Origin of the sequence: Mycolicibacterium parafortuitum (assembly GCF_010725485.1) — a bacterium.
In the GTDB taxonomy this organism is placed as follows: domain Bacteria; phylum Actinomycetota; class Actinomycetes; order Mycobacteriales; family Mycobacteriaceae; genus Mycobacterium.
The window spans coordinates 2,291,422-2,347,958 of record NZ_AP022598.1; the positions used below are offsets into that span (position 1 = coordinate 2,291,422).

Annotated in this window: 58 protein-coding genes (1 of these 58 running past the window's edge); 37 read left to right on the top strand and 21 right to left on the bottom strand. The window is 68.6% G+C overall.

Annotated features, from left to right (window positions below; translation table 11 throughout):
• Positions 1–32: 32 nt before the first annotated feature.
• From NTM_RS10875 to NTM_RS10910, 8 genes are all read right to left on the bottom strand, one after another.
• Positions 33–464 carry a nuclear transport factor 2 family protein gene (locus NTM_RS10875; protein WP_104862439.1) on the bottom strand — a complete coding sequence of 144 codons (432 nt, stop codon included), beginning with the start codon at positions 462–464 and terminating at the stop codon, positions 33–35.
• A 98-nt stretch (positions 465–562) separates the two neighbouring features.
• Complete coding sequence (locus tag NTM_RS10880; protein WP_104862438.1) at positions 563–1,696, bottom strand: NDMA-dependent alcohol dehydrogenase; 1,134 nt, start codon at positions 1,694–1,696, stop codon at positions 563–565.
• Positions 1,697–1,864: 168 nt separating this feature from the next.
• On the bottom strand, positions 1,865–2,413 hold the full coding sequence (locus tag NTM_RS10885) for a nuclear transport factor 2-like protein (protein WP_104862437.1): 549 nt from the start codon (positions 2,411–2,413) through the stop codon (positions 1,865–1,867).
• 2 nt (positions 2,414–2,415) lie between these two features.
• On the bottom strand, positions 2,416–2,622 hold the full coding sequence (locus NTM_RS10890) for a ferredoxin (RefSeq protein WP_104862436.1): 207 nt from the start codon (positions 2,620–2,622) through the stop codon (positions 2,416–2,418).
• 3 nt (positions 2,623–2,625) lie between these two features.
• Positions 2,626–3,984, bottom strand: a complete 1,359-nt coding sequence (locus NTM_RS10895) for a lanosterol 14-alpha demethylase (RefSeq protein ID WP_104862435.1) — start codon at positions 3,982–3,984, stop codon at positions 2,626–2,628.
• Positions 3,981–4,805: an SDR family oxidoreductase gene (locus tag NTM_RS10900; protein ID WP_104862434.1), complete on the bottom strand. Its 825-nt coding sequence runs from the start codon at positions 4,803–4,805 to the stop codon at positions 3,981–3,983. The genes NTM_RS10895 and NTM_RS10900 overlap by 4 nt, the downstream gene beginning before the upstream one ends.
• A 13-nt stretch (positions 4,806–4,818) precedes the next feature.
• Positions 4,819–6,027 carry a cytochrome P450 gene (locus NTM_RS10905; RefSeq protein WP_104862433.1) on the bottom strand — a complete coding sequence of 403 codons (1,209 nt, stop codon included), beginning with the start codon at positions 6,025–6,027 and terminating at the stop codon, positions 4,819–4,821.
• The gene (locus tag NTM_RS10910) at positions 6,024–6,620 is read right to left on the bottom strand and encodes a TetR/AcrR family transcriptional regulator (protein WP_104862432.1); all 597 of its coding nucleotides are present in this window, start codon (positions 6,618–6,620) and stop codon (positions 6,024–6,026) included. Before NTM_RS10910 ends, NTM_RS10905 begins: the two co-directional genes overlap by 4 nt.
• A 171-nt stretch (positions 6,621–6,791) precedes the next feature.
• On the opposite strand from NTM_RS10910, the gene NTM_RS10915 reads away from it, so the two are divergent.
• From NTM_RS10915 to NTM_RS10940, 6 genes are read left to right on the top strand one after another with little or no spacing between them, the layout of a single operon-like run.
• Complete coding sequence (locus NTM_RS10915; RefSeq protein ID WP_163766298.1) at positions 6,792–8,258, top strand: aldehyde dehydrogenase; 1,467 nt, start codon at positions 6,792–6,794, stop codon at positions 8,256–8,258.
• 12 nt (positions 8,259–8,270) lie between these two features.
• A complete protein-coding gene (locus NTM_RS10920) occupies positions 8,271–9,032 on the top strand; it encodes an SDR family oxidoreductase (protein ID WP_104862430.1) in 762 nt (253 codons plus the stop codon).
• The gene (locus NTM_RS10925; RefSeq protein ID WP_104862429.1) at positions 9,029–9,889 is read left to right on the top strand and encodes an NAD(P)-dependent oxidoreductase; all 861 of its coding nucleotides are present in this window, start codon (positions 9,029–9,031) and stop codon (positions 9,887–9,889) included. Before NTM_RS10920 ends, NTM_RS10925 begins: the two co-directional genes overlap by 4 nt.
• 3 nt (positions 9,890–9,892) lie before the next feature.
• Positions 9,893–10,336, top strand: a complete 444-nt coding sequence (locus tag NTM_RS10930) for a carboxymuconolactone decarboxylase family protein (protein WP_163766300.1) — start codon at positions 9,893–9,895, stop codon at positions 10,334–10,336.
• On the top strand, positions 10,326–11,552 hold the full coding sequence (locus NTM_RS10935; protein ID WP_163766301.1) for a hypothetical protein: 1,227 nt from the start codon (positions 10,326–10,328) through the stop codon (positions 11,550–11,552). The genes NTM_RS10930 and NTM_RS10935 overlap by 11 nt, the downstream gene beginning before the upstream one ends.
• Before the next feature lie 56 nt (positions 11,553–11,608).
• Positions 11,609–12,283 (top strand): DUF5642 family protein, encoded by a 675-nt coding sequence (locus NTM_RS10940; RefSeq protein ID WP_163766302.1) that lies wholly within the window; start codon positions 11,609–11,611, stop codon positions 12,281–12,283.
• Here the strand turns inward: NTM_RS10940 and NTM_RS10945 are convergent.
• Genes NTM_RS10945 through NTM_RS10955 form a run of 3 tightly spaced genes read right to left on the bottom strand, consistent with a single transcriptional unit; the run spans position 12,280 to position 15,231 of the window.
• On the bottom strand, positions 12,280–13,305 hold the full coding sequence (locus tag NTM_RS10945) for an EspA/EspE family type VII secretion system effector (RefSeq protein ID WP_163766303.1): 1,026 nt from the start codon (positions 13,303–13,305) through the stop codon (positions 12,280–12,282). The two genes, NTM_RS10940 and NTM_RS10945, sit on opposite strands and share 4 nt — an antisense overlap.
• A gap of 44 nt (positions 13,306–13,349) precedes the next feature.
• Positions 13,350–13,943 (bottom strand): TetR/AcrR family transcriptional regulator, encoded by a 594-nt coding sequence (locus NTM_RS10950; protein WP_104862424.1) that lies wholly within the window; start codon positions 13,941–13,943, stop codon positions 13,350–13,352.
• A 43-nt stretch (positions 13,944–13,986) separates the two neighbouring features.
• Positions 13,987–15,231: a cytochrome P450 gene (locus NTM_RS10955; RefSeq protein ID WP_163766304.1), complete on the bottom strand. Its 1,245-nt coding sequence runs from the start codon at positions 15,229–15,231 to the stop codon at positions 13,987–13,989.
• 116 nt (positions 15,232–15,347) lie between these two features.
• On the opposite strand from NTM_RS10955, the gene purD reads away from it, so the two are divergent.
• Positions 15,348–16,622, top strand: coding sequence for a phosphoribosylamine--glycine ligase (purD, locus tag NTM_RS10960; RefSeq protein ID WP_163766305.1), 1,275 nt, complete (start codon positions 15,348–15,350; stop codon positions 16,620–16,622).
• An 11-nt stretch (positions 16,623–16,633) separates the two neighbouring features.
• On the opposite strand, the gene NTM_RS10965 is transcribed toward purD, so the two are convergent.
• Positions 16,634–17,485, bottom strand: coding sequence for an alpha/beta hydrolase (locus NTM_RS10965; protein ID WP_170311973.1), 852 nt, complete (start codon positions 17,483–17,485; stop codon positions 16,634–16,636).
• A 98-nt stretch (positions 17,486–17,583) separates the two neighbouring features.
• Between NTM_RS10965 and NTM_RS10970 the strand changes: the two genes are divergently transcribed.
• Complete coding sequence (locus tag NTM_RS10970) at positions 17,584–18,192, top strand: TetR/AcrR family transcriptional regulator (protein WP_104862421.1); 609 nt, start codon at positions 17,584–17,586, stop codon at positions 18,190–18,192.
• Positions 18,193–18,393: 201 nt separating this feature from the next.
• A complete protein-coding gene (locus NTM_RS10975) occupies positions 18,394–19,833 on the top strand; it encodes an APC family permease (RefSeq protein ID WP_163766307.1) in 1,440 nt (479 codons plus the stop codon).
• Here NTM_RS10975 and relZ read toward each other — a convergent pair.
• A complete protein-coding gene (relZ, locus tag NTM_RS10980; protein ID WP_163766308.1) occupies positions 19,830–21,566 on the bottom strand; it encodes a bifunctional ribonuclease/(p)ppGpp synthase in 1,737 nt (578 codons plus the stop codon). The genes NTM_RS10975 and relZ overlap by 4 nt on opposite strands.
• 51 nt (positions 21,567–21,617) lie before the next feature.
• Between relZ and purB the strand changes: the two genes are divergently transcribed.
• Both purB and NTM_RS10990 read left to right on the top strand, forming a co-directional pair.
• Positions 21,618–23,036 carry an adenylosuccinate lyase gene (purB, locus tag NTM_RS10985; protein ID WP_104862823.1) on the top strand — a complete coding sequence of 473 codons (1,419 nt, stop codon included), beginning with the start codon at positions 21,618–21,620 and terminating at the stop codon, positions 23,034–23,036.
• A gap of 63 nt (positions 23,037–23,099) precedes the next feature.
• Positions 23,100–23,672 (top strand): DUF1707 SHOCT-like domain-containing protein, encoded by a 573-nt coding sequence (locus NTM_RS10990; protein WP_104862419.1) that lies wholly within the window; start codon positions 23,100–23,102, stop codon positions 23,670–23,672.
• Positions 23,673–23,734: 62 nt separating this feature from the next.
• Here NTM_RS10990 and NTM_RS10995 read toward each other — a convergent pair whose 3' ends face one another.
• Positions 23,735–24,367 (bottom strand): hypothetical protein, encoded by a 633-nt coding sequence (locus NTM_RS10995; protein ID WP_163766309.1) that lies wholly within the window; start codon positions 24,365–24,367, stop codon positions 23,735–23,737.
• A 52-nt stretch (positions 24,368–24,419) separates the two neighbouring features.
• Between NTM_RS10995 and NTM_RS11000 the strand changes: the two genes are divergently transcribed.
• From NTM_RS11000 to NTM_RS11025, 6 genes are all read left to right on the top strand, one after another.
• Entirely contained in the window at positions 24,420–25,313 is an 894-nt protein-coding gene (locus NTM_RS11000; protein ID WP_163766310.1) for a phosphoribosylaminoimidazolesuccinocarboxamide synthase, read from the top strand.
• Positions 25,310–27,430, top strand: coding sequence for a S9 family peptidase (locus tag NTM_RS11005; protein WP_163766311.1), 2,121 nt, complete (start codon positions 25,310–25,312; stop codon positions 27,428–27,430). The genes NTM_RS11000 and NTM_RS11005 overlap by 4 nt, the downstream gene beginning before the upstream one ends.
• A gap of 7 nt (positions 27,431–27,437) precedes the next feature.
• Positions 27,438–28,019 carry a TetR/AcrR family transcriptional regulator gene (locus tag NTM_RS11010; protein ID WP_163766312.1) on the top strand — a complete coding sequence of 194 codons (582 nt, stop codon included), beginning with the start codon at positions 27,438–27,440 and terminating at the stop codon, positions 28,017–28,019.
• Between the two features lie 10 nt (positions 28,020–28,029).
• The gene (locus NTM_RS11015; protein ID WP_104862821.1) at positions 28,030–28,524 is read left to right on the top strand and encodes a glutathione peroxidase; all 495 of its coding nucleotides are present in this window, start codon (positions 28,030–28,032) and stop codon (positions 28,522–28,524) included.
• Positions 28,525–28,594: 70 nt separating this feature from the next.
• Complete coding sequence (locus NTM_RS11020) at positions 28,595–29,299, top strand: DUF2334 domain-containing protein (RefSeq protein ID WP_163766313.1); 705 nt, start codon at positions 28,595–28,597, stop codon at positions 29,297–29,299.
• Between the two features lie 26 nt (positions 29,300–29,325).
• Complete coding sequence (locus tag NTM_RS11025) at positions 29,326–30,969, top strand: FAD-binding dehydrogenase (protein ID WP_163766314.1); 1,644 nt, start codon at positions 29,326–29,328, stop codon at positions 30,967–30,969.
• Between the two features lie 95 nt (positions 30,970–31,064).
• On the opposite strand, the gene NTM_RS11030 is transcribed toward NTM_RS11025, so the two are convergent.
• Positions 31,065–31,718: an MBL fold metallo-hydrolase gene (locus NTM_RS11030; RefSeq protein ID WP_104862413.1), complete on the bottom strand. Its 654-nt coding sequence runs from the start codon at positions 31,716–31,718 to the stop codon at positions 31,065–31,067.
• 46 nt (positions 31,719–31,764) lie between these two features.
• Here NTM_RS11030 and NTM_RS11035 point away from each other — a divergent pair, with 46 nt between their 5' ends.
• From NTM_RS11035 to purQ, 3 genes are read left to right on the top strand one after another with little or no spacing between them, the layout of a single operon-like run.
• Positions 31,765–32,430, top strand: a complete 666-nt coding sequence (locus tag NTM_RS11035; RefSeq protein ID WP_104862820.1) for an ATPase — start codon at positions 31,765–31,767, stop codon at positions 32,428–32,430.
• Positions 32,431–32,465: 35 nt separating this feature from the next.
• Complete coding sequence (purS, locus tag NTM_RS11040) at positions 32,466–32,705, top strand: phosphoribosylformylglycinamidine synthase subunit PurS (protein WP_104862412.1); 240 nt, start codon at positions 32,466–32,468, stop codon at positions 32,703–32,705.
• On the top strand, positions 32,702–33,376 hold the full coding sequence (gene purQ / locus NTM_RS11045; protein WP_083141831.1) for a phosphoribosylformylglycinamidine synthase subunit PurQ: 675 nt from the start codon (positions 32,702–32,704) through the stop codon (positions 33,374–33,376). Before purS ends, purQ begins: the two co-directional genes overlap by 4 nt.
• Before the next feature lie 79 nt (positions 33,377–33,455).
• Here the strand turns inward: purQ and NTM_RS11050 are convergent, their stop codons facing one another.
• Both NTM_RS11050 and NTM_RS11055 read right to left on the bottom strand, forming a co-directional pair.
• Positions 33,456–34,253 carry a family 1 encapsulin nanocompartment shell protein gene (locus tag NTM_RS11050; protein ID WP_104862410.1) on the bottom strand — a complete coding sequence of 266 codons (798 nt, stop codon included), beginning with the start codon at positions 34,251–34,253 and terminating at the stop codon, positions 33,456–33,458.
• 12 nt (positions 34,254–34,265) lie between these two features.
• A complete protein-coding gene (locus NTM_RS11055; RefSeq protein ID WP_163766315.1) occupies positions 34,266–35,288 on the bottom strand; it encodes a Dyp-type peroxidase in 1,023 nt (340 codons plus the stop codon).
• 51 nt (positions 35,289–35,339) lie between these two features.
• Here NTM_RS11055 and NTM_RS11060 point away from each other — a divergent pair, with 51 nt between their 5' ends.
• Genes NTM_RS11060 through NTM_RS11080 form a run of 5 tightly spaced genes read left to right on the top strand, consistent with a single transcriptional unit; the run spans position 35,340 to position 41,712 of the window.
• Positions 35,340–36,614, top strand: a complete 1,275-nt coding sequence (locus NTM_RS11060) for a M18 family aminopeptidase (RefSeq protein WP_163766316.1) — start codon at positions 35,340–35,342, stop codon at positions 36,612–36,614.
• Between the two features lie 14 nt (positions 36,615–36,628).
• Positions 36,629–36,970: a VOC family protein gene (locus tag NTM_RS11065; protein ID WP_163766317.1), complete on the top strand. Its 342-nt coding sequence runs from the start codon at positions 36,629–36,631 to the stop codon at positions 36,968–36,970.
• A 31-nt stretch (positions 36,971–37,001) separates the two neighbouring features.
• Positions 37,002–39,323 (top strand): phosphoribosylformylglycinamidine synthase subunit PurL, encoded by a 2,322-nt coding sequence (purL, locus tag NTM_RS11070; RefSeq protein WP_104862407.1) that lies wholly within the window; start codon positions 37,002–37,004, stop codon positions 39,321–39,323.
• The gene (locus NTM_RS11075; protein WP_163766318.1) at positions 39,320–41,041 is read left to right on the top strand and encodes an alpha/beta hydrolase; all 1,722 of its coding nucleotides are present in this window, start codon (positions 39,320–39,322) and stop codon (positions 41,039–41,041) included. The genes purL and NTM_RS11075 overlap by 4 nt, the downstream gene beginning before the upstream one ends.
• Positions 41,041–41,712, top strand: coding sequence for an Rv0804 family intramembrane glutamic endopeptidase (locus NTM_RS11080; RefSeq protein ID WP_104862405.1), 672 nt, complete (start codon positions 41,041–41,043; stop codon positions 41,710–41,712). The genes NTM_RS11075 and NTM_RS11080 overlap by 1 nt, the downstream gene beginning before the upstream one ends.
• On the opposite strand, the gene NTM_RS11085 is transcribed toward NTM_RS11080, so the two are convergent.
• On the bottom strand, positions 41,636–42,037 hold the full coding sequence (locus NTM_RS11085; protein WP_163766319.1) for a PPOX class F420-dependent oxidoreductase: 402 nt from the start codon (positions 42,035–42,037) through the stop codon (positions 41,636–41,638). The genes NTM_RS11080 and NTM_RS11085 overlap by 77 nt on opposite strands.
• Before the next feature lie 118 nt (positions 42,038–42,155).
• Here NTM_RS11085 and NTM_RS11090 point away from each other — a divergent pair, with 118 nt between their 5' ends.
• Both NTM_RS11090 and purF read left to right on the top strand, forming a co-directional pair.
• Complete coding sequence (locus tag NTM_RS11090; protein WP_104862403.1) at positions 42,156–42,545, top strand: sterol carrier family protein; 390 nt, start codon at positions 42,156–42,158, stop codon at positions 42,543–42,545.
• Between the two features lie 163 nt (positions 42,546–42,708).
• A complete protein-coding gene (purF, locus tag NTM_RS11095) occupies positions 42,709–44,241 on the top strand; it encodes an amidophosphoribosyltransferase (protein WP_104862402.1) in 1,533 nt (510 codons plus the stop codon).
• Between the two features lie 7 nt (positions 44,242–44,248).
• On the opposite strand, the gene NTM_RS11100 is transcribed toward purF, so the two are convergent.
• Complete coding sequence (locus tag NTM_RS11100) at positions 44,249–45,223, bottom strand: NAD(P)H-binding protein (protein ID WP_104862401.1); 975 nt, start codon at positions 45,221–45,223, stop codon at positions 44,249–44,251.
• A gap of 137 nt (positions 45,224–45,360) precedes the next feature.
• Between NTM_RS11100 and purM the strand changes: the two genes are divergently transcribed.
• A complete protein-coding gene (purM, locus tag NTM_RS11105; protein WP_104862818.1) occupies positions 45,361–46,452 on the top strand; it encodes a phosphoribosylformylglycinamidine cyclo-ligase in 1,092 nt (363 codons plus the stop codon).
• 63 nt (positions 46,453–46,515) lie between these two features.
• On the opposite strand, the gene NTM_RS11110 is transcribed toward purM, so the two are convergent.
• Together NTM_RS11110 and ygfZ are read right to left on the bottom strand one after the other, a co-directional pair.
• Positions 46,516–46,701 (bottom strand): DUF3073 domain-containing protein, encoded by a 186-nt coding sequence (locus NTM_RS11110; protein WP_083141816.1) that lies wholly within the window; start codon positions 46,699–46,701, stop codon positions 46,516–46,518.
• A 150-nt stretch (positions 46,702–46,851) separates the two neighbouring features.
• The gene (gene ygfZ / locus NTM_RS11115) at positions 46,852–47,970 is read right to left on the bottom strand and encodes a CAF17-like 4Fe-4S cluster assembly/insertion protein YgfZ (protein WP_232079685.1); all 1,119 of its coding nucleotides are present in this window, start codon (positions 47,968–47,970) and stop codon (positions 46,852–46,854) included.
• A gap of 51 nt (positions 47,971–48,021) precedes the next feature.
• Here ygfZ and NTM_RS11120 point away from each other — a divergent pair, with 51 nt between their 5' ends.
• The 9 genes from NTM_RS11120 to NTM_RS11160 all read left to right on the top strand — a co-directional run.
• Entirely contained in the window at positions 48,022–48,903 is an 882-nt protein-coding gene (locus NTM_RS11120) for an aminodeoxychorismate lyase (protein ID WP_163766320.1), read from the top strand.
• Positions 48,904–49,178: 275 nt separating this feature from the next.
• On the top strand, positions 49,179–50,039 hold the full coding sequence (locus NTM_RS11125; protein ID WP_104862398.1) for an ABC transporter substrate-binding protein: 861 nt from the start codon (positions 49,179–49,181) through the stop codon (positions 50,037–50,039).
• Between the two features lie 147 nt (positions 50,040–50,186).
• On the top strand, positions 50,187–51,014 hold the full coding sequence (locus NTM_RS11130) for an SDR family NAD(P)-dependent oxidoreductase (RefSeq protein ID WP_104862397.1): 828 nt from the start codon (positions 50,187–50,189) through the stop codon (positions 51,012–51,014).
• Positions 51,015–51,025: 11 nt separating this feature from the next.
• Positions 51,026–51,880: an enoyl-CoA hydratase-related protein gene (locus NTM_RS11135; protein WP_104862396.1), complete on the top strand. Its 855-nt coding sequence runs from the start codon at positions 51,026–51,028 to the stop codon at positions 51,878–51,880.
• A gap of 19 nt (positions 51,881–51,899) precedes the next feature.
• On the top strand, positions 51,900–52,895 hold the full coding sequence (locus NTM_RS11140) for a DUF7064 domain-containing protein (RefSeq protein ID WP_104862395.1): 996 nt from the start codon (positions 51,900–51,902) through the stop codon (positions 52,893–52,895).
• 8 nt (positions 52,896–52,903) lie between these two features.
• On the top strand, positions 52,904–54,451 hold the full coding sequence (locus NTM_RS11145) for an AMP-binding protein (RefSeq protein WP_104862394.1): 1,548 nt from the start codon (positions 52,904–52,906) through the stop codon (positions 54,449–54,451).
• Positions 54,444–55,583, top strand: a complete 1,140-nt coding sequence (locus NTM_RS11150) for an acyl-CoA dehydrogenase family protein (RefSeq protein WP_104862393.1) — start codon at positions 54,444–54,446, stop codon at positions 55,581–55,583. Before NTM_RS11145 ends, NTM_RS11150 begins: the two co-directional genes overlap by 8 nt.
• Complete coding sequence (locus NTM_RS11155) at positions 55,583–56,359, top strand: SDR family NAD(P)-dependent oxidoreductase (protein WP_104862392.1); 777 nt, start codon at positions 55,583–55,585, stop codon at positions 56,357–56,359. The genes NTM_RS11150 and NTM_RS11155 overlap by 1 nt, the downstream gene beginning before the upstream one ends.
• Before the next feature lie 19 nt (positions 56,360–56,378).
• Positions 56,379–56,537 carry the 5' portion of a phosphotransferase family protein gene (locus tag NTM_RS11160; RefSeq protein ID WP_179963919.1) on the top strand. It continues 909 nt past the right edge of the window, so 159 of the gene's 1,068 nt are visible here — the first part of the coding sequence; the start codon lies at positions 56,379–56,381; the stop codon falls past the right edge of the window.

Consider the following 56,537-nt stretch of genomic DNA (forward strand, 5'->3'; position numbering starts at 1 on the left):
CTCGGGTGTCCAGCGGCCGCACGGCCACGGCGCTAATCCGTCTTCTCCGCCTCGGAGAAGGTCATCGCATCCATGTTCCAGTAGCCGCGCAGGTTGGTGATCAGGCCGGCGTCATCGACCCGGTAGGTGAACACCCCGCGCACGGTCGCCACGAATCCGTTCGGGAACGTGGTCTCCAACACCAGGATGTAGGCGATCTCGTTCGGGCTGCTGGACGGGAATCGTTCCTCGCAGGTCACCCGCAGCGTGTTCGGCCCGATGTTGGTGTCGTAGAAGGCGGCCAGGGCTTCCTTGCCGCGCACACCCGTCCCGTCCGGGTTCGTGACGGCCTGTCCGATCGGGTCCTCGACGACGACGTCGTCGGACATCAGCGCCAGCCAGCCCTCGCGGTCGCCGGTCTGCACGCAGCGCCACGAGTTCTGCGACGCCGCGACCACCGGCGTCAGTTCGGCCGTCTCTGTCATGGGACTCCTTCGGTCCGACCCCCGCCGAAATTGCATTCCAGCAGAGCGCTACTCGAACTTTCCCTGCTGGAACGCAATTTCGCGGGAGTATTCCGGATTTACCGGTCGGCGTCGGTGTAGCGGATGACGCCGCGGATGTTTCGGCCTTCCAGCATGTCCTGGTAGCCGTCGTTGATCTGTTCCAGCTTGTACTGCCGGGTGACCATGTCGTCGAGGTTGAGCCGGCCGGCCTTGTACATCGACAGCAGCTGCGGGATGTCGTGGTGCGGATTGCCGCCGCCGAAGATGGTGCCCTGCAGGTTCTTCTGCAGCAGGGTCAGCATCGACAGGTTCAACGTCACGTCGGACTTGGCCATGTTGGCGACCGCGGTCACCACGCACGTGCCGCCCTTGGCGGTGATGTTGAGGTAGTTGTCGATCTCTTCGCCGTGCAGTTCACCGGTGGTGATGATGGTCTTGGCAGCCATCCGGCCCTGGGTGATCTCGGCGACGCCTGCCATCGCGCTGAAGATGTCGGGGTAGGCGTGGGTCGCGCCGAACTTCAGTGCCTGGTCACGCTTCCACTCGACCGGATCGATCGCGAAGATGTTGCGGGCGCCCGCGTTCAGGGCGCCCTGCAGCGCGCCCATCCCCACGCCGCCGATACCGGAGATGACGACGTCGTCGCCCGGTCGGACGTCGGCGCTGCGCACTGCGGAGCCGTAGCCGGTGGTGACACCGCATCCGACGAGGCAGGCGACCTCGAACGGGATGGACGGGTCGATCTTCACGACCGAACTCTTGTGCACGACCATGTACGGGCTGAACGTGCCCAGCAGCGTCATCGGGATGACGGGCTGGCCGTTCTTGGTGGCGTGGATGCGGTGGGTGTTGTCGGAGACCGCGGTGCCCTGCAGCAGCATCGCTCCGAGGTCGCAGAGGTTACGCATGCCGGCCTGACACGACGGGCACGCGCCGCACGACGGGATGAACGACAGCACGACGTGATCGCCGGGCTCCAGGCCCTCGACGCCGGGGCCGACCTCGGTCACGATGCCCGCGCCCTCGTGGCCGCCCAGCACCGGGAAGCCTGCCATCGGGATGTCGCCGGTGACCAGATGGTGGTCCGAGTGGCACATGCCCGAAGCTTCCATCTGGATCTTGACCTCGTCCTTGACGGGGTCGCCGATCTCGATCTCCTCGATCGACCACGGCTGGTTGAACTCCCAGATGAGAGCACCTTTTGTCTTCACTGCGAACCTCCACTCGCAAAACCCGACCCCGGCGTTCTCCAGGGCGGCCGGCCACGCCGGATGGTCAATCTAGGCACAAATTGGAACGTGTTCCTGTTCTGCGGTCCATTATGACCTCCATCACCTGCGAGGTGTCATCGGGGCCACATCTTGACACCTGTCGAGTTTCTACCAGATCGGGACCGGAGCCTGCCCCAGGGGGTAGTAACCGGGCAGCCGCTCGCCCGAAAGGGACCGCTCGATGCGCTTCTGCATCGCCGGGGTGAGATCCCCGGACTCGATCAGCTTCGCGTAGCCCTTGGCGACATGCCCGAAGTCGAAGAAGTCGCGCTGCCACTCGATCAGCAACTGGTCGTTGAGCCGGAACCAGCTGCCGCCGATGCCGTAGATCTCGGCGGTGCCGCCGTCGCTCTTGTTGGCGATCTGCTTCCAGAAGCCGACGATCTCGTTCTGCTTCTCGTCGATCAGGGTGCGCTGGTACTCGTAGTACCAGTTCTCCAGGCCCTCCATCTCCAGGCCGAGCGCGATGTCGCGGATCTCCTGCTTACCGACGCACATCACGTCCTCTTTGGGGCCGATGTTCCAGCCGTAGGTCGCATCGTCGGTGTAGAAGTCGGCCAGGTTCGTCCAGTCGCCTGCCGCCTCGGAGTCCTTATTGGCCTGCAGCCAGCGCTCGACCCAGTCTTCCAGTGCCTCGCGTTTGGAGGATGACGCCATGATTACTCCTTCTCGATAAGGGTCAGTGCTCGGGTTGGACACATCTCGACGGCCATCTCGACGGCGTCGCGTAATTCATCGGGCGGTTCGTGGTCGAGGATCTCGACGACGCCGCGTTTGGGCACCCGGAAGACATCCGGGGCCTCCAGCTCGCACATCGCGTGGCCCTGGCACAGGTCCTCGTCCAGTTCGATTCGGTAGCAGCCCACGGCTCAAGCCTTTGTGCGCTTGCGGTAGCGCACCTTCGCCGGCCGCGCCAGCTGCACCACCATCTTCGAGTGGTCGTTGCGGTAGCTGTCGGCGGGCTGGGCCATCTCGAACTCGTACTCGCGCAACAGCACCGAGAAGATCGCCTTGATCTGCATCTGCGCGAACGCGGCCCCGACGCATCGGTGCTTGCCCGCACCGAACGGGATCCACGTCCACCGGTTGATCAGATCTTCCTGCCGCGGCTTGTTGTAACGGTCGGGGTCGAAGACATCCGGGTTCGGGAAGTCCTCGGGGATCCGGTTCGAGATGGCCGGCGACGCGGCGACCATCTGGCCCTTGTGGATCGGATGGCCCGCGACCTCGAACTCGTCCTGGGCCACGCGCATCAGGATGATCAGCGGCGGATGCAGCCGCAGCGTCTCCTTCAGTGCGTTGTCGAGATTCGGGATCTGACGCAGTGCGTGGAAACTGACTTCCTGGCCGTCGGAGTACAGGTCGTCGAGTTCCTGCTGGACCTTCGCGTAGAACTCGGGGTTGCGCAGCAACTCGATCAGCGTCCACGACGACGTGCCCGAGCTGGTGTGGTGCCCGGCGAACATCAGCGAGATGAACATGCCGGTGACCTCGTTGGCCGAGAACCGCGGATTGCCGTCCTCATCCTTGATCGACACCAGCACGTCGAGCAGGTCGCGATCGCTCTTGTCCTTGGGCGGGTTGGCGATCCGGCCGTGCATGACCTCCTGGACCAGCTCGACCAGGCTGGCGCGGGCCTCGTCGCGGATCCGGAAGCTCTCGATCGGAAGATACGGGTCGACGTAGCAGAGCGGATCCGTGCCGCGCTCGAGCAGGTGGTAGTAGTTCGCGAACCGCGAGTCGAGCTGGTTGCGGAACTTGAGCCCGATCAGGCACGCGGTCGAGGTGTAGATGGTCAGCTCGGCGAAGAAGTCGAGCAGTTCGATCTCGCCCTCGTCACCCCAGTCGGCGATCATCCGCTTGACCTCGTTCTCGATCGTCGCGGCGTGACCCTTCATCTGTTCCCCGCGCAGCGCGGTGTTGTGCAGCATCTCCGCACGCCGTTCGGGGTCGGCGTCGAACACCACACCCTCACCGAAGATCGGCGTCATGAACGGGTAGGCCTCGGCCTGGTTGAGCTCGCTGTCGGTGGAGCGGAAGAAGAACTCGTTGGCGTCGGCGCCCGAGAGCATCACCACCTGCTTGCCGGCCAGCTGGAACCAGCCGACGTCACCGCACTCGTCACGGACCCGCTGCATCAGGCCGATCGGATCCGTGCGGAACTCCTCCAGATGGCCGTGTTCCTCGTCTTCGCCGCCGGACACCCGGGGCACGATCGCTGTCGTCATGACGGCATTCCCTCCTCACCGAGAGCAAGTTTCTGGCGGTCCTTGACGTCGGCCAGCGGGGCCTCGGGCTGCAACTCCATGGTCGCGATGTAGTGGCCCCGCGGCGTCTCGGCCACGAACGTGATGGCCCGGGCCAGGTCGTCGGCACGCATGAAGTAGTCGTGCCGGGCCTGACCCCACTTGGCCCAATCCTCCAGGGCGGGACCGATCTTCTCGGCGGGCAGGCTCCAGCCCATCGAGGTGCGGGTCGGGCCGGGGTGCACGATCGAGGCCCGCACACCGGTGCCTTCGAGTTCCATCTGCAGGTTGGTGACCATCGCGACCAGCCCGGCCTTGGCGGCGCCGTAGGCGCCCATGTGCGGCCGTTGCCGCAGTGCCACATCGGATCCGACGAAGATCAGATCGCCGCGGCGGCGTTCTATCATGCCGGGCAGCACCGCGGTGGCCAGCCGGTTGGCGCCGACCAGATGGATTTGCAGCTGATCGGTGAACTCGTCGGTGCTCATCTCGTGCAGCTTGCCGAAGTTGGTGTCACCCGCGCCGGCGACCAACACCTCGATCTCACCGAGCTCGGCGGTGGTCTGCTCGACGGCGCCCTTCACCGAGTCCGGGTCGGTGACATCGAGCGCCACGGCGATCGCCTCACCGCCGTCGGCGCGGATCCTGCCGACGATCTCCTCGAGCTTCTCGACCCGGCGGGCACCGAGTGCGACCGGGAAGCCGTTGCGGGCCAGCCGGATCGCGGTCGCCTCGCCGATTCCGGAGGACGCTCCCGCGACCAGTGCGGGGCGACGGTCGGGTAGCGGGTCAAAACGGGGCATGCACAGAGGCCTTTCAGCGGACCTTGACGGACATCGGGAGGTGAGCGAACCCGCGGACATTGCTGGAGTGGACGCGGACAGCGTTGGCCTCGTCCACTTCGTATCCGCGGATTCGCTTGAACAACTCGGCCAGCGCCACCCGGGCCTCCATGCGCGCCAGATGCGCGCCGAGGCAGAAGTGGGCGCCGCTGCCGAAACTCAACAGTTTCGAACCGATCTCACGGCCGATGACGAAATCGTCGGGATTGTCGAAGACCCGCTCGTCGCGATGCGCCGAGCCGGGCAGCAGCAGCAGCACATCGCCGTCAGGGATCAGAGTGTCGTAGAGCTCGAGCTCACCGACGACCGTGCGGGCCAGGATCTGGCTGGACGTGTCGAAGCGCAGCGTCTCCTCCACCCACAACGGAATCCGCTCCAGATCGTCGTAGACCGGTCCGAGCTGATCGGGATTGCGGTGCCCCCAGAACGCGGCATTGGCAAGCAGTTTGGTGGTGGTCTCGTTGCCCGCGATGACCATCAGGAACATGAAGCCGATGATCTCGTCGTCGGTGAGCCGGTCCCCGTCGATCTCGGCCTCCAGCAGCGCCGTGGTCAGGTCGTCGGTCGCCTGCTTGCGGCGCTGCCCGACCATCTCCTGGTAGTAGACGATCAGGTTCAGCGACGCCTCGATCGCCGAGTCGGGCACGTCGGTGACACCCTCCTCGCGGTGCATCACCGCATCGGCCCACGCGCGCACCTGCGTGCGGTCGGCCTTCGGCACCCCCATCAGTTCCGAGATCACGTCCATCGGAAGCTTGCCGGCGAATTCGTCGACGTAGTCCACGGATCCGGTCTCGCGCGCGATCTCCAGCATGGAGTCGAGGTGCTCGACGGCGATCTCGGTGACGCGTGGTTCCAGCTCGCGAATGCGGCGCGGGGTGAAGCCCTTCGAGACCAGGGTGCGCAGCCGCAGATGGTCCGGGTCGTCCATGGCAAGGAACGACATCGTCTTCGACGCGTGCGGACCCCGCGACGCCGGATCGAGGGAGACGCCGAACTTGTTGGACAGCGTGGTGCTGTTGCGGAAACCCTTGTGCACGTCGATATGCCGTGACAGCGCCCAGAACCCGAGTTCGGCGTTGTGGTACAGGGGCGCCTCGTCGCGCAGTCGCTGGTAGTACGGGTACGGATCCTCGTGGAAGTCGTAGTTGTACGGGTCCAGCGTCACGTCGCTGATCGTCATTTGTCGTCTCCCACGATGAGCCCGACCACATAACTCAACCGGTCGGCGATCTGGTGATAGGTGAAGGCGCCGCTGCCTGCGTTGACCAGCGCGCCGAAGAACGTCATCTCGAGTGCGGCGAGGGTACGCGGGTCGGGATCGGGCCCGACGGCGGCGCGGATGCGGCGGTGGATCTCGGCGCCGATGCGCTCACGGACCGAGCGCACCGCCGCGTCGTTACCCGACAGCAGTGCCGTGGTGCACGCGGCGGCGACCTCGGGTTCGTCGGCGACCATCAGCGCCATGCTGCGCAGGGTCTTCTCGACCCGGGACACCGTGCTGTCGTTGACGTCGGTGAAGTAGTCGACCTGCTTGATCAGGTTCAGGTAGATCTCGGCGATCAGGTGGTTCTTCGACGAGAAGTACGTGTAGGCGGTTGCGGGGGCCACCTTGGCGCGGGCGGCGACCGCACGCACGGTCAGGTCGGCGTACGAGGATTCGCGCAGCATCTCCAGCCCGGCGGCGAGCACCTTGCGGAAGGTCTCCTCCTGCCGACGGTTTCGTGGCGGGTGCCCCGACTCGGGTGTGAGCGCGGCAACAGCATCGCTGGACACATGTCCAAGTTATCCGACGGTATACGCCGAGGGCAAGCTAGGAGTGAAAAGCCCAGCTAGACAGAGCTGATCGGCGGGTGTGGCGGCATGTTCTTGCCTGCCGTGACCGTCTGAGGTTATGGTTCCGGAGAACTCTGTCGGACAGTTGTCCAGAATGAAACAGGAGGTCGGATGGCAATCCTGACCGATCGCGAGAGCAAGCTGCTCATCGACGGCAAGCTCGTCGACGGGAGCGCAGGCACGTTCACCACCAGCAATCCGGCGACCGAGGAGGCCCTCGGCGTCGCCGCCGACGCGAGCGCCGAGGACATGAGCGCGGCGATCGGGGCGGCGCGGCGGGCCTTCGACGACACCGGCTGGTCGACCGACACCGAGCTGCGGGTGCGGTGCATCCGCCAGCTGCAGACCGCGATGCGCGACCATGTCGAAGAGCTGCGGGACCTGACCATCGCCGAGGTCGGCGCGCCCCGGATGCTGACCGCGGCCGCCCAGCTCGAAGGTCCCATCGAAGACCTGACGTTCTGCGCGGACACCGCCGAGTCCTACCAGTGGAGCACCGATCTCGGCGTCGCGTCCCCGATGGGTATCAAGACCGCGCGCCGGATCGCCCGCGAGGCGGTCGGTGTCGTCGGCGCCATCACGCCGTGGAACTTCCCGCACCAGATCAACCTGGCCAAGATCGGTCCTGCACTGGCGGCGGGCAACACGCTGGTACTCAAGCCGGCACCCGACACACCGTGGGCGGCCGCGGTGCTGGGCGAACTGATTTCCGAGCACACCGATTTCCCCGCCGGGGTGGTCAACATCGTCACGTCCAGCGACCATGGCGTCGGCGCGCTGCTGTCGAAAGACCCACGGGTGGACATGGTTTCGTTCACCGGGTCCACCAACACCGGCAGGGCCGTGATGTCCGACGGCTCGGCGACACTGAAGAAGGTCTTCCTCGAGCTGGGCGGCAAGTCGGCGTTCCTGGTCCTCGACGACGCCGACCTGGCCGGTGCCTGCGCGATGGCGGGGTTCACCGCATCGATGCACGCGGGGCAGGGCTGCGCGATCACCACCCGGCTGGTGGTCCCCAGGAATCGTTACGACGAGGCGGTCGAGGCCGCCGCGGCGACGATGGGCGGCCTCAAACCAGGAGATCCCACCGATCCGGGCACGATCTGCGGCCCGGTGATCTCGGCCCGTCAGCGCGACCGGATCCAGGGTTATCTGGACTCGGCGATCGCCGAGGGCGGCCGATTCGCCTGCGGCGGCGGCCGTCCCGCGGGCCGCGACACGGGGTTCTTCATCGAGCCGACGGTGATCGCCGGTCTGGACAACAACGCGAAGGTCGCCCGCGAGGAGATCTTCGGCCCGGTGCTGACCGTGATCGCGCACGACGGCGACGACGACGCGGTCCGGATCGCCAACGATTCGCCCTACGGCCTGTCCGGCACGGTCTTCTCGCCGGATCTCGACCGCGCCAACGCGGTCGCGGCGAGACTGCGGGTCGGCACCGTCAACGTCAACGGCGGTGTCTGGTACTCGGCGGACATGCCGTTCGGCGGCTACAAGCAATCCGGCATCGGCCGGGAGATGGGCCTCGCCGGTTTCGAGGAGTACCTCGAGATCAAAGCGATCGCCACGGCTGTCTGAGAAGGAGACACAGTGGGTCTGTACGGAGATCAGTTCAAGGAGAAGGTGGCCATCGTCACCGGTGCCGGCGGCGGCATCGGGCAGGCGTACGCCGAGGCGCTGGCGCGGGAGGGCGCCGCCGTCGTGGTCGCCGACATCAACACCGAGGGTGCCCAGAAGGTCGCCGACGGGATCAAGGGGGAGGGCGGCAACGCCCTCGCGGTGCGGGTCGACGTGTCCGATCCGGACTCCGCCAAAGAGATGGCCGCTCAGGCGCTCTCGGAGTTCGGTGGGATCGACTACCTGGTCAACAACGCCGCGATCTTCGGCGGGATGAAGCTCGACTTCCTGATCACCGTCGACTGGGACTACTACAAGAAATTCATGAGTGTGAACCTCGACGGTGCGCTGGTGTGCACGCGCGCGGTCTACCGCAAGATGGCCAAGCGCGGTGGTGGCGCGATCGTCAACCAGTCGTCCACCGCGGCATGGCTGTACTCCAACTTCTACGGGCTGGCCAAGGTCGGGATCAACGGCCTGACCCAGCAGCTGGCGACCGAGCTGGGCGGACAGAACATCCGGGTCAACGCGATCGCACCAGGGCCCATCGACACCGAGGCCAACCGGACCACCACCCCGCAGGAGATGGTGGCCGACATCGTCAAGGGAATCCCGTTGTCGCGCATGGGTCAGCCCGATGATCTGGTCGGCATGCTGCTGTTCCTGCTGTCGGATCAGGCCAAATGGGTGACCGGCCAGATCTTCAACGTCGACGGCGGGCAGATCATAAGGTGACCCATCCGAAACTCGGCTATATCGGCCTGGGTAACCAGGGGGCGCCGATGGCCAAGCGCCTCGTCGACTGGCCCGGCGGGCTGGTCGTGTTCGACGTGCGCACCGATGCGATGACACCGCTCGCCGAACTCGGGGCCTCGCTGGCCGACACCGTCGCCGATGTCGCGGCCGCCGACGTGATCAGCGTGACCGTGCTCACCGACGCGCAGGTGCGCGATGTCGTCACCGAGCTCGGTGCCCACGCCAGGGAGGGCACCGTCATCGCGATCCACTCCACCATCGAGCCCGGGACTGCCGCAGAGCTCGCGCAGCAGCTGCGGCCCAAGGGAATACACGTCGTGGATGCGCCGGTCAGCGGCGGTGCGGGCGCCGCCGACAAGGGCGAGCTCGCCGTGATGGTCGGTGCCGACGACGCGGCCTACGACATCGTCAAACCGGTGTTCAAGAAGTGGGCGTCGATGGTGGTACGGGCGGGCGAACCCGGCGCGGGAACGCGGATGAAGATCGCCAGGAACATGCTGACGTTCATCGGGTTCGCCGCCGCATGCGAGGCACAGCGACTGGCCGAAGCGGCGGGGATCGACCTTCAGAAGCTGGGTCGGGTGGTGCGCCACTCCGATGCCCAGAGCGGTGGGCCCGGTGCCATCATGTTTCGAGACGACACCGCCCAGCTGGCACCCGACCACTTCCTGCACGACATGTTCGTCCACACCCGCGGGCTGGCCGAAAAGGACCTGAAGCTGGCGCTCGGCCTCGGCGAGGCCACCGGCGTGGAACTGCCGCTGGCCGAGATCGCGCTGCGGGATCTGGCCGCCGGTCTCGGCGTGCCCCATACCAGTCCGAGCACGAAGGAGTAAGAGATGGACGAGCTGCGGCGCAAGGGCCTCGAGAAGATGAACGAGGTCTATGGCTGGGAGATGCCCAATATCGAGGGCGACCCATATTTCGACCTGACCGTCGACCATCTCTTCGGCACCATCTGGTCGCGGCCCGGCCTGTCGATGCGCGACAAGCGCATCATGACGCTCACGGCCGTCGCCGCGGTGGGCAACTCCGACCTGGCCGAGATCCAGGCGAACGCGGCGCTGGCCAACGGCGAGCTCACCGGCGCGGAGCTCAAGGAGATGGCGGTCTTTTTGACCCATTACCTGGGCTTCCCGCTGGGCTCCAAGCTCGACGGCGCGGTGAGCAAGGTGATCAAGAAGCGCCAGAAGGCCGCCGAACGCGGTGAGGACGAGGACCGCAAGGCCAACGTGAACGCCGCCGTGCAGATGCATTCGGGCAGCAAAGTCCATGACGAGTAGGTACGCCGCGCTGACGCGCGACGAGCTCGCTGCCCTGGTCCCCGAGCTGCTGCTGATCGGCCAGTTGATCGACCGCTCCGGAATGGCTTGGTGCATCAGCAGTTTCGGCCGTGAAGAGATGCTGCAGATCGCGATCGAGGAATGGGCGGGCGCCAGCCCGCTCTACACCAAGCGGATGCAGAAGGCGCTCAACTACGAGGGCGTCGACATCATCACGATCTTCAAGGGGCTGCAGCTCGACATCGGCGCGCCACCGCAGTTCATGGACTTCCGTTACACCGTGCACGACCGCTGGCATGGCGAGTTCCACCTCGACCACTGCGGCGCGCTGCTCGACGTCGAGCCGATGGGCGAGGATTACGTCCGCGGTATGTGCCACGACATCGAGGACCCGACGTTCGACGCGACCGCGCTGGCGACCAACCGTAGGTGCCAGGTGCGACCCGTGCACCGTCCGCCGCGCACACCCGCCGACCGCCACCCGCACTGCCGGTGGACGGTGATCATCGACGAGTCATACCCCGAGGTGGATTTCATCCCGCAGCTCGACATCGTCGGGGCCAGCCGGGCCCATCACACCGAGCTCGATCCGATCGACCCGGCCGACGAAGGCCAGGCCGACTATTCGGGGCCGTTGGTGTCCGACGTGGACTTCGGTGCGTTCTCGCACTCGGCACTCGTGCGGATCGCCGACGAGGTGTGTCTGCAGATGCACCTGCTCGTATTGTCGTTCAACCTGGCGGTCCAGGCGCGGGCGAACGGCGATGCGGCATTGGAGGAGTCGATCCGCTACAAGTCCCTCATCGGTATCGCGGGGGTGGCCGCCGAGCGGATCCGCAACGCACTCAAGATCCCCGCGGACGCCGCCGGGGCGTTGCGGGTGCTGGAACTGCACCCGCTGCTCAACCCCGCGGCTTATGTGTCGGTCGACGTGGACCGCGACCATCTTCGCGTGCGCAGATCACCGGCCCACGACGACGGCGCCTGGATCTCGTTGGTGTCCCCGATGGCCGACTCTCCCGTGCAGGCCATCGTGCAGGGCGTCGACCCGCACCTGCGCGCCGAACTCGACGGCACCGAATCGGACTGGACGGTGCGGGTCATCCGCACGGACACCCCGGCGAAGGAATTCTCCGAAGTGCAGGTGTGCAAGGTGTCCGGCGGCGCTTCATGGGTGTTCGAGGACCGGAAGTCGCTACCGCTCACCGTGGTCTAGTGCATCGCCGATTGGTGCGCGGAGGGGCGGGCCGCCGTGTTTAGGCTGGACCGATGGTGGCGACGGCGAGACTGATGGCGGTGATCGTGCTGTCGGCGGTGGCGGCAACCGCGTGCGGGGAGCCTGACGCGTCGACGGCGCAATCCGGGCTCGACCTGTCCCGGCTTTCCGAGGTCGCCGCCGAGATCCCCGAGGCCGACTACATCGTCCAGACCGGCCGGCTGACCCGCTATCCGGAGAAGAACACCGAGATCGCCGAGGACTTCGTTCTTTTCGGGACACCCGCCGAGGCGGACCCGCAGGAGTGCGTGCTGCAGTTGAAGCCGGTGAAGGTCCAGCCCGGGGCGAGTGGCATGCGGGTCTCCGGTGATCCCGTGCGCGGCGAAGGCGGGATCCGGATCGTTGCGTACACCGACACGGTGCAGACCAGCGAGCTGATGAATCCGGCCTGCCAACGATTCCGGTACTCCGCGCCGCAGCTGCACGTGGAGGGGACCGTGCAGCAGTTGACTCCTCCGACGATCGACGACGCCGGCCTGGTGGCGCTGAAGAACCAGGTCGACGAGAATGCGCTGACCGACTACTACTACGGCGCGCTGCTGGAGGACCCTGAGGGTCTGGAAAGCCACGTGTACGTCAGCGTCCAGGCCCGTCTGAACCGAGACGCCGAGTACGAGCCGCTGGTGCCGGACCTTCTCGTCAAAGCCGTTGCGGCCGTGCGGGGCCGCTAGCGCGGACGGCCCAGCGCCGGGTCCGGCATGACGATCCCGGCATGGGGCCAGAGCTCGACGGTGCCCGCGGGGATCAACGCGTTCGGATCGACCCCGGTTCGGATCTCCGACAGGTCGACCGGCGCCTCGGGAATCGAGGGCCGGTACGCGGGGCTGTTCGGGTCGGGAACCCAGGCGCCCGAACCGGGAATCAGTTCCATGTGATTCGCCGGCCCCAACGGGAGCTTGCCGTATTCGTCCGGAATCGCAGGAATGTAGACGATGTCGTCAAGACCCAGTGGGGCACGGGGCGGTTTGGGCCGGTATCCGGGTGCGTTCGGGTCCGGCACCCAGACCCCGGATCCCGCAACCAGTTCCATCTCCCACGGCCTGCCCAGTTCGCCCGGGGCTCGATACACGATGTCGGCCAGATCCAGCGTGGTCTCCGCAACGGCACCGTCGGTTTCGGCATCGTCACCGACTCCGAGGGCCTCGACCCCGTCGTCCGTGCCGGCAACTTTCGTCGGCTCGCCGACCCCGGCAACTGTCGTCGGCTCGCCGAGCCCGGCGTACTCGGCCCCGAGCCCGCGGATCCGCTCGGCGATCACCGCCAGCTCGCTGTTCGACGTCGTGACGATCTCGGCGATCGCTCCGGAGCCCTTGCCGACGATGGGTACCAACATCTGCTCCCCGACAGCACCTTTCGGCACCGACGCCGCGGCGTCGGTCACCCATTGCCGGATCGCGTCGAGCCGCTCGCGTCCGTAGGCGACCACAGCGGCCGAGCGGTCTACCTCGGCGCCGACGCGCCGGTCGAGGTCCGCCAGCCTGCCCAGGATGCGGGCGTGCCGGGCGTTCCTGGCGTCGTAGGCTTCGGCTGCGGTGCCGCTCCAGTCGGCGCCCGGACCCGCCGACCGGGCGTCGGTCTCCAGCGCACGCAATGTCGGGCTGTCGTCGAATCCGCCGCCCGGCTGAGGGATTCCGGCACCGAAGGTCGCGCGGGCCCGTGACCATGTCGTCAAGAAGCCGGCCAGCACGCTCATTTCTCGAGTCTAGGACGCGCGCCGCGGGCCCTTGGGCACCAATTTCAGTGCGGGAGTATCGCGTTGCCGACCCATCGCCGCAGATAGCCGCGCAGCTCGTCGCCGTGGCGCGGTGGGCGTCCTGGGTCGAGGACGAACGACTGGATGATGCGCAGCAGGTGCTCGGAGAGCTGGCCCAGTTCGTCTTCGTCGAAACCGGCCTGCGCCCAGTCGACGTCCAGCCGCCCGACCATGTCGCGAGCAAAACGCAACGCGATGTCCGAGGTCACCGACTGCACATGCGTCGAGCGGCCCGGCACCATGATCAGGCCGATGTACTTCTCCCGGGGCAGCCATTCCAGCGCGGTCGCCACCGCCTCTGCGACAGCCTCGCGGGGGTCGGTGACACCGGCCATATGCGCGGTCAGGCGTTCGAGGAAGCCGTCGACGGCGTGCACCGCCCCCGCCACGAGCAGGGCTTCCGTGGACGGGAAGTACCGATACACCGTCTGGCGGGTCACGCCGACGGTGCGCGCGACGTCGGAGATGCTGAAGTCGGCGCCGCGATCCTCGATCACCTTGCCCGCCGCGGCCAGGATCCGGGCGACGGCCTCCTCGTCGGAGGCCGGTTTGGCTCCTGACCATCCGTGGGTGCGCACGAACGAACTCTAGGCCACCTGCCGGACGGGATCCCGCGGTCGGCTATCTGTAGGCGACCTGCAGGTCCTTGACCCCGTTGATCCAGCCCGAGCGCAGCCGTTGCGGCTCGGCGAGCTTCGAGATGTCGGGGATCTGGTCGGCGATCTCGTCGAACATCAACTTGATCTCCATCCGCGCCAGATTCGCGCCGATGCAGAAGTGAGCCCCGTTACCGCCGAAGGCCAAGTGCGGGTTCGGGTTCCGCAAAATGTCAAAGGTGAAGGGGTCGGCGAACACCTCGTCGTCGAAGTTCGCCGAGCTGTAGAACAACCCGACCCGTTGTCCCTTGGCTATCGTGACCCCACCGACCTCGACATCGTCCAGCGCGGTGCGCTGGAAGCAGTGCACCGGGGTGGCCCACCGGATGATCTCGTCGACCGCGGTCTCCGGCCGCTCCCGCTTGTAGAGCTCCCACTGGTCGGGGTTGTCGAAAAACGCGTTCATGCCGTGGGTCATCGCGTTGCGGGTGGTCTCGTTGCCGGCCACCGCGAGCAGGATCACGAAGAACGCGAACTCGACCTCGCCGAGGGAGTCGCCGTCGAGATCGGCCTGGATCAGCCGGGTGACGATGTCGTCGGCCGGGCAGCGGCGCCGCTCCTCGGCCATCGTGTACGCGTAACCCATCAGCTCGGCGTTGGCCATCGTCGGGTCGGAGTCGAAGTCCGGGTCGTCGGTGTTCATGATCGCGTTGGACCAGCCGAACAGCTTCTCGCGGTCGCCCTCGGGGACGCCGATCAGATCGGCGATCGCCTGCAGGGGCAGCATCGTCGCGACGTCGTCGACGAAGTTGCCACGGTCCTTCTCGGCGGCGCGGCGGACGATCTCGCGGGCGGCGTCGGCGAGCTTGGCCTCCATGCCGGCGACGGCACGCGGGGTGAACAGTCGCGAGATGATCTTGCGTAACCGGGTGTGTTCGGGGGCGTCGTGGTTGATCAGCAGTGCCTTGGTCAGGTCGAGCTGTTCGGCGGTGACCCCGTCGGGCAGCCGCATCACCGCGCCCTTGGCATTGGTGGACCACGCCGACCCGTTGCGGGAGATCGCCTTGATGTCCTCGTGGCGGGAGATCACCCAGTAGCCGCCGTCGTCGAAGATCGACTCCTCCTGCGCGTTCCACCACACCGGAGCGGTCTTGCGCAGCTCGGCGAACTCGGTGACCGGAATGCCTCTGAGCAGCACATCCGGATCGGTGAAGTCGTATCCCCGGGGGAGAAACGGGCAACTCGTCGCCGCGGCATTCTCGACGGTCATCGGCGTTCACTCCTCTGTGAGGTACGGCACTCAGGACCGACCATACACTGACTTCACAATTGTATGGCCGAATCGGATGGATGCCGCCCGGCCCGTTGCCACTAGGGTGGGCATCTGTGCACGTCCTGGTAGTTGGATCCGGAGCCCGTGAACACGCGCTGCTGCTTGCCCTGCGCCGAGACCCGGAGGTCGACGGATTGTCGGTCGCGCCCGGCAACGCCGGCACCGCCTCGATCGCCGATCAGTACGACCTCGACGTCACCTCCGGTGACGCCGTCGTCGCGCTGGCCAAGCGGGTCGGGGCCGATCTGGTGGTGATCGGGCCGGAGGTGCCGCTGGTGCTCGGCGTCGCCGACGCCGTGCGCGCCGCGGGTATCGCGTGCTTCGGCCCGACGAAGGACGCCGCCCGGATCGAGGGGTCCAAGGCGTTCGCCAAGGACGTGATGGCCGCCGCCGGGGTGCGCACCGCGGGAAGCGAGATCGTCGACAATCCCGCCCACCTCGACGCGGCGCTGGACCGCTTCGGTCCGCCGGCCGGCCAGCGGGCGTGGGTTGTCAAAGACGACGGCCTCGCCGCGGGCAAGGGCGTTGTCGTCACGACCGACCGCGACGCCGCCCGCGCACATGCCGCGAGCCTGCTCGACGCCGGTCATCCGGTGCTGCTCGAGTCGTTCCTGGACGGTCCCGAGGTGTCGCTGTTCTGTGTGGTCGACGGTGAGACGGTGGTTCCGCTGTTGCCCGCGCAGGATTTCAAGCGGGTCGGCGACGGGGACACCGGACCCAACACCGGCGGGATGGGGGCCTACACCCCGCTGCCGTGGCTGCCCGCCGAGGTCACCCGCCAGATCGTCGACGAGATCGTCAAACCCGTTGCCGCCGAGATGGTCCGGCGCGGCAGCGCATTCTCCGGCCTGTTGTACGCCGGCCTGGCGATCACCTCCAACGGTCCCGCGGTCGTGGAATTCAACTGCCGTTTCGGCGATCCCGAGACCCAGGCGGTGCTCGCCCTGCTCGACTCGCCGCTCGGTCAACTGCTGCGCGCCGCCGCCACAGAGGAACTGGCCGAACAGCCACCTCTGCAGTGGCGCGACGGATCCGCGGTCGCGGTGGTGGTGGCCGCGGAGAACTATCCCGGCCGGCCCCGGGTCGGTGACGTGATCCACGGCGCGGACGCGCCGGGGGTGCTGCACGCCGGCACCGCGCGCCGCGACGACGGCAGCGTGGTGTCCTCGGGTGGCCGGGTGCTGGCGGTCGTCGGGGTCGGCGCCGATCTGGCCGCGGCGCGGGAATCCGCGTACCACACCATCGCCGGTATCCGCCTGCCGGGCAGCCACTTCCGTCACGACATCGGTCAGGCCGCGGCCGAGGGCCGGATCTCGCTGCCGGGCTAGCGGCCAGAAGGTCAGGCCGTCAGCAGCGGCGCGGCCCAGGTCAGCTCCGGCGTGAGCTGGGAGGACCAGAACGCCGCGTTGTGTCCGCCGGGGGAGAACCCGCCGGCGGGCGGCGTCGGCAACTGCGCGATGAACTGCTGCGTCGCCGCGGCGAACGGGTCGTCGAAACCACAGTCGATGCGCAACGGGATCCCGTCGAGGCCGGTCAGGCCCCACACACTGTTGGCGGCGTAGTCCTCGGCGCTGTCGAACGCGCCCGGGGCCGCGGCGCCCGGCGCGGTCCACAGCGCCGGGCTGACCGCGCAGATCGCCGCGGTGCGGGCGGGACCCAGTCGGGATCCGAGCAGCATCGCACCATAGCCGCCCATCGACCATCCGAGGAACGCGACCCGGGAGGTGTCGAGCCCCTCGTCGGCCAGCAGCGGCAGGAACTCGTCGAGCACCATCGCCCCCGAGTCGTCTCCGGAGGCGCGCCGGTGCCAGTAGCCGTTACCGCCGTCCACCGCGGCGATCGCGAACGGAGGTAGCCCCGCGCTCACCGCGTCGGCGAGAAACCGTTCGACGCCCATCGACATCACCGTGCCGGCCGAGGAGTCCTTGCCGTGCAGCAGGATCACCGGCCGTAGCGGCACGGTCTGGCCCGGCGGGCGGGCGATTGCCCAGTTCACCGTCGTCCCGTTGCGTGCCGCGGACACGAAGGAGCCGGTGGCGTATCCGGCGGGACTCGTGGACGCGCCGGGGGCGGCCGAGGCCGGCGCCGAGTCGACCGCGGCCACGGCGGCCGTGCCCGCCGCGGCGATCAGCCCGGCGCGCAGGCCGAGCGCGAGCATGCCCCGGCGGTTCATCATCGGCATGGGCGACATCTTGCCACCGGCCGCCGTGCCGCCGCGCCGATCGGCCGGCCGGCCGGGGCCCTGGGATTCGCCGAAACCCCGGTGCCGACGGCCCCGCGGCTGGCAGCATGCTACGAGTGACGGCAGCGGTCACTCCCAAGGGAGAACGTCGGCGGTATGCGCTGGTCAGTGCAGCCGCGGACCTTCTCTGCGAAGGGGGCTTCGACGCGGTGCGGCACCGCGCCGTCGCGCGCCGCGCCGGGCTGCCGCTGGCCTCGACGACGTACTACTTCTCTTCGCTGGAAGATCTCATCGCATGCGCGGTCGAGCACGTCGGGCTGCGCGAGAGCGCACAGTTGCGCGACCGCGTCACCGCGCTGTCCCGGCGCCGCCGGGGCGCGGAGGCGACCGCGGACATCCTCGTCGACCTCCTCATCGGCGACAATCCCGAACGCGTCATCGAACAGGTGATCTCGCGCTACGAACGGTATATCGCCTGCGCGCGCCAACCCGGGCTACGCGAAATCCAGCGCCGGATCCTGCGCCAGCGCAGCGACGCGGTCGTGGAGGTCGTCGAACGTTCCGGCCGGTCCGTGCGCACCGAACTGGTCACCGCACTGGTCTGTGCCGTCGACGGCGCGGTGGTCGCGGCGCTCGTCGGCGACGGGGACGGCCCCCGCGCGACGGCACGGGCGACGCTCATCGACGTGATCGATGTGCTGGCCCCGTTCAACTAGGGCGTTTGCATTCCGCCGGCTTCGGTTAAACCGTCGGGGTGAAAAACGCCGGGGCGCTGCGCGCTGCCTTCGATACGGGTGCGGTCACCTCACGCATCTCGCCACGGACACGTCACAGGCACGGTTTATCGCGTTGGTACCGCATATCCCGACGCGCTGTTCGATGATGAGTGATCTGCGCGAGTCGGTGAGGAGGGCGTGATGTCAGAACAAACCGCCGGCCCGAAGGGCTCCGAGAAACAACCCGAGCTCAAGCGGGTGATGGGCCCCGGCCTGCTGCTGTTGTTCGTCGTCGGCGACATCCTGGGCACCGGCGTGTACGCGCTCGTCGGCGACGTCGCCGCCGAAGTCGGTGGCGCCGCGTGGCTTCCGTTCCTCATCGCGTTCGCCGTCGCGACGATCACCGCGTTCAGCTACCTGGAGCTGGTGACCAAGTACCCGCAGGCCGCCGGCGCTGCGCTGTACGCGCACAAGGCGTTTGGTATCCATTTCATCACCTTCCTGGTCGCGTTCATCGTGATGTGCTCCGGGATCACCTCGGCGTCAACGGCTTCCAGGGCGTTCGCGGCGAACTTCTTCACCGGAGTCGGAGTGGAGGACGCACCGAAGGCCGGCGTGCTGATCCTGGCGCTGCTGTTCATGGCCGCCCTCGCCGCGATCAACTATCGCGGTGTCGGTGAGAGCGTCAAGCTCAACGTCGTACTGACCATCGTCGAGATCACCGGCCTGATCCTGGTGATCGCCGTGGGTTTGTGGGCGTTCACCGGCGGTGGTGACGTCGACTTCTCCCGCATCGTCGCGTTCGAGACCGCCGAGGACAAGAACACCTTCCTGGCGGTCACCGCGGCCACCTCGCTGGCGTTCTTCGCGATGGTCGGCTTCGAGGATTCGGTGAACATGGCCGAGGAGACCAAGGACCCGGTCAAGACGTTCCCGAAGATCCTGCTCTCGGGTCTGTCGATCGCTGGTGTCGTCTACATCCTGGTGTCGATCGTCGCGGTGGCGCTGGTGCCGATCGGCAAGCTGGAGGAGAGCGACACCCCGCTGGTCGAGGTGGTCCGCGCCGGAGCTCCGGGCCTGCCGATCGACACCATCCTGCCGTTCCTGACGATGTTCGCGGTGTCGAACACCGCGCTGATCAACATGCTGATGGCCAGCCGCCTCATCTACGGCATGGCCCGCCAGCACGTGCTGCCGCCGGTGCTGGGGCTGGTCCACCCGAAGCGGTTGTCGCCGTGGGTGGCGATCATCTTCACCACGGTGATCGCGTTCGGCCTGATCATCTACGTGTCGACCGCCGCGAGCAGCAACGCGATCGCCATCCTCGGCGGAACGACCAGTCTGCTGCTGCTCGCGGTGTTCGCCGTCGTCAACGTCGCGGTGCTGGTGCTGCGCCGCGATGTCCGTGAGGCAGGCGGGCACTTCAAGACCCCGACCGCGCTGCCGGTGATCGGGTTCGTCGTCTCGCTGTATCTCGTGCTGCCGTTCTCGGGCCGGCCCGCCCAGCAGTACATCGTCGCCGGGGGCCTGGTCGTCATCGGGATCGTGCTGTTCTTCCTGACCCAGCAGATCAACAAACAGCTCGGCATCAAGGACGGCCACATCACCGACCCGACCACCCTGGGATCGATGCCCGACTAGGACTCCTGGTGCAGGCGGCCCAACCGCGTCTCCAGCAACTTGACGCGGTGCGAATTGCCCTCCAGGGCAATGTATTCCGGGCCGTAGATGGCCAGCAGGGCGTCGTCGAGGCGACGGACCGCCCCGGCCGGGTAGCGATAGTCCATCGCCGCGTTCACGGCCTCGGTGTCGATGCCGGCCAGCACCGTGTCGACCTCGTCGATCGAGTCGATGCCGAGGTCGAGCAGCAGCCCCGCGATCCACGTGTAGTGGTCGGTGCGTGACCACCCGGCATCCGGGAACCGGTTGCCCAGATAGGTGGCCAACACCGGCGTCGGGATCCGCGGATCGCTGGTGGTTTCGGGGGTGGCCGTTTCGGGCAGCGATGTCCGTAGCCGTTCGCGCACCGCGGAGAACTCGCGGTCGGCGAGCTCGAGCAGACCCGCGGCCAGCGTGAAGCGACGGTCCAGATCGGGCACATGAGCGGCGGGAATCGAACCCTTGTAACGGATCTCGTGTTCGAACTCGGCCCAGGCGTGCTGCAGCACGGTGCGCACCTGGATGGACGCCGGCTGCTGAATGCCCTCGACCCCGACCAGCAGATGCCTGCTGGCGTAGCCCCAGCGGCCCTCGCGAGCGGTCTCCTGACCCATGTCGCGGTCGTCGAGAAGACGCATCTCCTCGGCGAGCAGTTCGGCCACCGTGTCGACGTCCTCCCGCAGGTAGGTGATGACACGCAACCCGATCAGATCGGTGACCTCCACCAGCGGCTCGGTGAACAGCGGCGTCCCGTCGGGGCCGCGGCGTTCGGCCTTGGCGGCGAACGAGTCCACGCTCTTGGTGCGCGCCGCGACGGACAGATAGTTGATGCCGGCGTCGTCGAGTAGTCCGGTCACCAACTCCAGGTACTGGGCGGTGGCCTCCACCAGGGCCGGGCGCCGGGCGGCGTACTCGGCGACCGCCGCCGACGGGCCCGCGGACTCGGGGGCCCGGATCCGCGGCTTCGGCGCCGGCGGCGGGGTCTCGGGTAACCGGTCCGGCGGCAGCGACGGGGTGACGATGTAGCCGGAGGCGTGGTCGCCGTAGATGGTGACGTCCTGCGGCCGGTGATACCAGTACAGCCCGACATAGGCGCAGATCACCGCGTCGACGGGGTCCTCGTCCCGGTCGAGGTGGCTGGGCTTGGTCGCGGCCTCGACCCGCTTGCGCAGTTCCACCCACGACACGCTGCGGTTCACCCGCAACCTCGGCGTCGAATCGTCGAGCCCCTCGATCAGCGTCATCAACTGCAGCAGTGCGCGGTGGCGGCTCTCGAATGGTCCGCGCTTGTACTTCAGCGTCTTGTCCAGACCGAACAGCACGACGGTCGCCGGGTGCGGATACACCTCGATCGCCCGGCGCGGCGAGGCCGAGTTCGGATCCGTGTCCAGCCCGAGGCGTTCGGCGATCCGCGCGGCGCGCGGGTGCTTGAACTCGGGCCGGTCGGTGAAGGCGGGCCGGGCGCCTGCCTCGAACCGCTGGAAATCCCGGTTGAACTGCGCCTCCGCGGGGCGGAAGCCCGTCGGGTTCTTCACGATCAGCGGGGCGTCGATGGCGACCAGGCATTCGGAGTCGGTGTACGGGGCGACGGCGGCGGCGATGCTGTCGTCGTCGGTCGCCGCTCCCACGTGCAACAGACGCCCGTCGGTGTCGATCACGGCCACGCCGGTTTGGTTCTTCTCACCCCACGCAAGGTCGAGCCCGACGAAGTTCATGCGCCTACTGTGCCCGATCGCCCGGCAGGGGGGCTCGTAAGCTGTGTGTTCGTGAGCATCCCGAACGTCCTGGCCAACCGCTACGCCAGCGAGGAGATGGTGGCCATCTGGTCACCGGAAGCCAAGATCGTCGCCGAACGGCGATTGTGGCTGGCCGTGTTGAAGGCGCAGGCAGAACTCGGTGTCGACGTGCCCGATGGCGTCGTCGCCGACTACGAGCGGGTGCTGGAGAACGTCGACCTGGCCTCGATCGCCGCCCGCGAGCGGGTCACCCGCCACGACGTGAAGGCCCGCATCGAGGAGTTCAACGCACTCGCGGGCCATGAGCACGTGCACAAGGGCATGACCAGCCGCGACCTCACCGAGAACGTCGAGCAGCTGCAGATCCGGCGGTCGCTGGAACTCGTGCACGCCCACGGCGTCGCGGTCGTCGCGCGCCTGGCCGAACGTGCCGCGCTGTACCGCGACCTCGTGATGGCCGGACGCTCGCACAACGTCGCCGCGCAGGCCACGACGCTCGGCAAACGGTTCGCGTCGGCGGCCGAGGAGATGCTGGTCGCGCTGCGGCGTGTCGAGGAACTGATCGCGCGCTACCCGCTGCGCGGGATCAAGGGCCCGATGGGAACCGCTCAGGACATGCTCGACCTGTTCGACGGTGACACCGAGCGCCTCGCCGACCTGGAGCGCCGGGTGGCCCAGTTCCTCGGCTTCACCGACATGTTCACCAGCGTCGGGCAGGTCTATCCCCGGTCCCTCGACCACGACGTCGTCTCGGCGCTCGTGCAGCTCGGTGCCGGTCCGTCGTCGCTGGCGCACACCATCCGGCTGATGGCAGGCCACGAACTGGTCACCGAGGGGTTCGCACCCGGGCAGGTCGGCAGCTCGGCGATGCCGCACAAGATGAACAGCCGTTCCTGCGAGCGGGTCAACGGCCTGCAGGTGGTGCTGCGCGGCTACGGCTCGATGGCCGCCGAACTCGCCGGCGCGCAGTGGAACGAGGGCGACGTGTTCTGCTCGGTGGTGCGCCGCGTCGCGCTGCCGGATGCGTTCTTCGCCATCGACGGGCAGACCGAAACGTTCCTGACCGTGCTCGACGAGTTCGGCGCCTACCCCGCGGTGATCCAGCGCGAGCTCGACCGCTACCTGCCGTTCCTGGCCACCACCCGGATGCTGATCGCCGCCGTCCGCGCCGGCGTCGGGCGCGAGACCGCCCACGAGGTGATCAAGGAGCACGCCGTCGCGGTGGCGCTCGCGATGCGGGAGAAGGGTGCCGAACCCGATCTGCTCGACCGGCTGGCCGCCGACCCGCGGCTGCCGCTGGACCGCGCCGCGCTCGACGCCGCGCTCGCCGACAAGCAGGTCTTCACCGGTGCCGCCGCCGACCAGGTGGACCGTGTGGTCGCCCAGGTCGACGACCTGGTGGCCCGCTTCCCCGACGCGGCGAAGTACACCTCGGGCGCGATTCTGTGAGAGCTGCTGAGGGCGAACGACATTGGGTGGTCGGCCGCAGCGGCTCCGCCTAGTCTGGGTGCGATGGATTCCGGACAACCCGACATCAGGGCCTCGGACGCCGACCGCGCCGCGGTGACGCAGATCCTCGAGCACGCGGTGGGCCAGGGGATGCTGACCCTCGACGAGTACGCCGAGCGGATCGACGTCGTCCTCGCCGCGCGCACCCGGCGCGAATTGGACACCGTCATCGCCGACCTGCCCCACGTGCGGCGTCAGCCGGCGCCCGCGCCGCCAGAGGTGCTCAAGAGCTGGATGTCGAGCATCCAGCGCAAGGGCCAGTGGACCGTGCCGGCCCGGATACAGCTGGTGACCCGGATGTGCTCCACCGCGCTGGATTTCACGTCCGCGGTGCTGCACAGCCCGGTCGTGCACATCGACATCGACGACTACTTCAGCTCGACCGAGCTGATCCTGCCGGACGGGGCGACCGCCGACCTGAACGGCATCGGCAACGTCGCGTCGTCGACCGCGGTGAAGGTGACCTCCAGTCCGCCGTCGCGGTCCCTGCACGTCGTCGTCACCGGCAAGGTCCGGTTCGGCTCGGTGACCGCCAAACACCCGTTCGGCACCGCGCTCAGGCGGCTGCTCAAGTAGGGCAGGACGCGACATCCCGCGCGCACAGATCGACGGCGCCCCCGGGCGGGAAAACCCGCGGGCTATTCGGCGCGCTTGAGGTTCGCGGCGCGAATCCCCGACGCACGCAGTTCCAGCGCGGCGAGCCCGCGGATCGCGATCCGGTCCTGGTGGCGCCACGCACCGACCGGGTCGGGGCTGACCGCGGCGAGCTTGGGCAGCGGCCGGTTCGCCAGCGCCCGCAGCGCGAGCAGTTCCTCACCGGCCCAGGTCGAGGACAGCGTCACCGCCGTCCATTTGCGCCGGTAGAAGCGCAGCCGAAGGAACAGCCACGGCATCACCAACGCCAGGATCGGCGGCGCCGCGACCGCGAGCGCCAACAACCACGACAACCAGCCGGCGGTGACACCCAGCGACTGGCCTGCGCCGGCGATCTCCCGGGCGGCGTCGCCGGCGCCGCGCAGCGGACCCGCCAGCGCACCGCCGACCAGCGGCACGCCGTCAGCGCTTTCCCCGGCGTTGTCGAGGTTGCCTGCGACGCCGTTGGCGCCGCTTTCCACCTGGTAGCCGAACTCGGCGAGGGTGGACACGGCCGAATGGACCGCCGCGCCGACCCAGACCCAGATCGAGATCCAGGTGAGCACGACGACATCGCTGACCACTTGCCACAGCAGCCGACCGGGCGTCGACGCGTAGGGGACCCACCGTGACTTCATGCGATCGATCACAGCACACAGACGCTCTTCGGCGGACCGATAGGCTGGCCCGATGCGTCCCGCTCTGTCCGACTACCAGCATCTGGCCAGCGGCAAGGTTCGTGAGCTCTACCGCGTCGACGACCGGCACCTGTTGTTCGTCGCGACGGACCGGATCTCGGCCTACGACCACATCCTCGACAGCGAGATCCCGGACAAGGGCCGCGTGCTGACCGCGATGAGCGTGTTCTTCTTCGGCCTGATCGACTCGCCGAACCATCTCGCCGGGCCGCCCGACGACGAGCGCATCCCGGCCGAGGTGCTGGGCCGGGCGCTGCTGGTCAAGCAGCTGGACATGCTGCCCGTCGAGGCGGTGGCCCGCGGCTATCTGACCGGCTCGGGACTCCTCGACTATCAGAAGACGGGCTCGGTGTGCGGTATCGCGCTGCCGTCCGGCCTGGTCGAGGCGAGCCGGTTCGACGAGCCCCTGTTCACCCCCGCGACCAAGGCCGACCTCGGGGAACACGATGTGAACATCTCGTTCGACCACGTCGTCGCGCTGATCGGCGCCGAGCGCGCCGAAGAACTGCGCGACCGCACCTTGGCGACCTATCGCCGGGGCGCCGAGCACGCGCTGACCAACGGCATCATCGTCGCCGACACGAAGTTCGAGTTCGGCGTCGACGACGACGGCACCCTGACGCTGGCCGACGAGGTGTTCACGCCGGACTCGTCGCGTTACTGGCCCGCCGACGACTACGTGGTCGGCCAGGTACAGAACAGTTTCGACAAGCAGTTCGTGCGCAACTGGCTCACCGGCCCGGAGTCGGGCTGGGATCGCAACGGCGATCAGCCGCCACCACCGCTGCCCGCCGAGATCGTGACCGCCACCCGGGCGCGGTACATCGAAGCCTACGAACGCATCTCAGGACTGCGGTTCGACGACTGGATTGGAGGCACCGCGTGAGCGGTGACATCGCACCACCCACCGCCAAGCGGGTCGACACCCGCCGGGAGCATCACGGGGACGTCTTCGTCGATCCGTACGAATGGCTGCGCGACAAGTCCAGCAAGGACGTCATCGACTACCTGGAAGCCGAGAACGCGTTCGTCGAACACGTCACCGAGGACCTTGCGCCGTTGCGGCAGAAGATCTTCGACGAGATCAAAGCCAGGACCAAGGAGACCGACCTGTCGGTGCCCACCCGCCGCGGCGACTGGTGGTACTACGGCCGCAGCTTCCAGGGCAAGCAGTACGGCGTGCAATGCCGCTGCCCCGTCACCGATCCCGACGACTGGACGCCGCCGGAACTCGACGAGAACACCGAGATCCCCGGCGAGCAGGTGCTGCTCGACGAGAACATCGAGGCCGAGGGGCACGACTTCTTCTCCCTCGGTGCGGCCACCGTCAGCATCGACGGGAACATCCTGGCGTACTCGGTCGACGTCAAGGGCGATGAGCGGTACACGCTGCGGTTCAAGGACTTACGGACCGGAAAGCGCTACGACGACGAGATCGAAGGCATCGGTGCGGGCGCCACCTGGGCGGCCGACAACCAGACCGTCTACTACGTCACCGTCGACGACGCGTGGCGGCCCGACACGGTGTGGCGGCATCGGCTGGGTGCCGAGACGCCCGACGAGAAGGTCTACCACGAACCCGACGAGCGGTACTGGATCGGCGTGGGTCGGACCCGCAGCAACAAGTACCTGATGATCGCCGCCGGCAGCGCGGTGACCTCGGAGCTGCGCTACGCCGACGCCACCGACCCCGACGCCGAGTTCACCGTCGTGTGGCCGCGACGCGACGCGGTCGAGTATTCGGTCGAGCACGCCGTGGTCGGCGGTGAGGACCGCTTTCTGATCCTGCACAACGACGGGGCCGAGAACTTCACCCTGGTCGAGGCGCCGGTCGCCGACCCGACCGACGTGCGCACCCTGATCGACCACCGCGACGACGTCCGGTTGGACGCCGTCGACGCGTTCGACAGCCACCTGGTGCTGAGCTACCGCAGCCAGGCCCTGCCGCGGATCCAGTTGTGGCCGCTGACCGACACCGGATACGGCACGGCGCAGGACGTCTCGTTCGACTCCGAGCTGATGTCGGTGGGGCTGTCGGCCAACCCGAACTGGAGCGCACCGAAACTGCGCATCGGCGCGACGTCCTTCGTCACACCGGTGCGCATCTACGATCTGGACCTCGCCACCGGGGAACGCACGCTGCTGCGCGAACAGCCGGTGCTGGGCGACTACCGGCCCGAGGACTACGTCGAGCGCCGGGACTGGGCCGTCGCGGCCGACGGTGCCCGGGTCCCGATCTCGATCATCCACCGGGCCGGGCTGCAGTTCCCGGCGCCCGCGCTGCTCTACGGATACGGCGCCTACGAATCCTGTGAGGATCCGCGGTTCTCCATCGCGCGGCTGTCCCTGCTGGACCGCGGCATGGTGTTCGCGGTCGCGCACGTGCGCGGCGGCGGCGAACTCGGCAGGCCCTGGTACGAGCACGGCAAGTTGCTGGAGAAGCGCAACACCTTCACCGACTTCATCGCGGTGGCCCAGCATCTCGTCGACACCGGGATCACCCGGTCGGAGAACCTGGTGGCCTACGGCGGCAGCGCGGGTGGGCTGTTGATGGGCGCGGTGGCCAACATGGCGCCGGACCTGTTCGCAGGCATCCTGGCCGCGGTGCCGTTCGTCGATCCGCTGACCACGATCCTCGATCCGTCGCTGCCGCTGACCGTCACCGAATGGGACGAATGGGGCAATCCGCTGGAAGACCCCGAGGTCTACCGGTACATGAAGTCCTACTCACCGTACGAGAACGTCGAGACGAAGAACTATCCGGCGATCCTGGCGATGACGTCGCTGAACGACACCAGGGTGTACTACGTCGAACCCGCAAAATGGGTTGCCGCGCTGCGCTATTCGCAGGCCGACCCGAGCGCTGACGCGGCGAAGGTGCTGCTCAAGACGGAGATGAACGCCGGCCACGGCGGCATCAGCGGGCGCTACGAGCGATGGAAGGAGACCGCGTTCCAGTACGCGTGGGTCCTCGACGTCGCGAAGGCCGAACACTCCGGTTAGCCCGCGCATGACCAGGGGCAGCTACCACCACGGCGACCTGAAGGCCGTCATCCTCGGCCACGCGGCCGCGCTGGTCGCCGAGCGCGGCGCGGACGGCGTCTCACTGCGTGAGTTGGCCCGCGCCGCAGGCGTTTCCCATGCCGCGCCGGCGCACCACTTCACCGATCGGCGTGGCCTGTTCACCGCCCTGGCCGCACAGGGATGGCGGATGCTGGCGGCCGCACTGGCGCAGTCCGGACCGCAATTCCTGGACGCGGCACTGGAATACGTGCGGTTCGCCGTGGAACACCCCGGCCACTACGAGGTGATGTTCGATCGTTCCCTGGTCAACCCCGACGACCCGGAGCTCATCGCGGCCCAGACCGCGGCAGGCACCGAATTGGCCGCCGGGGTCGGGACACTCGACGACGCACGCGCCAAAGACGACCCCCAGGCCGCCGGCCTGGCGGCGTGGTCTCTGGTGCACGGGTTCGCGATGCTGTGGCTCAACGAGGCGATCGACACCCATGCCGACCCCGTCGACACCGTCCAACGCGTGGCCGGGATGCTGTTCGCCCCGGGATCCGATGTCGGCGGCGAGCGCGGGTAGCGTCGGCGCCATGACTTCTGCGCTCACCGAGATCCCGCTGACCACGCTCGACGGCCGCCCCACCACGTTGGCCGAGTTGGCCGACGGCGCCGCGCTGGTCGTCAACGTCGCGTCCAAATGCGGCCTGACTCCCCAGTACAGCGCGCTCGAACAACTGGCCAAGGACTACGGCCCCCGCGGGCTGACCGTGATCGGGGTGCCGTGCAACCAGTTCATGGGGCAGGAGCCCGGCACCGCGGAGGAGATCCAGACGTTCTGCTCCACCACCTACGGCGTCACGTTCCCGCTGCTGGCCAAGACCGACGTCAACGGCGCCGACCGGCATCCGCTCTACGCCGAACTGACCAAGGCCGCCGACGACACCGGCGAGGCCGGCGACGTGCAGTGGAACTTCGAGAAGTTCCTGCTCGCCCCCAGCGGCGAGGTGGTCAAACGGTTCCGCCCGCGCACCACCCCGGACGCTCCCGAGGTGGTCGCCGCGATCGAGGCCGTGCTGCCGCGATAGTCCTGCGTTCGTCACCCATACGTGCCGTGGCATCCACCGGCCGGACATCTGGGGTCGCCACACTGCGGAGGTGGCAGGACAACTGATCGTCTCGGTCTCCGGCATCGGGGACCGCACGCTCGACGACGTCGTGGCGTTCCGCGCCGAACTCGCCCGGCGCCGGGTCCCGGCGTCACTGCTGGTCGCGCCGCGCCTGAAAGCCGGTTACCGGCTCGACCGGGACACCGCGACCATCGAGTGGCTCGCGGCGCAGCGCGGCGCGGGCGACGCGCTGGTCCTGCACGGGTTCGACGCCGCGGCCACCAAGGCCCGCCGAAATGAGTTCGCGACGCTGCCCGCGCACGAGGCGAATCTGCGGTTGATGGCCGCCGACCGGATCCTCGAACACCTCGGCCTACGCACCCGGCTGTTCGCCGCGCCCGGCTGGAACGTCTCCGACGGTGCACTGAAGGTGCTGCCGCGCAACGGGTTCCGTGTGCTTGCCGGATGGTCGGGCATCACCGATTTGGTCCGTCGCGACACCGTGCGGGCCCGGGTCCTCGGCATCGGCGAAGGCTTCCTCACCGAACCGTGGTGGTGCCGCACGGTCGTGCTGGCCGCCGAGCGCACCGCGCGCCGTGGCGGGGTCGTGCGGGTCGCGGTCGCGGCCAGGCACCTCCGGCGCCCGGGCCCGCGGCAGGCCATGCTCGACGCCGTCGACCTGGCGCTGATGCACTCCTGCGAACCGCGGGTCTACGAATGGGCACCGCGATCCGCGCTGACCGGCGCCGCGTAACGGTCGACGCTCGCTAGATTGGCCGCATGACTGCTGAAGTCGCCGATGTGATCGTGGTGGGTGCCGGGCTGGCCGGCCTGGTGGCGGCCTGCGAACTCGCTGAACGGGGCAGGCGCGTCCTGATCGTCGACCAGGAGAACGCGGCCAATATCGGCGGGCAGGCGTACTGGTCGTTCGGCGGGCTGTTCTTCGTCGACAGCCCCGAGCAACGCCGGATGGGCATCCGCGACAGCCACGAGCTGGCGCTGCAGGACTGGCTCGGCTCCGCCGGGTTCGACCGGCCCGAGGACCACTGGCCCCGACAGTGGGCGCACGCCTACGTCGACTTCGCCGCGGGGGAGAAGCGCAGCTGGCTGCGCGACCGCGGACTGCAGACCTTCGCGCTGGTCGGCTGGGCCGAACGCGGCGGCTACGACGCGAACGGGCACGGCAACTCCGTGCCGCGATTTCACATCACCTGGGGCACCGGCCCCGCGCTCGTCGACATCTTCGCCCGCCGCCTGGTCGGCAACGCCCGGGTCCGGTTCGCCCACCGGCACCGCGTCGACGAACTTATCGCCGAGGACGGCGCCGTTGTCGGCGTCCGCGGCGCGGTGCTCGAACCCTCCGACGCGGTGCGCGGCGCACCGTCGTCACGAAACGTCATCGGCGACTTCGAATTCCGGGCCCAGGCGGTCATCGTCGCCAGCGGTGGCATCGGCGGCAACCACGACCTGGTCCGCAAGTACTGGCCCAAGCGCATGGGCCGGGTGCCCGAACAGCTGCTCAGCGGGGTGCCCGCGCATGTCGACGGCCGGATGCTGGAGATCTCGGCGACCGCGGGCGCCAGCGTGATCAACAGCGACCGCATGTGGCACTACACCGAGGGCATCACCAATTACGACCCGATCTGGCCGCGGCACGGCATCCGGATCCTGCCCGGACCGTCGTCGCTGTGGCTGGACGCGTACGGCAAGCGCCTGCCCGTGCCGCTGTACCCGGGCTTCGACACGCTCGGCACGCTGGAGTACATCGCCCAGACCGGCCAGGACTACACATGGTTCGTGCTGAACTCGCGCATCATCGCCAAGGAGTTCGGCTTGTCGGGACAGGAGCAGAACCCGGATCTGACCGAACGCAGCATCCGCGCGGTGCTCGAACGCAGCCGCAAGGGGCCCGCGCCGGTGCACGCGTTCGTCGACAAGGGCGTCGACTTCGTCACCGCGACCACGCTGCGCGAACTGGTGGCGAAGATGAACGCGGTGCCCGATGTGCTGCCGCTGGACTTCGACGTCGTCGAACACGAGGTGACCGCCCGCGACCGCGAGGTCGCCAACAAGTTCACCAAGGACGGTCAGGTCACGGCGATCCGGGCGGCGCGCGAGTACCTCGGCGACCGGGTGCGCGTCGTCGCACCGCACCGGCTCACCGACCCGAAGGCCGGCCCGATGATCGCGGTCAAGCTGCACATCCTGACCCGAAAATCGTTGGGCGGGTTGGAAACCGACCTCGATGCGCGCGCGTTGCGCGGCGACGGCAGCGTGCTGCCGGGGTTGTACGCCGCCGGTGAGGCCGCCGGGTTCGGCGGGGGCGGGGTGCACGGGTACCGCTCGCTGGAGGGCACGTTCCTCGGCGGCTGCGTGTTCTCCGGCCGAGCCGCGGGCAGGCACGCCGCGCTGTCGGTCGGGTAAGCCCGGCTCGGGGAGTTCCGCGAGCAGACACAAAATCGCGCGACACGCCGGGGACACGCCCGAGTTTGTGACTGCTCGCGAGGAAGGGGCGGCAATCAGAACTCGGTGGCGCTCTCCTGCTCGAGGACCTGGAAGTCGGTGTCGGTCATCTCGGTCAGCCGGCCGTAGAAGATCGGCCGCCCGACGGGGTCGATGATCGCCTGGTGGATCGGCACCGCGTGGGCTGGGGCCACGGCGCGCAGATAGTCGACCGCCTCGGAGATCTTCAGCCACGGGGCCGCCGCCGGGGTCGCCAGCACGTCGACCGGTTCGCCGGGCACGAACAGCGCGTCACCGGGATGCATCAGCCTGGCCGAGTGCTCCCCGTCGCCGACCAGATACGAAATATTGTCTATGACAGGGATTTCCGGGTGGATGACCGCATGGGTGCCGCCCGCCCCGCGCACTGTCAGATGCCCGATCGACAGCTCGTCGCCGACGTTGACGGCCTGCCAGGACCCGCCGAGCTGCGCCGCTGTCTGCGGATCGGCGTACAGCGCGGCCTGCGGGTTCGCCTCGACGAGCGCGGGCAGCCGTGCCGTGTCAGCGTGGTCGGGGTGCTGGTGGGTGATCAGGATCGCGTCGAGGCCGGTGATCCCTTCGAAGCCGTGCGAGAAGTTGCCGGGGTCGAACAGGACGGTGGTGTCCTGACCGGACGCGTTCGGGAAGCTCGCCAGGAGGCATGAATGGCCGAAATGTGTGAGCTGCATCCCTATAGTGTGACGCTCACACGGGCAGGTGGGGGTACAGGTGTACGTGCGATTGGTGGTCGTGCTGGCTGTCGCGTGGTGGGGTGTGGTCGCCCTGCCCGCCCCCGGGCGCGCCGCTCCCGGCTATTGCCCGCCCAGCTGTGACGGCATCCCCGATGCAGCGTGGATCTATCCCGGCGCGATCCCGCTCGCGTCGGTGTACCGCTGGCCCGCCCTCGCCGACCGGGCCGTCGCGGTCAGCACGCCCCGCTTCGAGTTCGAGTCGTGGTGTGCGAGCCCGCCTCGCACCGACGACCCCCGCGACTACGCCGTCGCCGCACACGCCGAGGTCAGCAACGTGCCAGGGCAGTGGAATCTGCTGGTCCAGGTCGTGCACTGGCGCGGCGACACCGTCACCGGCGGCCGCGACGCGCTGCAGAGCCTCGAGTGGGCGCGGATGGCGCTGGCGTCCTGCCAGACGACCGCACCCGAGGTGTCGCCGTCGCTGACCACCAGCGAAGCGATGCAGTTCGCCGCGGTGATCAGTGACGGTGGCCGGCGCGTGATGCGCATGTACCTCGTCGTCGACCCCGCCAGCAGCACGCTGGTCGAGATGGTGCTGTGGACGACGATCCCGGCGGCGGTCGAGTGGCGCGGGGTCGCACCCGACCGGGAGGTCTTCGACGCGATGGCGGCTCCGCTGTGCACCGCGTACCTCGGCTCATGCCGATGAAGCGGAGGCCGCGTCGCCGCAGGTAGAGTGTCGCCGTGGCAAAAGTGGTGGTGAACGTCATGCCCAAGACCGAGATCCTGGACCCGCAGGGTCAGGCGATCGTCGGCGCGCTGGGCCGTCTCGGGTTCGAGGGAATCTCAGATGTCCGGCAGGGCAAGCGATTCGAGCTCGACATCGACGGCGACATCGATGACGACAAGCTCGCCGAGATCGCCGAGAGCCTGCTGGCGAACACCGTGATCGAGGATTGGACCATCAGCCGGGAGGACGCATGACCGCTCGTGTGGGCGTCATCACCTTCCCGGGCACGCTCGACGACATCGACGCCGCGCGCGCGGTGCGCCTCGCCGGCGCCGAGCCCGTCAGCCTGTGGCACGCCGACGCCGACCTCAAGAACGTCGACGCCGTCATCGTGCCGGGTGGTTTCTCCTACGGCGACTACCTGCGCGCCGGCGCGATCGCGCGCTTCGCGCCGCTGATGGGCGAGGTGGTCGCCGCCGCAGGCCGCGGCATGCCGGTGCTGGGTATCTGCAACGGCTTCCAGGTGCTCTGCGAGGCGGGTCTGCTGCCCGGCGCCCTGACCCGCAACCAGAATCTGCACTTCATCTGCCGGGACACCTGGCTGGAGGTCGCGTCGAACACCTCGGCGTGGACGTCGCGCTACGAGCAGGGCGCCGATCTGCTGGTGCCGCTGAAGTCCGGCGAGGGCCGCTACGTCGCGAGCGAGAACGTGCTCGACGAACTCGAGGGTGAGGGCCGCGTGGTGTTCCGCTACCGCGAGAACCTCAACGGCTCGATGCGTGGCATCGCCGGTATCAGCTCGGCCAACGGGCGGGTCGTCGGCCTGATGCCGCATCCCGAGCATGCCACCGAGGCCCTGACCGGCCCGTCCGATGACGGGCTCGGCATCTTCTACTCCGTGCTGGACGCGGTCCTGGCGGTCTGACGCGCAACGAGCGCGCGGTCGTGCACGCCCCGACACGGAGTGTCGGCGTGCAGACCCGCGCGCTCGCGGTGCCGAGTGCTCACGCGCCGAGGGCGACCGAGGCCTCCGCGGTGTAGCACAGGAACGTCAGCGTCTCCTCCAGGTACAGCTGGACGGTCGCCGCATCGTGGGACAGGTACCCGATGCACACGTCGGTGCCGAGCTGCAGGTCGAAATCGCCTCCGCGGGTGGACAACACGAATGCGCCGTCGATGGCGGGCGCCCAGATGATGTCGCCGTCGACGAGCCGGTTGAGATGCTCGCGGATCGGATAGCCGTGCGCGGTGGTCTCACTGACCTTGGTGTACACGTCGGCCGACAGCAGCACGCTGTAGGGACCGTCGACGCCGGCGAGCCGCAGCTCCGACAGGGCCTGGCTGATCACATCGGGGATGTCGCGGGGGTCCTCGGGCAGCGCGAGGCTCGGGCACGAGCTCGACTTGCGGATACCGCCGATCTGCGCGGCCTCGTAACCCTCGAAGATCGCCCGGTCCTCGGCGAACGCCAGCTTCTTGGCGGCCTCCTTGACCGGATCCCAGTCCGAATCCTGCGAACCGCGCTCGACGTCGTCGATGTCGGTTCGGTTGACGGTGAACGGAACCCGCAACCGCACCAGCGGCCGGGCCTCGCGCAGATGGGCGACGACACCGTCACCGGGTGACGTCACGTCGAGAAGGTGGCCGGTGCTGACAGCGGCGGTGACCGGGCCGCCCGGCTCGCTGACGTCCACCACACGGCGGCCCGCGATATGCCGCTTGAACGTGCGGGCGGCCTCCTGTTCGATCTCGGCCCACGCCGCGGCGGTGATCGGGGCCAGGTCCCGGTACAGGTTGTTCATCGCTTCATCCTTTCAACCACGGCGGACTTTCAGGCTGCCGATCTCCAGAGAGCCGGGATAGCCGACCGATTCCACGGTGCCGGTCGGACCGGTGGCGGCGGTGGTGGGCAACGGGGGCGGATCGTCGAGGAAGTCGTTGATCGGGGTGAAGAACATCGACCCCGTCACCGCGGTGGAGAAGTCCAGCACCCGGTCGGTGTTGCCGGGCGGGTCGCCGAGGAACATGTTGCGCAGCATCCGCTCGGTGACGGCCGCGGTGCGCGAGTATCCGATGAAATACGTCCCGAACTCACCCTTGCCCACCTCGCCGAACGGCATGTTGTGGCGCACGATCTTCAGCTCGGTGCCGTCCTCGTCGGCGATGACGTTCAGCGCGACATGGGAGTTGGCCGGTTTGACCGCGTCGTCGAGCTCGATGTCGTCGAGCTTGGTGCGGCCGATCACCCGCTCCTGCTCCTCGGTCGACAACGCGTTCCACGCCGTCATGTCGTGGACGTACTTCTGGACGTGCACGTAGCAGCCGCCGGCGAAGTCGGGATCCTCGTCACCGATGCGGGTGGCGCTGTCGGCCAACGGGCCGTCCGGGTTCTCGGTGCCGTCGACGAACCCGAGCAGATCCCGGTTGTCGAAGAACCGGAAGCCGTGGGTCTCGTCGACGACGGTGATCGCGCCCATCGCCGCGACCAGTTTGGTCGCCAACTCGAAGCACACGTCCATGGTCTCGGCGCGAATGTGGAACAACAGGTCACCCGGGGTCGACGGCGCGTGGTGACGGCCGCCGTCGAGTTCGACGAACGGGTGCAGCTCGGCCGGGCGCGGCCCGGAGAACAACCGGTCCCAGGCGTCGGAGCCGATCGACGTCACCACCGACAGCCGTTTGGCCGGGTCGCGGAATCCGACCGCGCGCACCAGGCCCGCGATGTCGGGCAGTGCGTCGTGCACGGACCGTTCGCCGCCCTCGTCGATGGTGGCCACCAGGAAGATCGCTGCCGGGGTCAGCGGAGCCAGAACCGGCTGCGGCAGGGGATCGGGCACGGCTTCGACCCTAAATCAAGATCGCAGGCGTTGATCGACGAAGATACAAAGATGCCTGCTAGCCCCCAGGGTCTCTGCCAGTTCATCGACGCCTCTCCGTCGCCGTTCCACGCCTGTCGCACCGCGGCGGACCGGCTGGTCGAGGCCGGGTTCACCGAACTGTCCGAGAGCGACGAGTGGCCGGGTGCCGGGGATCATTTCGTGGTGCGGGCCGGATCGCTGATCGCGTGGCGGTGCGGTGAGGACGACCGTGCGCTGCCGTTCCGGATCGTCGGCGCGCACACCGACAGCCCCAACCTGCGGGTCAAACAGCATCCGGACCGGTTCCTGTCGGGATGGCAGATCGTCGCGCTGCAGCCGTACGGCGGCGCCTGGCTGAACTCCTGGCTGGACCGCGATCTCGGCGTCAGCGGACGGCTGTCCGTGCGGGAGGGCACCGGGACCGGCACAGGGATCCGTCATCTGCTGGTCCGCATCGACGCACCGGTCCTGCGGGTGCCGCAGCTGGCGATCCACCTGTCCGAGGACCGCAAGGGGGTGGAGCTGAACCCGCAGCGGCATGTCAACGCGGTGTGGGGGGTCGGCGACCGGTCCCGCTCGTTCCTCGGGTTCGTGGCCGACGAGGCCGGCGTCGACGAGGATGACGTACTGGGCTTCGACCTGATGACCCACGACCTGAGCCCGTCTCGGCTGGTCGGCGCCGACGACGCCCTGGTCAGCGCGCCGCGGCTGGACAACCAGGCGACCTGCTACGCCGGGCTGGAGGCCTTTCTGGCCGCCGAGCCCGGCTGCGGTGTGGTGCCGGTGCTGGTGCTGTTCGACCACGAGGAGGTCGGCTCGCAGTCCGACCACGGTGCCCAGTCCGATCTGCTGCTGACGGTGCTGGAGCGCATCACCCTGGCCGCGGGCGGGAACCGCGAGGACTTCCTGCGCCGGCTGCCCGACTCGATCGTCGCGTCCGGGGACATGGCGCATGCGACGCATCCGAACTATCCGGACCGGCACGAGCCCGGCCACCTGATCGAGGTCAACGCGGGCCCGGTGCTCAAGGTGCAGCCGAATCTGCGCTACGCCACCGACGGCCGCACCGCCGCGGCCTTCGCGCTGGCCTGTGCGCAGGCCGGGGTGAATCTGCAGCGCTACGAACACCGCGCCGACCTGCCCTGTGGCTCCACCATCGGGCCGATGACCGCGGCGGGCACCGGGATCCCGACCGTCGACGTCGGCGCGGCGCAGCTGGCGATGCATTCGGCACGCGAGGTGATGGGCGCGGCCGATGTCGCCGATTACGCCGCCGCACTCGCGGCGTTTTTGTCACCGGCGTGACCTACGGTCAGGGCATGGCACTCAAGATCGAGATGATCACTTTCGACTGTGTGGATCCCGACGCGCTCGCCGACTGGTGGGCGGGCGCGGCGGGTGGAGACGTGAACGCCGTGGCTCCAGGCGAATTCGTGATGGTCGTCGCCGAGGGGCGTCCCACGCTGGGGTTCCAGCGGGTGCCCGACCCGACGCCCGGCAAGAACAAGGTGCACCTCGATCTGCACGCCGAGGACCGCGAGGCCGAGGTGGCCCGGTTGGTCGGGCTGGGTGCGCGGGAGACCGGTCGCAACAACTTCGGCCCCGAGTTCGAATGGGTGGTGATGGCCGACCCCGAGGGCAACGCGTTCTGTGTGGCCTGAGTCGCACCGGCGTCCTGGCTAGACTGGCGCGGTGACGTCTGGGCTGACCCAAGAGGTAGACACTGTCGAGCGGGCCGCGGCCACCCCCGGCCAGCCCCAGCCCTATCGGGAACTCGGGCTCAAGGACGACGAATACGAGCGGATCCGCGAGATCCTCGGCCGTCGTCCCACCGATGCCGAGCTGGCGATGTACTCGGTGATGTGGAGCGAGCACTGCTCCTACAAGTCGTCGAAGGTGCATCTGCGCTACTTCGGTGAGACCACCACCGAGAAGATGCGCCAGGCCATGCTCGCCGGTATCGGCGAGAACGCCGGCGTCGTCGACATCGGCGACGGCTGGGCGGCGACGTTCAAAGTCGAGTCGCACAACCACCCGTCCTACATCGAGCCGTACCAGGGTGCGGCCACCGGTGTCGGCGGCATCGTGCGCGACATCATGGCGATGGGCGCACGCCCGGTGGCCGTCATGGACCAGCTGCGCTTCGGCGCGGCCGACGCCCCCGACACCCGGCGCGTCCTCGACGGCGTGGTGCGCGGTGTCGGCGGCTACGGGAACTCGCTGGGGCTGCCGAACATCGGCGGCGAGACGATCTTCGACGCCAGCTACGCCGGAAACCCTCTGGTCAACGCGCTGTGCGTCGGCGTGCTGCGTAAAGAGGACCTCAAGCTCGCCTTCGCGTCCGGTGCCGGCAACAAGATCATCCTGTTCGGCGCGCGGACCGGCCTCGACGGTATCGGCGGCGTGTCGGTGCTGGCGTCGGAGACGTTCGGCGGCGACGAGTCGGGCAGCTCGGGCCGCAAGAAGCTGCCCAGCGTCCAGGTCGGTGACCCGTTCACCGAGAAGGTACTTATCGAGTGCTGCCTCGAGCTCTACGCCGCCGACCTGGTGGTCGGTATCCAGGATCTCGGTGGTGCCGGATTGTCCTGCGCCACTTCAGAGCTCGCGTCCGCCGGCGACGGCGGGATGAAGGTCGAACTGGATCAGGTGCCGCTGCGCGCGGCGAACATGACCCCGGCGGAGATCCTGTCCAGCGAGTCGCAGGAGCGCATGTGCGCGGTGGTGACGCCCGAGAACGTCGACGCGTTCATGGCGGTGTGCCGCAAGTGGGACGTACTCGCCACCGTGATCGGTGAGGTCACCGACAGCGGTCGGCTGGAGATCACCTGGCACGGCGAGACCGTCGTCGACGTGCCGCCGCGCACCGTGGCGCACGAGGGCCCCGTCTACGAACGGCCCGTTGCGCGCCCGGACAGCCAGGACGCGCTGATCGCCGACACATCGGCGGCGCTTCAGCGCCCGCAGACCGGCGACGAACTGAGGGCGACCCTGCTGGCGATGCTCGGCAGCCCGCACCTGTGCAGCCGCGCGTTCATCACCGAGCAGTACGACCGCTACGTGCGCGGCAACACCGTGCTCGCCGAGCACGCCGACGGCGGCGTGCTGCGGGTCGACGAGCAGACCGGCCGCGGCATCGCGATCTCCACCGACGCGTCCGGGCGCTACACCGCGCTGGACCCGTACACCGGGGCGCAGCTCGCGCTGGCCGAGGCCTACCGCAACGTCGCCGTCACCGGCGCCACCCCGATCGCGGTGACCAACTGCCTGAACTTCGGCTCGCCCGAGGATCCCGGGGTGATGTGGCAGTTCTCCCAGGCCGTCCGCGGTCTCGCCGATGGCGCTGCGGCGCTGGGGATTCCGGTCACCGGCGGCAACGTCAGCTTCTACAACCAGACCGGCACCACGGCGATCCTGCCCACCCCGGTGGTCGGTGTCCTCGGCGTGATCGACGACGTGAAGCGCCGTATCCCGACGGGTCTGGGCGCCGAGCCGGGCGAGACGCTGATCCTGCTCGGCGACACGCACGACGAACTCGACGGCTCGATCTGGGCCGAGGTGACCGCCGGACACCTCGGCGGCGTCCCGCCGAAGGTGGACCTGCAGCGCGAGCAACTGCTGGCCGAGGTGCTGACCGCCGCGTCGCGCGACGGACTGGTCTCCGCCGCCCACGACCTGTCCGAGGGCGGCCTGATCCAGGCCGTCGTCGAGGCGGCGCTGGCCGGGGAGACGGGCGTGCGGCTGGTGCTCCCCGAGGAGTTCCAAGACGGCACAGGCCCGTTCGTGTTCCTGTTCTCCGAGTCGTCGGGCCGGGTGCTCGTCGCGGTGCCGCGCACCGAGGAGAGCCGCTTCACCGCGATGTGCGAGGCGCGCGGGCTGCCCGCGACCCGCATCGGCGTCGTGGACCACGGACCCGAGGGTGGCGAACCCGCCGTCGAGGTCCAGGGCCAGTTCACCGTGACCCTCGAGGAGTTGCGGCGCACGTCGGAAGGCGTGCTGCCCGGGTTGTTCGGGTGACGGCGAGCGACACCGAGAAGAGTCCCCCGTACGTCTGGGCGTGGCACCTGCTCCGCCTGGACTTCACCGGTGTCGCGCTGGGGGCGCTGCTCTTCTGTGTGTCGCTGACGCCGTCGCTGCTGCCGCGCGACTGGTTGTTCCAAGGCCTCATCGGCGGTCTGAACGCCGCGATCGGCTACGGCATCGGGGTGTTCGTCGAGCGGATGCTGCGCCGCTTCGTGCTGCGCGATCGGACGTGGTGGCCACCACCGCGCCGAATCCTGCTGACACTCAAAGCCATCGTGGTGGTGGGTGCGCTGGGCGCGTCGGTGTTGATGGTCATCCCCGCCGCCGCGTGGCAACGGCAGGTCTCGGCGCTGATGGGGATGGAGGGCCCGACCACCACGGGCTACCTAAGGCTGCTGATCATCGCGGTCGTGGTCGCGGCCCTGTGCATCGCGGTGACGCGGTTGCTGCTCGACCTCATCAAGACACTGGCGCGGCTGCTGATCCGGCGCTGGCGGCTGTCCGACGAGCTGGCGTTGTTCATCGGCACCGCCGCCGTCGTCGTCCTCGTCATCACGCTGGTCAACGGCGTGTTGTTGCGAGGCTTCCTGGCCGGTGCCAATCGGGTGTTCCAGCCGCAGAACATCGTCACCGCCGAAGGTGTGACACAGCCGGAGGAGTCCGAAAGGTCGGGTAGCCCAGAGTCTTTCGCAGCTTGGGACACCCTCGGCTATCAGGGCCGCAGCTTCGTCGGCACCGGGCCGCGCGCCGACGAACTCGCCCGTATCAACGGTAGACCCGCACGGGAGCCGATCCGGGTCTACGCCGGGTTACAGACCGCCGACTCCGACGACGCGCGGATGGCGGTGCTGCTCAGCGAACTCGAACGCACCGGCGCGTTCGACCGCGAGGTCCTCGTCATCGTGCCGACCACCGGCACCGGCTGGGTCAACCCGATCGCGGCTCGCTCGCTGGAGATGATGTACAACGGCGACACCGCGATCGTCGCCTCGCAGTATTCCTATCTGCCGAGCTGGATTTCGTTCATGGGCGACCAGCAGAAGTCGATGGCGGCCGGCCGGCTGCTGATCGACACCGTCCACGAGCGCTGGGCGAGGCTGCCGGCCGAGCGCCGGCCACGGCTGCTGCTGTACGGCGAGAGCCTCGGGTCGATGGCCGGGCAGGCCGCGTTCGACTGGCTGCCCGACATCGGCCGGATGGGATTCTCGTCGGTGCTGTGGGTGGGCCCGCCCCACGCCAGCCCGCTGTGGCGCGCCGTCACCGTGCGGCGCGACCCCGGCACCCCGCAGGTCCAGCCCCGTTACGACGGCGGGCGAACCGTGCGATTCTCACAGGGCAACAACGCCGTGCAGATCGCGGCCGACTCCGCGACCCCGTGGGACGAGCCCAGAGTGCTTTTCCTGCAACATTCTTCGGATCCGATCGTGTGGTGGTCCGAGGACCTGTTGTTCACCCGCCCCGACTGGCTCTCCGAACCTCCTGGTCGGGACCGCACCGCCTCGATGCGCTGGTATCCGATCGTCACGTTCTGGCAGGTGGCCGCCGATATGACCAATGCCGCATCGGTGCCCGGCGGGCACGGGCACAACTACGGGGATTTCATCCTCGACGGCTGGGTCGGTGTCGCGCCGCCCGACGGCTGGACCGGCGCGGACACCGAGCGGATCCGCGCCGCACTCGCCGACACCGAATCCGAAGACGGCGTCTCCTGATGCGTGACGGGCTGCGCGCCGGCGCGCTCGCGCTGACGGTGCTGGGCTGGAGCGTTCTCGCGCCGCGCTTGCCGCAACGATGGAACCCCCTGCCGCAGATGGCATTCGGCGCAGCGTTGGCGGTGCTGTCCCGACGGTCTCTCGGGCTGCGCCCACCTCGGCTCTGGCGCGGGGTCCGGTGGGGGAGTGCGGTCGCGGTGCCGGTCGCGGCCGCGGTCGCCGCGACCACTCTGCTCCCGCCGGTGCGCGCGGGGATGGCCGCCCGGGAGCTGCCGGCGAGCCCGGCGCGCTGGCTGTTGCTGGGTATCCCGCTCGCGACGGTGTGGTCCGAGGAGGTCGCGTTCCGTGCCGCACTGCGCACCGCAGCCGAACAGGCGTGGGGGCCCGACGCCGGGAACCTGTTCGCGGCCACCGTGTTCGGGCTGTCGCACATCCCCGATGCGCGCGCCGCGGGCGATCCGGTACTGGGCACGGTGCTGGTCACCGGCGCCGCGGGCTGGGGATTGGGCTGGCTGCACGCCAGATCAGGCAGTCTCGCCGCCCCGATGATCGTCCATCTGGTCCTCAACGAGGCGGGCGCGGTTGCGGCACTGGCTATCCAACGCCGACGTTGCGCACGTGCGCGACCAGCTCGTGCGGCTCGGTCCGCTGGTCGTCGATCCCGAAGCTGATCACCCGCCGCGGGATGACGCGGATGATCGGCGCGCCACCGGATTCGGCCTGCACCGCCGTGCCCCGGATCTCCAGGCAGCGCACCCGCCACGGATCCCGGGACGTGACGTCGTCGACGACGAACGCGACCCGGTCGTTCGTCGCGACATTGCGGTACTTGCGGCTCTTGGCCATCTCATAGCCGGCGATGTCGATGGTGCCGAGCTCGGCGTTGTAGGCGAACCCGACCGGGCTGTTCTGCGGCGTGCCGTCGGGCTGGATGGTGGCCAGCCTGCCGAGGTCCGACTGGTTGAGGTAGTCGATCTCGAACGCTGTGAACGTCATGCACCGCACCGTAAAACCTGAAGAAAAGTTGAGGTCAAGAGTTCGGGCGAAACCCACCCGCGTGCGGGCTTGCCGGTGTGCCGCCGCCCTGGGAACGCCGCTCTGAGAACCTGGTGGCATGGCCGCCCGTCGTCCCCCCGATCCGGCAACCACGCGCGCCGCCGTGACCGCGGTCGCCGACTGGTTACGCGATGACACCGTCGCCGCGCCGCCGCGACCGCAGCTGGCCGAGGCGGTGCGTGCGACCGCCCGCACGCTGGCAGCGGTCGCGCCCGGTTCCTCGGTCGAGGTCCGCGTCCCGCCGTTCGTCGCGGTGCAGTGCATCGCCGGACCGGCACACACCCGGGGCAATCCGCCCAACGTCGTCGAGACCGACCCGCGGACCTGGCTGCTGCTGGCCACCGGGCTGCTCTCCGTCGACGACGCGGCCGCCGCCGGGGCGCTGCAGCTGTCCGGATCACGGGCCCGCGAGATCGCCGCGGCGCTGCCGCTGGTCCCGCTGAGCTGATCGGTTTCGCCCGACTGCCAACGGCTTTCGTGACCCATGCCGGAGTGTGTGCGGGCGGTGATGTTCACCCGTCGGCGAAACGACGGTCCTCGATTCCCGTTTCGGCGGAATCAGACCGTAGACTGGGCCGCGTCACCCCCAGCCCCCAGGGAGCAGCCTGATTGTGACCGCCGAACAGCTCGATAACGAGCCCAAGGAAGAGTGCGGAGTATTCGGCGTATGGGCACCGGGCGAGGAGGTGGCGAAGCTCACTTACTACGGCCTGTATGCGTTGCAGCACAGAGGGCAGGAAGCCGCGGGCATCGCCGTCGCCGACGGATCCCAGGTGCTGGTTTTCAAAGACCTCGGTCTGGTCAGCCAGGTGTTCGACGAACAGACGCTGGCCGCGATGCACGGCCACGTCGCCGTCGGGCACTGCCGCTACTCGACCACGGGCTCCACCACCTGGGAGAACGCCCAACCGGTCTTCCGTAACACCGCGGCGGGCACCGGTGTCGCGCTCGGGCACAACGGCAACCTGGTCAACACCGCAGAACTGGCCGCGCTCGCCCGCGACGAGGGCCTGATGAGCGACCACGGCGCCACCGCGGCCACCACCGACTCCGACATCCTGGGCGCGCTGCTCGCCCACGGCGCCGCCGATTCGTCGCTGGAACAGGCCGCCCTGAAACTTCTGCCGACGGTGCGCGGCGCGTTCTGCCTGACCTTCATGGACGAGAACACCCTGTACGCGGCGCGCGACCCGTACGGTGTGCGCCCGTTGTCGCTGGGCCGGCTGGACCGCGGCTGGGTGGTCGCGTCGGAAACCGCGGCGCTCGACATCGTCGGTGCCTCATTCGTCCGCGACATCGAACCCGGCGAGCTGTTGGCCATCGACGCCGACGGTGTCCGATCCACCCGCTTCGCCAACCCGACGCCCAAAGGCTGCGTCTTCGAGTACGTCTACCTCGCCCGCCCCGACAGCACGATCGTCGGCCGCTCGGTGCACGCCACCCGGGTCGACATCGGCCGCCGGCTGGCCCGCGAGAAGCCGGTCGACGCCGACCTGGTGATCGGTGTCCCCGAATCCGGCACGCCCGCGGCCGTGGGGTACGCGCAGGAGTCCGGCATCCCGTTCGGGCAGGGCCTGATGAAGAACGCCTACGTCGGGCGCACCTTCATCCAGCCGTCCCAGACGATCCGTCAGCTCGGTATCCGGCTCAAGCTCAACCCGCTCAAAGAGGTCATCCGCGGTAAGCGGCTGATCGTCGTCGACGACTCCATCGTGCGCGGCAACACCCAACGTGCCCTGGTCCGGATGTTGCGCGAGGCCGGAGCGGTCGAGGTACACGTGCGGATCGCGTCGCCGCCCGTGAAATGGCCGTGCTTTTACGGCATCGACTTCGCCACACCCGCCGAACTGATCGCCAACGCGGCGAGCAACAGCGCCGACGAGCACGAGGTGCTCGAAGGCGTGCGGCGCGCGATCGGGGCCGACACCCTCGGCTACATCAGCCGCGAAGGCATGATCGCCGCCACCGAGCAGCCCCCGACGCGGCTGTGCTCGGCCTGCTTCGACGGCGACTACCCGATCGAACTGCCGGGGGAGACCGCGCTGGGCAAGAACGTCATCGAGCACATGCTCGCGACGGCCGCGCGCACCGGCATCCCGGTGACCGTCGAGAACGACAACGCCTCCGCGCTGCGCAGGCCCTGACGGGTGATCACTGCGTCGTGGGACTGAACCGCAGCAGCTGACGCTTCCGGTCCGCGGCGCGTCCCTCCGCACGCAACTCGTTGCGCACCGCATCGAGGTATCCGGTCAGGCCGCCGTCGGGGGGCGGGATCACCGCGTCGATGTCGTGCTCGTGGCAGATCGCATCGCACTCCAGGGATTCGACCAGCGGCCGCGCCAGCCCGGACGGGATCGGCGTGACCAGACCCACCCACCAGCTCGCGATCGTCGGGGTCAGGAACGGCAGCACCACCATCAGCCGGCGCCGCAACCCCGCCACCTGCGCGTAGCCCTGCATCGCGTCGCCGTACTCCATCACGTCCGGCCCGCCGACGTCCCAGGTGCGCGATTCGCCGAACTCCGCGGTGGCCGCCTCGGCCAGATAGTGCAGGACATCGCCGATCGCGATCGGCTGGATCTTGTTGTGCACCCACTTCGGCGTGGTCATCACCGGCAGCCGGTCGGTCAGGTGACGGACCATCTCGAACGATGCCGATCCGGACCCGATCACGATGCCGGCCTGCAGCACGACGGTCTCGATGCCGGACTCCAGCAGGATCTCGCCGACCTCGACGCGGGACCCGAGATGGCGCGACAGCGCGGTGCCTTCGGGATGCAGACCGCTGAGGTACACGATCCTGCGGACACCGGCCTTCTTGGCGGCTTCCACGACGTTGCGCGCCGACCGGCGCTCCTCCTCGACGAAGTCACGCGAGGTGCCCATCGAATGCACCAGGTAGTAGACGACGTCCATGCCGTCGAAAGCCGAGGTCAGCGAGTCGGCGTCGGTGAGATCACCGCGCACCACCTCGACCTGGTCGCGCCACGGGGCCCTGTCCAGCTTGGCGGGGGTGCGCGCCATCGCCCGCACGCGGGCGCCCCGGCCGAGCAACTCGGGAACCAACCGACCGCCGATATAACCGGTGGCACCCGTCACCAGGGTTCGGACATCCTCGTCAGGCATGGCCGCGGGATGACCACTTCCGGGGCCACGCAAACCCCCGACCAGTGCCGGGGACGGGCACCGCGGGCGGCATGCCGGTCGGCGACAACCGGCACTGGCAGCAATTCGGCGGGAATGCGCGGGTAACCTTGCACCCGATGACTAAAGGGTTCGAACAAAGCGAGCGCGCCGAACAACACGGCATTTCCTATGCGTCGGCAGGCGTGGACATCGAGGCCGGTGACCGCGCCGTCGAACTCTTCAAGCCACTGGCCAAGAAGGCGACCAGGCCCGAGGTGAGGGGTGGCCTCGGCGGCTTCGCCGGGCTGTTCGCCCTCCGCAGCGGCTACCGCGAGCCGCTGCTGGCCTCGTCCACCGACGGTGTCGGCACCAAACTGGCCATCGCGCAGGCGATGGACAAGCACGACACCGTCGGGATCGACCTTGTCGCGATGGTCGTCGACGACCTCGTCGTGTGTGGGGCCGAGCCGCTGTTCCTTCAGGACTACATCGCCGTCGGGCGCACCGTCCCCGAACGGGTCGCCGAGTTGGTGTCCGGTATCGCCGACGGGTGCGTGCAGGCCGGCTGTGCGCTGCTCGGCGGTGAGACGGCCGAACATCCCGGGCTGATGGCTCCCGACCACTACGACATCTCGGCGACCGGGATCGGTGTCGTGGAAGCCGACGACGTGCTGGGTCCCGACCGGGTGAGGCCGGGCGACGTCGTGATCGCGATGGCCTCCACGGGGCTGCACTCCAACGGCTACTCGCTGGCCCGCCACGTGCTGCTGGAGATCGACCACATGAACCTGGCCGGTCACGTGGAGGAGTTCGGCCGCACCCTCGGCGAGGAACTGCTCGAGCCGACCCGCATCTACGCCAAGGACTGCCTGGCGCTGGTCGCCGAGACCCAGGTGCGCACCTTCTGCCACGTCACCGGCGGCGGACTGGCCGCAAACCTGGACCGCGTCATCCCGCACGGCCTGGTCGCCGAACTCGATCGCGGCACGTGGACGCCCGCCCCGGTGTTCGGGATGATCGCCCAGCGGGGCCGCATCGAGCGCGCCGAGATGGAGAAGACCTTCAACATGGGGGTCGGCATGGTGGCCGTCGTCGCGCCGGAGGACACCGATCGCGCGCTGGCCGTGCTGACCGCACGTCACCTGGATTGCTGGACTCTAGGGACCATCGAAAAGGGGAGCAAGGACGGCTCACGAGCTGTGCTCGTGGGACAGCACCCGCGGTTCTGAGGTCCGAGGAGCCGGGCGTGAAGGGCGCTCCCGGGTGTAGATCACACCCGGGAGGAAACAGCCTCAGCGCCGCCAGTCGTCCTCGTCGACCCAACCATCGTCGAAGGGCGCATCACTGCCGTTTCGGTGGTCGTCGTCGGAAGCGTTCGACAGCTCGCGCTGAAGCCGCTCGAAGTCGGTCTGCGGTGAGCTGTACTTCAGCTCACGTGCAACCTTGGTCTGCTTTGCCTTTGCCCGGCCGCGGCCCATGGGGGAACCCCCTCGCGCAATAACGGAGCGGCCTAATTTCTAGGCGGCTCCGATCTGAGTGTGTTTATTGTCCTGCGGTCAGCTTACCGTGCCGCGGGCCGTGCTGCTGGCAGGCCCTGTGGGAGCGCGCCTCCTGGGACAAAGCGAGGGTCAACGTGGCGCCCCGCCCCCACCCGAGCGCAGTCGCTCGACCGCCAACCGGCCCGCCCCGACAGCGTCGGCCGGCGGCAGCGAATCCGGGTCGATCGACGCGGCGACCTGGACGTCGCCGCCCGTCGTCAACGCGGTGTCGACCGGAATTCCGCGCTTGACCAGCGCCAACGCGATCACCCCTTCGTCGATGTGGTCCACCACCGTGCCGAGCCGCCCGACCACCCGGCCACCGGCGAGCACAGGATCTCCGGGTGACGGCCGGTCGCCGTCTCCGTCGAGGTGTAACTGGACCAGCATCCGCGGCGGCTTGCCGAGATTGTGCACCCGCGCGACGGTCTCCTGCCCGCGGTAGCACCCCTTGTCCAGGTGGACCGCGCCGACGCCGGGCCCGCCGATCCAGCCGACCTCGTGCGGGATGGTCCGCTCGTCGGTATCCACGCCGAGGCGTGGGCGCTGCGTGGCGACGCGGTGGGCCTCGTAGGCCCACACCCCGGCCGGGCGTGCGCCCGCCGCCACCAGAGCGCTGAACCGGTCGGCGAGACGCTCGCGCGGCACGACCAGGTCGACCTCCAGGCCGGCGCCGGGTAGCCGACGCACGAACCCGCCGTCCACCTCGACCGCGGCGCCCTCCGCTGGAAGCTCCGCCACCCCCAGGGCCGCCAGCAGCGCGGGCTCGGCGAGCGCGGGGCCGAGCAGCGAGAGCACGCCGAGGTCGGCGGGCTCGACCGCGACGTCGGCCCAGAAGATCATCTTGCGCAGGAACGCCAGCAGCGGTTCACCACGCCACGGCTCGGTGTCGATCACGGTGCGGCCGTCGAGTTCGGTCTGCAGCCAGTGATCTTCGACACGGCCCTGCCCGTCGAGGCTCAGGTTCTCGACGACGAGGCCGTCGGCGAGTTCGCTGACGTGCTGGCTGGAGATGGTGTGCAGCCACGACTTGCGCTCGCCGCCGGTCAGCGTCAGCACCGCCCGGTGCGACCGGTCGACGACGACCGCGCCGGTGGCCGCGGCGCGCTGTTCGCCGAGCGGATCCCCGTAGTGCCAGACGGCGCCGGCGTCGGGCCCGTCCTCGGGGGCGGGGACCGCTGCCGCTGCTTTCGACATCTGGGAAGCCATGGATCAACTCTACGAGTCCGGCACCGGCGGCCGCGGCTACGCTGAGGCCCCATGGCCGAGCATCCGGGCGTCGTCGTCACCCTCGACGGGCAACTGCACGACCCGCAGGTTCCGCTGTTGCACGCCGACGATCTCGCAGCCGTGCGCGGCGACGGGATCTTCGAGACCCTGCTGATCCGCCAGGGTCGGCCGTGCCTGCTGGACGCGCACCTGGGCCGGCTGGCGCACTCCGCGCAGCTGGTCGACCTTCCCGCCCCCGACACCGCGCGGTGGCGCGCCGCGGTCGACGTCGCGGTCGAGGCGTGGTCGGCCGGCGGCGGGAACGAGGGTGTGCTGCGGCTGGTGTATTCGCGGGGCCGTGAACACGGGTCCGCGCCGACCGCCTACGCCACGGTCGGGGCGGTGCCCGCCCGGGTGCACGCCGTACGCCGTGACGGGCTGGCGGCGCTGACCCTGGAACGCGGCCTGGCCGCCGACGGTATCGACGCGATGCCGTGGCTGCTGGCCGGCGCCAAGACGCTGTCCTACGCCGTCAACATGGCCGCGCTGCGGCACGCCGAACGCCACGGCGCCGGCGACGTCATCTTCGTCAGCACCGACGGTCACATCCTGGAGGGTCCACGCTCGACCGTGGTGATCGCGACCCCGACACCCGAGGGCCGAACCTGCCTGCTGACGCCGCCACCGTGGTATCCGATCCTGCGCGGCACCACCCAGCAGGCGCTGTTCGAAGTGGCCCGCAACAAGGGCTACGACTGCGACTACCAGGCCCTCACCCCTGCTGACCTCTTTGCCGCACAAGGGGTTTGGCTGGTCTCCAGCATCACGCTCGCGGCCCGGGTGCACACCCTGGACGGCAAACCGCTCGCGGCCGCACCCCTGGCCGACGACATTTCGGCGTTGGTCGACGCCGCGATCATCTGCGATCGCTGACCGCTAAATCGGTTGTCGGCCTGTCGAAGCGGGAGTACGGTCGCGGGTACACAGGGAAGGAGGTGGTCCGACAAATTGATTGACTTATGGACATGTGAGGTGGCTGCGAGCTAGCAGCGCCGGGAGAGCGCTTGTCGCACCTGTGCGCGCTGGCGAATTCCCCGCAGTCACCCGGCCCCCGAGCCTCCTGGTCTTGTCCGACCAGGAACAACGGCTCGGGGGCCGCTCCATGTTTCGGGCCGTGCACATCGGGCGGATTCTGCGATGATGCCGCTATGCATACGTCCTGGGCCGGGGGATGGGCGCTGGCCTGCGCGGTCGCCGTCGTCACCGTCTCGGCCTGCGCGCCGACGGCCGGCACCGCGCCGACACTGGACGCGACGAAGTGCCGCAAGGACGCACTCGGCACGCTCTACCCCGGGATCCTGACCTTCGGCGCCGACCAACCGGTGTATCCGCCCTGGTACAAGGGTGACGACCCGGCCAACGGCGAGGGATTCGAGTCCGCGCTCGCTTACGCCGTCGCCGCCGAACTGCAGTACGGCGGCGACGACGTGCGATGGGTGCGGGTGCCGTTCAACACGGCCCTTGCACCCGGGCCGAAGGCCTTCGACGTGAACCTCTCCCAGTTCTCCATCACCGAACAGCGGCGCGCGGCAGTGGACTTCTCCAGCCCGTACTTCGACGTCACACAGGCGGTGGTGACCGTGCGCGACTCCCGTGCCGCAGGGGTCACCACCATCTCCGGGCTAAGCCGGCTCACGCTGGGGACGCAGGTCGGCAGCACCGGACACACTGCCGCGTCTGACCTGATCGGATCTGGGTCGGTGCAGACCTACCACACCCTCATCGATGCCAAGATGGCGCTGCTCGGCCGGCAGATCGACGCGATCGTCCTGGATTTGCCGACGGCGCTCGCCGTTGCCGGCGACCTGCGCGACGGCGTCCTGCTGGGCCAACTACCGTCCGCCGGTGGGGAGGTCGAGCAGTTCGGCATCGTGTTGGCGCGCGACAGTCCGCTGACCCGGTGCGTGTCCTGGGCGGTGGACTCGCTGCGCGCCGACGGCACGTTGGTCAAGCTGCAGAACCGCTGGCTCAGGGACACCGGATCTGTCGCGGTGCTGGCTCAAGGCTGACGGCCAGCTCGCCCTGAACAGGCCTGTCGTCCATATTTTCCATTCACCAATGCGTCATAAGCCCAGTAAAACGCGTAGTTGACCCTGCCTCTCATTGAAGTTAATCTTCACTTCACATTGTGATGATCGACATGAGAGGACGCCGACGTGGGCGCAGGCAAGCTTGACGGCAAGGTGGCACTGATCTCCGGATCGGGACGGGGTATCGGACGTGCGGTCGCTGAGAAGCTGGCCGCCGAGGGCGCCCGCGTGGTCGTCAACGATCTAGACGCCGAGCCCGCCAGGGAAGCCGTCGCCGCGATCGAGGCCGCCGGCGGACAGGCCGTCGCCTGCGTCGGCAGCGTCACCGACCCCGAGTTCGCCGAGCGTTTCGTCGCCACCGCGGTGGAGAACTTCGGCGGACTGGACATCATCGTCAACAACGCCGGCTACACCTGGGACAACGTCATCCAGAAGATGACCGACCAGCAGTGGAACGACATCATCGACGTGCACCTGACCGCGCCGTTCCGCATCTTGCGGGCTGCGCAGCCGGTCATCTCCGGGCTGGCCAAGAAGGAGAAGGCCGAGAACGGGAAGGCCAACCGCCGCGCGATCGTCAACACCTCGTCCATCTCGGGCATGCAGGGCAACCCGGGTCAGGTCAACTACTCGACCGCCAAGGCCGGCCTGCTCGGTATGACCAAGACGCTGGCCAAGGAGTGGGGCCGCTACAACGTCACCGTCAACGCCATCGCCTACGGCGTGATCAACACCCGGCTAACCACGGTGACCACCGAGGAGAAGACGATCGACGTCGACGGCCGCGAGATCAAGGTCGGCGTCAACCCCGCTGTGTACGAGACCGTCACCTCTCAGATCGCCCTCGGCCGTGGCGGCGAGGTCGAGGAGGCCGCCGGCGCGGTGTACCTGCTGTGCGCCCCCGAGTCCAGCTACATCACCGCGCAGACGCTGGTCTGCAGCGGCGGGGCGTGAGCGGAGGAGCGGTGCCGGACCACCGTCAGCCGCCGGCGTACGAGGAGATCGACTACCGATTCGACGACGGCATCGCGGTCATCAGCTTCAATGCGCCGCAGCGCCGAAATGCGTTGCGCAACCGGATGTTGCGTGACCTGTGGGAGGCACTCGACTTTGCCGACCGCGATCCGGCGGTCCGCGCAGTAGTGCTGACCGGCGCCGGCAAGCACTTCTGTGTCGGGGCCGAACTCACCGGTCCCAACACGTTGATCGACTGCCTCGAAGAGGATCGGGCCGGGCACACGCCCACCGGTTACCGCGAGCCCGGCGGACGGGTGAGCGAGCGGCTCTTCGACATGCGCACCCCCGTCGTCGCGGCTGTCAACGGAGACGCCGTCGGCGGCGGGGCTTCCATCATGGCGGCCACCGATGTCCGGATCGCCGGGGAGACTTCGCGGTTCGGATTCGTGTTCACCCGGCGCGGTGTCGTCCCGGAGAGCGCGTCCTCGTGGTTCCTGCCGCGACTGGTGGGCTTGACCCGTGCCACCGACTGGGTGCTGTCGGGACGTGTCTTCGACGCCGCGGAGGCCTATGCGGCAGGGCTGCTGACCCGCGTCGTCGCGGCGGATGCCGTGCTCGACGAGGCAATCGCCTACGCCCGGGTGTTCGTCACCGAGACGTCACCGACGTCGGTGGCGCTGGCACGCAGGCTTCTCGGGCGCAGCTGGGGGCATGCGACGCCCCGCGCGGCCTCCGAGGACGAATCCCGCGTGTACGCGAGCCGACTGCGCTCCGCCGATGTGCACGAAGGTGTCGTGTCGTTCCTGGAACGGCGCCCCGCGGTGTTCCCACCGCTCGACGACGACGCCGCCGACTACTTCTGACCCCGACCCGGAGGACCACGTGGCCGCCTCAACACCGTTCACCGCATGTCAATACGGCACGGACGCCGAATTCACCCATGACCCAGCGGGTATCGCGAACTACAACGAGAGTGTCTACGTCAACTTCGTCGACCCGCTCAGCGAGGTCAGCGCGCTCATGCGAATCGGAAACAGGCCCACCATGGGCTATTCCGAGGCGACGGTGCAGTTGACGCTGCCCGGCGGGAAGATCGCGTTGCGTGCCGGACGGCAGCCCAAGGAGACCAACGACGATTGGTCCACCCAGGGTCTGGAGATCAAGCCCGTTGACGCGACCCGAACCTGGGAAGTCAACTACCGCAACACCGTCGCACTCATCGGCACACCGTCACTGCTCGCCGACCGCGGCAGGCAGGCACTGAAGAACTCACCGTCGGTCGAGTGCGAGATCTCGCTGACGTTCGAGGCGTCGGTGCCGCTGTTCACGATCGCAGAAGACGGCGACTGCACGCCGGGCAGCTCGCAGATCGCCACCGACCACTACGAGCAGTTCGGCCACGTCTCAGGCTCGGTCCGTCTCGGCTCGACGACGTGGACCATCGACCGGGCCACGTCCTTCCGCGACCATTCCTGGGGTCCGCGGGAGTGGGCGTCCTACACCGGAGAATGGTTGGCGGCCTGGCTCGTCGACGGCACCGCGATCACCGCGTACGGGGAGTTCGAGCCGACCGGAGAGCGGGTCTCCGGCGGCGTGGTCATCACCCCCGACGGCGTCTTCCACCCGGTCCGCGACTACACCGTCTACACCGACTATGCGGGCGAGGCGACATACTCAGGCCGCAACACCGCGGTCATCACCGCCGACGGGCTGCCGACGCTGGTGCTGGACGGCACCATCAACCACTTCGTGCCGGTCACCCAGCGCACGGCCGACCGCGCCGCGCGGATGGGTCAGATGTCTGTCCGGTACGCCGGTGGTCATGGCGGGTGGGGGATCGCAGAGTTCCTGCGACCCCTCGCATCTGGCGCCAAGTAGCCCCGTCGATGTATCCCGGTCCTCACGTCGGCGAACACCCCGACCGGCTCGCGGTGATCATGGCCGGCAGCCGTGACAGCCTGACCTACCGTCAGTTGGACGAGCGGGCCAACCGCGTCGCCAACTACTTCCGCTCGATCGGCCTGGGCCGGACCGACCACATCGCGATCTTCACCGAGAACCACCTCGACATGATTGTGACGATGTCTGCGGCCGAGCGGTGCGGGCTCTACTACACCCCGATCAACTCGTTCCTGTCCGTCGAGGAAGCCGCCTACATCGTGGACGACTGCGGGGCGAGGCTTCTGGTCACGACGGAGGCGAAACTCGAAGTCGCCCAGGGATTCCCGGATTGCTGCCCGACGGTCGAGCACTGGCTGACCATCGGAACGGATGTGCCGCCCGCGCCGTTCGCGAGCTTCGAAGCCGTCATCGAACGGCATCCGTCGACCCCGGTCGAGCACGAGCGGCTCGGCACCCCGATGTTCTACTCGTCGGGCACCACGGGACGGCCGAAGGCCGTCAAGCGGCAGCTGCCCGACGTGGCGCCGGACGAGCAGCTCGGGATCGAGGCGATGGGCCGGCGGCTGTTCCGGATGTGCGAGGGCATGACGTTCCTGTCGACCGCGCCGCTCTACCACTCCGGCCCACAGTCCAGCATCTCGATCGGACTGCGGCTGGGCGCCACCATCATCGTGATGGAACGCTTCGACACCGAGGGCTTCCTGGCCCTGATCGAGGAGTTCCGCGTCACCCACACCATGGTGGTCCCGACCATGTTCTCCCGGGTGCTCAAGCTGCCCAGCGAGATTCGCGACAGGTACGACTACTCGTCGCTGGAGGCCGTGGTGCACGGAGCCGCACCGTGCCCGCGGCAGGTCAAGCAGGACATGCTGGATTGGTGGGGCCCGGTGATCTACGAGTACTACGGCGGCACCGAGGCCAACGGCACCTGTGGATGTACACCACAGGAATGGCTGGCCAACCCCGGGACGGTGGGCAAGGCCTTCTTCGGCGAGATCGTGATCCGTGACGACGACGGCAACGACCTACCCCCCGGCGTTCCCGGCACCATCTGGTTCCGCGGCGGCAACAGCTCGTTCGAATACCTCAACGACCCCGAGAAGACCGCCGAGGCGCAGGATCCCAGTGGAACCATGTCCAAGATCGGGGACATCGGCTACCTCAATTCCGACGGGTACCTGTTCCTGACCGACCGGCAGGCGTTCGTCATCATCTCCGGTGGTGTGAACATCTATCCGCAGGAGATCGAGAACCTTCTCATCACCCATCCCGAGGTCATGGACGCCGCGGTGTTCGGAGTCCCCGACGAAGACATGGGCGAGGCGGTCAAAGCGGTCATCCAGCCGCTCGACCCGCACGGCGGAACACCCGAGCTGGCACAGCGTCTGGGCGAGTTCTGCGCCGAGCACCTGGCCCGGTTCAAACGGCCGCGATCGTTCGACTTCATCGACGAGATGCCCCGGCTGCCCACCGGGAAGCTCTACAAGCGGCAACTGCGAGATCAGTACTGGAAGGACATGGCGGGTGCGTAGAACGTTGTACACCGAGGAGCACGAGGCGTTCCGGAAGGCCTTCCGGGCGTTCATCGATCATGCGGCGGTGCCGCATGTCGACGCGTGGGAGCTCAACGGGACCGTCGACCGCGAGTTCATCCGGGCCGCGGGCGAAAACGGGTTCCTAGGCTTCGAATTCGGCCCCGAGCACGGCGGGCTGGGGATCGAGGACTTCCGCTACAACGCGGTGATGACCGAGGAGGTCGTTGCTTCGGGCATGGCGGGTGACCTGTTCTCGATGCAGAACGACATCATCGTGCCCTACCTGCGTGACCTGACCACCCCCGCGCAGCGTGACCGCTGGCTGCCCGCGTTCACCCGGGGCGAGTGTGTCACTGCCCTCGGACTGACCGAGCCGGGCGCGGGATCCGACCTGGCGGCCATCAAGACCAGCGCCCGCCGCGACGGCGACCATCTGGTGCTCAACGGGCAGAAGACATTCATCACCAGCGGCGCGACCTGCGATCTGGCGATCGTGTTGGTGCGCACCGGAGAACGCGACGGTCGCGGCACCACCTTCGTCGCCGTCGAGAACGGCACGCCCGGCTTCGAACGGGGCCGCCCGATGCACAAGATCGGCCGCAAGGCGCAGGACACCGCAGAGTTGTTTTTCACCGATTGCCGGGTTCCGGCGTCCAACATCGTCGGTGAGCCTGGCCGAGGCTTTGGTAGTGCCATCGCGAACCTGCCCCGGGAACGGCTCTCGATCGCCGTCGCCGCGGTGGCGTCGGCCCGGCATGCGTTGGAGCTCGGCCTCGAACACGCCCGTGCGCGTAACGCGTTCGGCGGCCCGCTGACCCAGTTGCAGTCGGTGCGGATGCAGATCGCCGAGATGCACACCGACATCGCGGTGCTGCAGGAGTACACCGACCGCTGCGTGCTGGCGCTCAATGACGGCGAGCTGACCGCAGTCGAGGCGGCCGGCGCGAAGTACAAGGCGACCGAACTGCAGTGGGAGGTCCTCGACAGGGTGCTGCAGCTGTTCGGTGGCTACGGCTACATGGAGGAGTATCCGATCGCCCGGATGTGGCGCGATGCGCGCATCCAGCGGATCTATGGCGGAGCGAACGAGGTCATGAAGGATCTCGTCGGACGAGCGGTGGTGGGTTGATGTCCAGGTTGAACGGACGTGTGGCAGTGGTGACGGGCAGCTCCCGGGGGGTGGGCCGCGGAATCGCGCTGCGCCTTGCCGCCGACGGAGCGGCTGTCGCGGTGAACTACCGGCGCGACGCCGAGGCCGCCGCCGAGGTGGTGGCGCAGATCGTCGCCGCGGGCGGCCGGGCGAAGGCCTACGGAGCGGCCATCGACGACGAAGCCGCGGTGGACGCGATGGTCGACGCCGTCCGGCGCGAGCTCGGCCCGGTCGACATCGTGGTGAGCAACGCCGGCACCGCGAGCAAGGGCCAGACCGTGGGGGACACCCCGGCGGCGGACTACCTGTCGCTGTTACGGGTGCATGCGCTGGGCCCGATTCATCTGGTGCAGCGGGTGCTGCCCGACATGCGTGCTGCGGGTCGCGGTGACCTGGTGATGATCTCCAGCAGCACCGTCGGTGAAGCGCCCGCGCTCTCGGCGCCCTACACGATGGCCAAGGCCGCGATGGAGATGTGCGTGCGCACGCTCGCCCAGGAGGAGCGGGCCCACAACATCCGCGCGAACATCGTGGCTCCCGGGCTGGTGGAGACCGAGATGGGACGCCGGCTGGTCCGGGCGGCAACCGGCGGCGGGTCGATCGAGGACATCGCCGTCGGCTACCCGTTCGGCCGGGTCTGCACCCCGGCCGACGTCGCGGGCGCGGTCGCGTTCCTGGTGTCGGCCGATGCCGAATACGTGACAGGGCAGCGGATCACCGTCGACGGCGGTGGCCGGCCGGTCAGCGTCGTCTGAGCGCGGGAGGAAGAGCATCATGACGGTGACAGTGACGGAGGGGACGGCGACGGGCGACGGCACGTCGGCGTTCCTCACCGAGTTGGCCGAGGTTCTCGGCACCCAGCTCGCCGACGGGCACACCGTGCAACTGGTCGACGTCGACCAGCGCGGCGAGGGCAATTCGTGGGAGACCTAT

Bases quoted from the DNA above. Each gene is read 5' to 3' on its own strand.
- NTM_RS10875 (WP_104862439.1), bottom strand. From the start codon at position 464: ATGACAGAGACGGCCGAACTGACGCCGGTGGTCGCGGCGTCGCAGAAC.
- NTM_RS10885 (WP_104862437.1), bottom strand. From the start codon at position 2,413: ATGGCGTCATCCTCCAAACGCGAGGCACTGGAAGACTGGGTCGAGCGC.
- NTM_RS10895 (WP_104862435.1), bottom strand. From the start codon at position 3,984: ATGACGACAGCGATCGTGCCCCGGGTGTCCGGCGGCGAAGACGAGGAA.
- NTM_RS10900 (WP_104862434.1), bottom strand. From the start codon at position 4,805: ATGCCCCGTTTTGACCCGCTACCCGACCGTCGCCCCGCACTGGTCGCG.
- NTM_RS10905 (WP_104862433.1), bottom strand. From the start codon at position 6,027: ATGACGATCAGCGACGTGACGCTGGACCCGTACAACTACGACTTCCAC.
- NTM_RS10915 (WP_163766298.1), top strand. From the start codon at position 6,792: ATGGCAATCCTGACCGATCGCGAGAGCAAGCTGCTCATCGACGGCAAG.
- NTM_RS10930 (WP_163766300.1), top strand. From the start codon at position 9,893: ATGGACGAGCTGCGGCGCAAGGGCCTCGAGAAGATGAACGAGGTCTAT.
- NTM_RS10935 (WP_163766301.1), top strand. From the start codon at position 10,326: ATGACGAGTAGGTACGCCGCGCTGACGCGCGACGAGCTCGCTGCCCTG.
- NTM_RS10945 (WP_163766303.1), bottom strand. From the start codon at position 13,305: ATGAGCGTGCTGGCCGGCTTCTTGACGACATGGTCACGGGCCCGCGCG.
- NTM_RS10955 (WP_163766304.1), bottom strand. From the start codon at position 15,231: ATGACCGTCGAGAATGCCGCGGCGACGAGTTGCCCGTTTCTCCCCCGG.
- NTM_RS10965 (WP_170311973.1), bottom strand. From the start codon at position 17,485: ATGTCGCCCATGCCGATGATGAACCGCCGGGGCATGCTCGCGCTCGGC.
- NTM_RS10970 (WP_104862421.1), top strand. From the start codon at position 17,584: ATGCTACGAGTGACGGCAGCGGTCACTCCCAAGGGAGAACGTCGGCGG.
- NTM_RS10975 (WP_163766307.1), top strand. From the start codon at position 18,394: ATGTCAGAACAAACCGCCGGCCCGAAGGGCTCCGAGAAACAACCCGAG.
- relZ (WP_163766308.1), bottom strand. From the start codon at position 21,566: ATGAACTTCGTCGGGCTCGACCTTGCGTGGGGTGAGAAGAACCAAACC.
- NTM_RS10990 (WP_104862419.1), top strand. From the start codon at position 23,100: ATGGATTCCGGACAACCCGACATCAGGGCCTCGGACGCCGACCGCGCC.
- NTM_RS10995 (WP_163766309.1), bottom strand. From the start codon at position 24,367: ATGAAGTCACGGTGGGTCCCCTACGCGTCGACGCCCGGTCGGCTGCTG.
- NTM_RS11000 (WP_163766310.1), top strand. From the start codon at position 24,420: ATGCGTCCCGCTCTGTCCGACTACCAGCATCTGGCCAGCGGCAAGGTT.
- NTM_RS11010 (WP_163766312.1), top strand. From the start codon at position 27,438: ATGACCAGGGGCAGCTACCACCACGGCGACCTGAAGGCCGTCATCCTC.
- NTM_RS11015 (WP_104862821.1), top strand. From the start codon at position 28,030: ATGACTTCTGCGCTCACCGAGATCCCGCTGACCACGCTCGACGGCCGC.
- NTM_RS11025 (WP_163766314.1), top strand. From the start codon at position 29,326: ATGACTGCTGAAGTCGCCGATGTGATCGTGGTGGGTGCCGGGCTGGCC.
- NTM_RS11030 (WP_104862413.1), bottom strand. From the start codon at position 31,718: ATGCAGCTCACACATTTCGGCCATTCATGCCTCCTGGCGAGCTTCCCG.
- purQ (WP_083141831.1), top strand. From the start codon at position 32,702: ATGACCGCTCGTGTGGGCGTCATCACCTTCCCGGGCACGCTCGACGAC.
- NTM_RS11050 (WP_104862410.1), bottom strand. From the start codon at position 34,253: ATGAACAACCTGTACCGGGACCTGGCCCCGATCACCGCCGCGGCGTGG.
- NTM_RS11060 (WP_163766316.1), top strand. From the start codon at position 35,340: ATGCCTGCTAGCCCCCAGGGTCTCTGCCAGTTCATCGACGCCTCTCCG.
- NTM_RS11065 (WP_163766317.1), top strand. From the start codon at position 36,629: ATGGCACTCAAGATCGAGATGATCACTTTCGACTGTGTGGATCCCGAC.
- NTM_RS11080 (WP_104862405.1), top strand. From the start codon at position 41,041: ATGCGTGACGGGCTGCGCGCCGGCGCGCTCGCGCTGACGGTGCTGGGC.
- NTM_RS11085 (WP_163766319.1), bottom strand. From the start codon at position 42,037: ATGACGTTCACAGCGTTCGAGATCGACTACCTCAACCAGTCGGACCTC.
- NTM_RS11090 (WP_104862403.1), top strand. From the start codon at position 42,156: ATGGCCGCCCGTCGTCCCCCCGATCCGGCAACCACGCGCGCCGCCGTG.
- NTM_RS11100 (WP_104862401.1), bottom strand. From the start codon at position 45,223: ATGCCTGACGAGGATGTCCGAACCCTGGTGACGGGTGCCACCGGTTAT.
- purM (WP_104862818.1), top strand. From the start codon at position 45,361: ATGACTAAAGGGTTCGAACAAAGCGAGCGCGCCGAACAACACGGCATT.
- NTM_RS11110 (WP_083141816.1), bottom strand. From the start codon at position 46,701: ATGGGCCGCGGCCGGGCAAAGGCAAAGCAGACCAAGGTTGCACGTGAG.
- ygfZ (WP_232079685.1), bottom strand. From the start codon at position 47,970: ATGGCTTCCCAGATGTCGAAAGCAGCGGCAGCGGTCCCCGCCCCCGAG.
- NTM_RS11120 (WP_163766320.1), top strand. From the start codon at position 48,022: ATGGCCGAGCATCCGGGCGTCGTCGTCACCCTCGACGGGCAACTGCAC.
- NTM_RS11125 (WP_104862398.1), top strand. From the start codon at position 49,179: ATGCATACGTCCTGGGCCGGGGGATGGGCGCTGGCCTGCGCGGTCGCC.
- NTM_RS11145 (WP_104862394.1), top strand. From the start codon at position 52,904: ATGTATCCCGGTCCTCACGTCGGCGAACACCCCGACCGGCTCGCGGTG.
- NTM_RS11155 (WP_104862392.1), top strand. From the start codon at position 55,583: ATGTCCAGGTTGAACGGACGTGTGGCAGTGGTGACGGGCAGCTCCCGG.